The sequence below is a fragment of the Thauera chlorobenzoica genome (genome assembly GCF_001922305.1).
Lineage (GTDB): Bacteria > Pseudomonadota > Gammaproteobacteria > Burkholderiales > Rhodocyclaceae > Thauera > Thauera chlorobenzoica.
On sequence record NZ_CP018839.1, the window covers coordinates 113224 to 168016 of the forward strand.

The window sequence follows — 54793 nt, forward strand, 5'->3', positions numbered from 1 at the left end:
CAGGTCGATGGTCATCACATAGCGGCTCATTGCGCTTGCCTCCCGGAGATGCGGTGAATCGCGACGCGGACGATATCGGCACCCGAGCCGGTGGCGTCGGTGAGCTCCATCGACATCGGTGCGATCGTGTTCAGGCTGGGCATGCCGAAGTCCTTGGCGAAGGGGGTGGCCCAGTGGTCGAACTGGCCGACGATCACCAGCGTGTCGGGGCGGATGCCCTCGGCGAGCACCGCCTTGCCGTAGGTGGCGCCGATGTGCGAGCGGATCTCGACACGGTCGCCGTCGGCGATGCCGTAGCCACGTGCGGTGTCGGCGTTGATGATCACGCCGGTGTGGCCGCGCACGTTCTGCGCGACTTCGCGCATCAGCGCGATGCTGACGTTGCCGCCGGTGTGGTACTGCATGCTCTTGGTCGCCAGCAGCCACAGCGGGAAGTCCTCCGCCTTCGCCCCGCTGCGCACCAGGGCCTGCTCCCAGCGCCCGGGCACGTCGTGCCATTCGGGCAGCGCGGTGTATTCGGAGAGCTGTTCGTCCCACCAGTGCATCCGGTTCTCGTGCAGGCGGTTGCCGAGCTCGCGGCCGATGCGCAGCAGGCGCTCCTGATAGGGCAGCTCGTAGCGCAGTCCCTTTTCCGCCAGGGTTGGGGTCAGATACCAGGCTTTCTGCGACATCGGCACGGTGTAGAAGCCGTGCTCCTTGAACCAGGCCAGGTCGAGCGTTTCGCGTCCGCCGGAAAGCTCGGCCGAGGCGGCGCGGCAGACGGCGTCCCAGATCGTGTCGACATCGTGTTCGCGCGCAGGGTCGAGGCTGAAATCGTAACCCCCGCCTTTGAGCGCCGACACTCCGCCGGCGCCGCGGTTGAGCGCTTTGTTGTAGGCCTCGAGCAGCCCGGTGCGGCGCGCCAGTTCGGTGCTGATCCAGGTGAAGTCGCGCGTCTCGCCCTGCGGCTCGACCGCCGGCTGGCGCAGCACGACGCCGCGCGCGGTCCAGAACTGTTCGACGAACTTGGTGCCGCCGACCCGGATCATCTGCAGCGATTCGAGGTCGGTGGCCTCGGGCAGCAGCAGGTCGGCGAAGAAGTTGGTCTCGTCGATCGTGTACGCGAACGACACCGTGAACGGGAAGGTGGCGATGGTGTCCACCAGGGTCTGGGTGTCCCAGAACGAGATTGCCGGATTGGAGCGGTAGATGAACCACATCTCGGGCATCGTCGGCATCGGCAGATTCCAGTCCTGCGGCACTTCGCGCTGGAACATCCACGCCAGCTGGGTCGGCCCCAGCGCCTGGCTCCAGGCCGAGTTGCCGACGATCGGCACCAGGGTGCGGTGGGCGTTGCGCCCGGTGGGCTGGGCGACCCAGTGTTCCTTGTCGGTGGGGTTGAACTTCTGCGCCATGAAGCCGTCCTCGCCGGCGACGACGCTGAGGTGGCGGTCGTCGTGCGGGCGGTTCAGGCGCACGGTGGTGCCGAGCGTGCCGCCGGGGACTTCGAGCGCCCCCACCAGGGTGGCGAGCACGGTGCGTGCCCAGCAGCACTCGAATGCGCCCCAGCCATTGTTGACCGATTTGCCCAGGGTCACCGCCACCGGGCGCAGCGGCAGGGTCGCGCCGTCGATCTCGATGGTGCCGCCGATACCGGCGTTGTCGAGGAACTCGCCGGCGATGCGGCGGATCGTGTCCGCCGGGATGTCGCAGATCTGCGCCGCCCACTCCGGGCTGTATTTGCCCATGTGTTCGACGAGCTTGACGAAGGCCGGGACGCCGTCGACTTCGACGAGGGGGCGGCGCGCGTCGTCGGCGTCGACGCTGATCGCCGCGGCGACGCGGAAGCGGCCTTCCAGCGCCGGCACCGCGCCCGGCGTGTCGAAGGGCACGGCGCGCGCGCGCGTGCTGTCCCAGATCAGCGGCTTGGCACTGTCCGGGTCGCGCAGGTAGAGCCCGTCCGGTCCCACCAGGTAGGGCGAGGAGGTGCGATCGCGCAGGAAGGGCAGGTCGAGCCGGGCGAGGCCGTGTTCGCACACCATCACATGGATCAGGGCGAACATGAAGGCGGGGTCGGTCTTGGGGCGGATCGGCACCCATTCGGCCGAACAGGCGCCGGTGATCGAGAGGTGGGGTTCGACCTGTACGCGCTTGTAGCCGCGCACCCGCGCCTGGGCGTGGCGGGTGACCGCGCACGGACCGCCGGAAGCTTCGACGTTGCTGCCGATCGAGATCACGTAGCGGGTCAGCGGGGTGTCGGCGGCGACGGTGAATGCACGATGCCAGAACTCGCCGTACAGGTGCTCGGAATGCACGCACTTGACTCCCTGCCCGGAGCCGAAGCTGAAGTCGATCGGCCCCCAGGCGGCGAGGAAGGCGGGGAGGGTGCCCATGTACATCGCCGGCGTGCCGCCGTGGCCGAAGCTGGCCGCGACCCGCGGCAGGCCGGACTCGTCGATCAGGCCCTTGGCGCGGATCGCGTTGAGCTTGTCGGCCATGATGCCGAGCGCCTCGTCCCACGAGATCGGCACGAAGCCCGGATCCTCGTTGCGCCCCTTCTGCGGATTGGTGCGCTTCATCGGCTGCAGGATGCGGTGCGGGTTGTAGGTTTTCTGCACCAGGCCATGCGCTTTGACGCACACCCGTCCGCGCGCCGGATGGACGTCGGCGGCGGCGAAGTTGGGCTCGACCTCGGTGGCGACGCCGTCGACCACTTTCACGGTCATGAAGTCGGGGCCGGCCACGCAGTTGTAGCAGTAGGTGGGAACGTTCCGCACCGTCCGGGTTGTTTCGCTGGTCATCACAGGGGCCTCGTTTCAGTGGATCCGTTGCGGGTGGGAATAGACGCTGTGGCGGGCATCGCGGGCGAAACCGACGAGGGTCACCCCGGCGGCCTGGGCCACGCGCACCGCCATTCCGGTGGGCGCCGAGCGCGCGGCGATCACCGGAATGCCGACCGCGGCCGCCTTCTGCACGATCTCGTAGCTGGCGCGGCTGGTCATCAGCACGAAGCCGTCGCCGAAACCGCCACCCTGGGCGGCGATGGCGCCGATCAGCTTGTCGAGCGCGTTGTGGCGGCCGACGTCCTCGCGCACCAGCGCGACGCTGCCGTCGAGCCGGCACCAGGCCGCGCCATGGACCGCGCCGGTGAGGTGGAACAGGGGCTGCAGGGCGTGCAGCTCGGATTGCGCGCGCAGCAGCGCGCCGGAGGCCACGGCGGCGGCGGCGGTGCTCTGGTTCGGGCAAGGGCGCTGGAGCAACTGCTCGAGGCTTTCGATGCCGCACAGGCCGCAGCCGGTGCGTCCGGCCAGCGCGCGGCGTCGGCTGCGCAGGTGCGCAAAACGCTCGCCGGCCAGGTGCATGCGGATTTCACAGCCGCTGCCGTGCTCGATGACGTCGATGTCGTAGAGCTCGCCCGGGCGCCCGACGATGCCTTCGCTGAGGCTGAAGCCGAGGGCGAAATCGTCCAGGTCCTGTGGCGTGGCCAGCATCACCGCCTGCGAGAAGCCGTTGTAGACCAGGGCGACCGGGGTCTCCTCGGCGACGGTGTCTTCGGCGTGCACCGTGTCGCCGCCGCTCCAGCGCTCGACGCCGTAGCGGCCATGTGTTTCGGTCACCGGATAGGAACTCGTATGCATAGCAAACTCCGTTTTTGAAACGTCTTCTGCAACTCGATGTGCGCTTTCGATACGCGGTTTTTTCATGATACAAATTAAAAAATGAAAATCAATATTTATGTATCAAGTTAAAAAAATCTCTTTTAATTCAGTTAATTGAATTCACAGTTTTTACTGGCTTTGGGCTGCAACGGTCTTTTCCGGTATGAAGTGGGATGCATAGGAAAACGCCTCCGCAGAGGCGCCCGGGGGCGCCGCTTCAGCCCTGATCGATTTTCGTCGTGCACCAACGGATCGACCGGAATGGGGTACTCTCCGCCCAGTCCTGCGGAGGCTGCAGGGCGGTGATGAGCCGGAAACATGCACAGAGTCAGACTGAATTACGTTCTCGGCGGCAGCGCCGGCACCGCGCCGATCCGCAACCCCCTGCTCGATCTGCTGCAGGCGGTGCGCGAGCAGGGTTCGATCTCGGCCGCGGCGCGCACGCTGGGGCTGTCCTACCGCCACGTCTGGGGCGAGCTCAAGCGCTGGGAAGGCGAACTCGGCCAGCCGCTGATCTTGTGGGAGAAGGGCCAGGCGGCGCGCTTGAGCGAGTTCGGCGCCAAGCTGCTGTGGGCCGAGCGCCAGGCTCAGGCGCGGCTGCTGCCGCAGATCGAGGCCCTGCGCGCCGACCTCGAACGCGCCTTCGCGGTGGCCTTCGACGATTCCGCGCACGTGCTGACCTTCTACGCCAGCCATGACGAGGGGCTCGCCGCACTGCGCGAGCACGCGCGCGGCGAGCGTCTGCACCTGGACATCCGCTTCACCGGCAGCGTCGATGCGATCCGCGCGCTCAACGAAGGGCGGTGCACGATGGCGGGCTTCCACACCCGGCTGGCGCCTGCACCCGACTCGCTGTCGCGGCGCACCTACAAGCCGCTGCTGCGCCCCGGCCAGCACAAGCTGATCGGCTTCGCGCGGCGCACCCAGGGGCTGATCGTGGCGCCGGGCAACCCGCTCGGCCTGCATTCGCTCGCCGATCTGGCCGCGCGCGAGGTGCGCTTCATCAACCGGGTGCGGGGGAGCGGCACCCGGGTGCTGCTCGACGAGCTGCTTGCCGAAGCCGGGATCGATCCTGCGGCGCTGCCGGGCTACGACCGCGAGGAACCGTCGCATGCCGCGATCGCCCAAGCGGTGGCGAGCGGCGACGCCGATGCCGGCCTCGGCATCGAGGCCAGCGCGCGTGCGCGCGGCCTGGGCTTCATCCCCCTGGCTGAGGAGAACTACTATCTCGCCTGCCTCAAGAGCAGCCTCGAGCAGCCCGCCACCCGCGCCCTGCTCGCCCTGCTCGCGACTCCCGCCTGGCAGCGCCGCCTCGCCGCCCTGCCCGGCTATGCGCCGATGTCGAGTGGTGCGGTGCTGTCGATGAGCCGGGTGCTGCCGTGGTGGCGGTTCGCGCGGCGGGGGGCGGCATGAGGCTTGTTCGATGGCCATTTGACGGCGAGCCGGCGCCGAGGGCCTGTGATGAGCCGGGCCGGCGAGGGGGGCGGGCGGGAACGCCTCCCCCGTGCAGCCGGCCGACCGTAGCGAAGGGATGACGATGGACCTGGATTTCACTGCCGAAGAACGGGCGTTCCGCGCCGAAGTGCGCAGCTTCCTGCGCGATCACCTACCCGCCGCCGTGCGCCACAAAGTGCTCAACGGCATCTGCCTCGAGCGCGAAGACTATCTCGCCTGGCAGCGCGTGCTCCATGCGCGCGGCTGGGGCGGGCCGTCGTGGCCGGTCGCGTTCGGCGGCACCGGCTGGGGCCCGGTGCGGCAGTACCTGTTCGACGACGCCTGCGCCGAAGCCGGCGCGCCGCGGCTGGTGCCGTTCGGGCTGAAAATGGTGGCGCCGGTGTTGATGGCGTTCGGCAGCGCGGCGCAGCAGCAGCGCTTCCTGCCGCCGATCCTGGCCGGCGAGGCGTGGTGGTGCCAGGGCTATTCCGAACCGGGTGCCGGCTCCGACCTCGCCGCGCTGCGGACGCGGGCGGTGCGCGACGGCGAGCATTACGTGGTCAATGGGCAGAAGACCTGGACCACTTTTGCCCACTACGCCGACTGGATGTTCTGCCTGGTGCGCACCGACCCCGCGGCCAAGCCCCAGCGTGGGATCTCCTTCCTGCTCATCGACATGAGCTCGCCCGGCATCCGCGTGCGCCCGATCCGCACCCTCGACGGCGCCCACGAGGTCAACGAAGTGTGGCTGGAAGGCGTCCGCGTGCCGGTGGCCAACCTTGTCGGCGAGGAAAACCGCGGCTGGACCTACGCCAAGTTCCTCCTCGGCCACGAGCGCAGCAACATCGCCGGGATCGGCATCGCCCGCCGTGAACTGGCGCGGCTGAAGCGCATCGCCCGCAGCGAGACCGGCGACGGCCGTCCGCTGCTCGAGGCGCCGCTGTTCGCCGCTCGCGTCGCGCGCGTCGAAATCGAACTGATGGCGCTCGAGATCACCAACCTGCGCGTGCTCTCGGCCGAGGCCGAGCAGCGCGCGCCGGGAGTGGAAGCGTCGATCCTGAAGATCCGCGGCAGCGAGATCCAGCAGGAGATCTTCGCCCTGATGACCGAGGCCCTCGGCCTCCAGGCGCTGCCCTACGACCGCGAGGCGATGGCAGCCGGCTACGCGGGCGACTGCCCGCTGCCGGTCCATGCGCGCACCCCGACCTCGCAGTACCTGAACATGCGCAAACTGTCGATCTACGGCGGCTCGAACGAGATCCAGCGCAACATCATCGCCCGCAGCATGCTGGGCCTGTAAGGAGTGAGGCGATGGACTTTTCCTTCACCGACGAACAGTTGCTGCTGCGCGACACCGCGGCGCGCTTCATTGCCCGCGAGTACGGCTTCGACACCCGGCGCGCGATCCTGGGCGGCGCTGGCGGCGAGCGCGGCGCACGGGAGGCCGGCCTCTGGCGCACGCTGGCCGAGCTGGGGCTGCTGGCGTTGCGGGTGCCGGAGGAAGACGGCGGCGTGGGTGGCGACGCGGTCGACACCTTGCTGGTGATGTCCGCCTTCGGCAAGGGCCTGTTCGCCGAGCCCTATCTGGCGAGCGCGGTGCTGGCAACGGAGGCGATCGTCCGCCTCGGCTCCCCCGCCCAGCGCCGCCGCTGGCTGCGGCCGATGGCGGCGGGCACGCTGATCGCCGCCTTCGCCCACGATGAGCGCGGCACCCGCGGCGATGCCCTGGCGCTGGCGACGCGCGCGACCCGGGTCGGCGCCGGCTACCTGCTCGAGGGCCGCAAGACGGCGGTCGAGCACGGCGCGCGCGCCGATCTGCTGCTGGTGTCGGCGCGCACCGACGGCGGCGGGGTGGCGCTGTTCGCTCTCGGGCGCGATGTGCCCGGCCTGCGCCTGGCGGCGTACCCGACGGTCGATGGGGGTGGGGCGGCGGATCTGTTCCTCGAACAGGTCTACCTGCCCGCGTCGGCCCGTCTTGGTGCGGACGGCGAAGCGGGCGGTGGCGAGGGGAAGGACGAAGGGAGGGGCGAGGGCGATGCCGCCGAAGCCCTGCTCGCGGTGCTCGACAGCGGGCTGGCGGCGGTGTGCGGGGAGGCGGTCGGGGTGCTCGAGCGCAGCCTCGAGGCGACCGTCGAATACACCCGCGCGCGCACCCAGTTCGGCGCGCCGATTGCCACCTTCCAGGTCCTGCAGCACCGCATCGCGGATATGCTGATCCACCTCGAGCAGGCGCGTTCGATGGCCTACCTCGCCGCTGCGCGCGCGGGTGCCGGGACGGCGGCGGAGCGGGCGCGGGCGATGTCGGCGGCCAAGGTGGTGGTGGGCGAGGCCTGCCGCTTCGTCGGCGAGCAGGCGGTCCAGCTCCACGGCGGAATGGGGATGACCGAGGAGCTCGACATCGCCCACGGCTTCCGCCGCCTGTTCGCGATCGAGAAGCGCTTCGGCTCGACCCAGGACCACCTCGCGCGCTTTGCCCGCCTGCTCGCGGCCTGAGCAAGGCCGCCGGCGGGCGCGGGGAGGGAATCGGAAAAGGGGGTTCGGGAAAGGGGGATGCGGGCGAACGGGGGGACGCTCAGGCCGGCGCCAGGCGGCGCGTCACCTTCGCCTCGCGGATCGGCAGGTTGACCAGCGCGGCCATGCCCGCGAGCGCGATGTCGGCGTACCACATCCAGCTGAAATCGCCGAACTCGACGAGCGCGAGGCCGCCGAGCCAGGCGCCGAGGAAGCCGCCGATCTGGTGCGACAGCAGGGTGAGGCCGAACAGGGTGCCGAGGTAGCGCACGCCGAACAGCTTGCCGACGATCGCCGCGGTCGGCGGCACGGTCGCCAGCCAGGTGAAGCCGAGGCCGGCGGCGAACAGGTAGAAGGTCCATTCGGTGCGCGGCATCATCAGGTAGGCGGCGACCAGCAGCGCGCGTGAAGCGTACATCGCGGCGAGGATGTGCTTGCTGCGATAGCGCGACACGCAGGCCCCGGCGTAGAGGCTGCCGGCGATGTTGGCCAGGCCGATGATCGCCAGCGACCAGCTCGCCACCGTGGGCGGCAGGCCGCACAGCTCGACTTCGCCCGGCAGGTGGGTGACGAGGAAGGCGATGTGAAAGCCGCAGGTGAAAAAGCCCAGGTGCAGCAGGCGGTAGCTGCGGTCCTTGAGCGCGTCGCCGATTGCCCGCAGCACGCCGTGGTCGGCCTCGGCGTGCACCACCGGGGGAGCGCCGGCGCGCGTCAGGCGGCCGATCAGCGGCAGCGCGGCCAGCGTCATCAGCGCCATCGCCCACATCGCCCCCATCCAGCCCACGCTCTGGATCAGCTTCTGCAGGATCGGGGCGAACAGGAACTGGCCGAAGGAGCCGCCGGCGTTGATCACGCCCGAGGCGGTGCCGCGCGCTTCGAGCGGAATGCGCTGGGCGGCGGCGCCGATCAGCACCGAGAAGCTGGCCGCGCCGGAACCCATCGCCGTCAGCAGCCCGATCGTCAGCACGAGGCCGAAGGTGGAGTCCATGAACGGGGTGATCGCACTGCCGAGCGCGAGCAGCAGCAGCGCGCCGACCAGCACCGGGCGGGCGCCGTAGCGGTCGGCGACGGCGCCCGCCACCGGCTGGATCGCCCCCCAGACGAACTGGGCCACCGCCATCGCCAGGCTGATGGTGGCGATCCCGAGCCCGGTGGCGGTGTTGAGCGGGCCGACGAAGAGACCCATCGACTGGCGCGCGCCCATCGTCACCAGCAGGATGCCGGCCGCGGCGAGGGTGGTCAGGAGGACGTCACGGGAGTCGAGCGAACGGAACATGGGGAGGCATCCGGAGCCGCGGTCGGCATTGAAGTTTCGGCCCGCACTATAGTGGCCGGGCGCGTCGCCGGATAGCCCCGGCGGGTCCCGCTTGCAGGCCAGGGCAGCGAGCCGCGCCGCGCGTGCGGGCGTCGCCGGTACGCAAGCGCCGGGCGGAACCGCCGTGCCGCTCCCGCCCGCGGCCGGCACGGGCGCCGATATGGCCCCGGCGGCCGTCCATAGGACTCTTCACGGAGTCCTCGATAGAAAGATAAACCAATGTTTCAGCATGATTATTTCGTGAAACACGGGGCTCGCGGACTAGGCTTCGGGCGCGCTTCGGCGTAGAATCGCGCCCCTTCTCCACCAGGTTTCCGGCGCGGCGCGCATGATGCTCTACCCCACCCGTTTCGACGTCATCGTGGTCGGCGGCGGTCACGCCGGGACCGAGGCCGCGCTCGCCGCGGCGCGCATGGGGGCGGCCACGCTGCTGCTCACCCACAACCTCGAGACCCTCGGCGCGATGAGCTGCAACCCCTCGATCGGCGGCATCGGCAAGGGCCACCTGGTGAAGGAGGTCGATGCGCTGGGCGGCGCGATGGCCGCCGCCACCGACGAGGGCGGAATCCAGTTCCGCATCCTCAACGCCTCCAAGGGGCCGGCGGTGCGCGCCACCCGCGCCCAGGCCGACCGCGTGCTGTACAAGGCGGCGATCCGGACGCGGCTGGAGAACCAGCCCAAGCTGTGGCTGTTCCAGCAGGCGGTGGACGACCTCACCGTGGTCGGCGACCGCGTCACCGGGGTGGTGACCCAGATCGGCCTGCGTTTCGAGGCGCCGACGGTGGTGCTGACCGCGGGAACCTTCCTCAACGGCCTGATCCACGTCGGCCTCGAACACTACCCGGCGGGGCGCGCCGGCGATCCGCCGGCGAGTTCGCTCGGCGCGCGCCTGAAGGAACTCGCGCTGCCGCAGGGGCGGCTGAAGACCGGCACCCCGCCGCGCCTCGATGCGCGCACGATCGACTTTTCGGTGATGACGGTGCAGCCGGGCGACGACCCGGTGCCGGTGTTCAGCTTCCTCGGTCACCCCGGCCAGCACCCGCGCCAGCTGCCGTGCTGGATGACCCAGACCAACGCCCGCACCCACGACATCATCCGCGCCAACCTCGACCGCTCGCCGATGTACTCGGGCGTGATCGAGGGGGTGGGGCCGCGCTACTGCCCGTCGATCGAGGACAAGATCCACCGCTTCGCCGACCGCGATAGCCACAACATCTTCCTCGAGCCGGAAGGCCTGACGACCCACGAGATCTACCCCAACGGGATTTCCACCTCGCTCCCCTTCGACGTCCAGCTCGCGCTTGTGCGCTCGATGCGCGGGCTGGAGAACGCCCACATCCTGCGCCCCGGCTACGCCATCGAGTACGACTATTTCGACCCGCGCAACCTCAAGTCCAGCCTGGAGACGAAGTCGATCGCCGGGCTGTTCTTCGCCGGCCAGATCAACGGCACCACCGGCTACGAGGAAGCGGCCGCGCAGGGCCTGCTCGCCGGCGCCAACGCCGCGCTCCAGGCGCAGGAGCGCGCGCCGTGGTGCCCGCGCCGCGACGAGGCCTACCTCGGCGTGCTGGTGGACGACCTCGTCACCCGCGGCGTGGCCGAGCCCTACCGCATGTTCACCTCGCGCGCCGAGTACCGCCTGAGCCTGCGCGAGGACAACGCCGACCTGCGCCTGACCGAGAAGGGGCGCGAACTGGGCCTGGTGGACGATGTGCGCTGGGCGGCGTTCTGCGCCAAGCGCGAGGCGATCGAGCGCGGCACCGCCGCGCTGAAGGCCGCCTGGGCGCGGCCGGAGGCGATTCCTTCCGAGGACCAGCAGCGTGTGCTGGGCAAGGCGCTCGAGCGCGAGCAGCGCTACTTCGAGCTGCTGCGCCGGCCGCAGACCACCTACGCTGCGCTGATTAGCCTGCCCGGTGCGCCGGATGCGCCCGCGACCGACCCGCAGGTGATCGAGCAGATCGAGATCGCCGCCAAGTACCAGGGCTACATCGACCGCCAGCAGGACGAGGTCGCCAGGCAGGCCGGGGCCGAGGCCACCCGCCTGCCGGCCGACCTCGACTATGCCCAGGTGCGCGGGCTGTCGAAGGAAGTGCAGCAAAAGCTCGACCAGCACAAGCCGGAGACCATCGGCCAGGCGAGCCGAATCCAGGGGGTGACGCCGGCGGCGATCTCGCTGCTGCTGGTGTGGCTCAAGCGCCGCGAGCTGGCGGCGCGCGCCGGCGCGGCAGAAAAAGCGCCCCCGGCGCGGAGGCCGGCGGCATGAGCGGACGTCTCGCCCCCTGCGCCGCCCAGCTCGCCGAGGGCATCGCCGGACTCGGCCTCGTGCTCGCGCAGGAGACCGTCGACCGCCTGCTCGCTTTCGGCGAGCTGCTGCTGAAGTGGAACAGGGTCTACAACCTCACCGCGATCCGTAGTCCGCAGGAGCTCGTCACCCACCACCTGCTCGACGCGCTCGCGGTGCTGCCGCACCTGGCGGCGGTGAATCGGCTCGCCGACATCGGCTCCGGCGGCGGCCTGCCCGGCGTGGTGCTGGCGATCGTGCGCCCCGGCCTGATCGTGACCTCGATCGAGGCCGTGGGCAAGAAGGCGAGCTTCCAGCAGCAGGCGAAGATCGAGCTCGGTCTGGGCAACTTCGGCGTGCTGCACCGGCGCGTCGAGCAGGTGCGGGGCGATGCGCTGCCCGGCGGCGCGGCCGACGGGGTGATCTCGCGCGCGTTCTCCAGCCTGGGCGATTTCGTCGCCCTCTCCGGCCACCTCGTCGCCGAGGGCGGCGCGCTGTACGCGATGAAGGGGCTGCGCCCGGACGCCGAGATCGCCGCCCTGCCCGCGGGGTGGACGGTGAGCGCGATCCAGCCGCTGGAAGTGCCCGGCCTCGGTGCCGAGCGTCATCTGCTGGTCATCCGCCGCGCGCCATGATGGGGGGCGGAAGCGATCGCCCCACGGCGCCCCGCGCAGGCCGCGCCATCGACATCCGCTGCGGCCTTCGCGGCCGCCGTCCAACCCTTGCCAACGGAATAGCCTGAATCGATCATGGCCAAGATCTTCTGTGTCGCCAACCAGAAAGGCGGAGTGGGCAAAACCACCACCTGCGTCAACCTCGCCGCCGCGCTGCACCGTGCCGGCCAGCGCACCCTGCTGATCGACCTCGATCCGCAGGGCAACGCGACGATGGGCAGCGGGATCGACAAGCGCGGCCTGAAGGATTCGGTCTACCCGCTGCTGGTCGGCCTAGTCGATCTCGCCGGCGCGCGGGTGAGCTCGCCTTCGGGGGGCTACGACGTGCTCCCGGCCAACCGCGACCTTGCCGGCGCCGAAGTCGAGCTGGTCAACCTCGAGCAGCGTGAAAAACGCCTGCGCAACGCCCTCGCCGCCTTCCACGACGAGTACGACTTCGTCCTCATCGACTGCCCGCCGTCGCTGTCGATGCTGACCCTCAACGGCCTGTGCTGTGCCCATGGCGTCATCATTCCGATGCAGTGCGAGTATTACGCGCTGGAGGGGCTGTCCGATCTGGTCAACACGATCAAGAAGGTGCACGCCAACCTCAACCGCGAGCTCAAGATCATCGGCCTGCTGCGGGTGATGTTCGACCCCCGGGTGACCCTGCAGCAGCAGGTCTCGGCCCAGCTCGAAAGCCACTTCGGCGACAAGGTGTTCCGCGCCATCGTGCCGCGCAACGTGCGCCTGGCCGAAGCGCCCAGCCACGGCATGCCCGGGGTGGTGTTCGACAAGGCGTCGAAGGGGGCGCAGGCCTACATGGCTTTCGCCCACGAGATGATCGAGCGCGCGAAAACCTTCTGAAGCCGGACAAGATCATGAACAAACCCAGACTCAAGGGCCTCGGCCGCGGACTCGATGCGCTGCTCGCGGCCAACCACGAAGACGAGGCCGAAAAGGGCGCGCTGCAGTCCTTGCCGGCGATCGCCCTGCAGCCCGGGCGCTACCAGCCGCGCACCCGGATGGACCCGGGCTCGCTGGAGGAGCTGGCGGCCTCGATCAAGCTCCAGGGCGTGATGCAGCCGATCCTGGTGCGCCCGGTGGACGACGATGCCTACGAGATCATCGCCGGCGAACGGCGCTGGCGCGCGGCGCGGATCGCCGGCCTCGCCGAGGTGCCCTGCCTGGTGCGCGAGATCCCGGACGAGGCGGCGCTGGCGATGTCGCTGATCGAGAACATCCAGCGCGAGGACCTCAACCCGCTCGAGGAGGCCGGCGGCATCCAGCGCCTGATCGACGAGTTCGCGATGACCCACCAGCAGGCCGCCGACGCCGTCGGCCGCTCGCGCCCGGCGGCGTCCAACCTGCTGCGTCTGCTCAACCTCGCGCGCCCGGTGCAGGAGCTGCTGATGGCCGGCGACATCGACATGGGGCACGCGCGCGCGCTGCTGCCGCTCGACGGTGCCAGCCAGATCCAGCTCGCCAACCAGGTCGCCGCGCGCCAGCTGTCGGTGCGCGATACCGAGCGCCTGGTGCAGCAGGTCCTCAATCCGCGCCAGAAAAAGCCTGCCCCCCCGCCCGACCGCGACCTGCTGCGACTCGAGGAGGAGATCGCCGACGCGATCGGCGCCATGGTGAAGATCAAGGCCAACAAGAAGGGCGCGGGCGAAGTGACGATCCGCTTCGCCAGCCTCGACCAGCTCGACGGCCTGCTCGGCCGCCTGCGCTGAGGTGGGCGGCCGCGCTTTCGCCTCAGCGCCGGCCGCGCAGCCAGGCGGCGAAGCGCTGCACGAACTCCGGCACCTGGCTGAAGAGGTAGGCGGCGAGCGCGAGGTTGAGCAGCGCGGTGACGAGAAAGAGCTGGGGAACGCTGGCGCCGGCGGCGAGCAGCCCGGCGCCCATCGCCGCCGCGATCACCATGAAGAAGGCGTTGAGGATGTTGTTGCCGGCGATCACGCGCGAGCGGTGGGCGGGTTCGCTGCGGCGCTGGATCAGGGCATACAGCGGCACGATGTAGAAGCCGCCGAACATGCCGATTGCGACCAGGTCGGCGAGCGCCCGCCAGCTTTCGCCGCGGGCGAGCACTTCGCCGATCGTCAGCGCCGCCGCCGCTGCGCCCGGCGCCGGGCTGCTCCACCACAGGTCGAAGGCGAACAGTGACAGGCCGATCGAGCCGAACGGCACCAGTCCGAGCTCGATGCGCCCGCGCGACAGGCGCTCGCACAGCAGGGAGCCGATGCCGATGCCGATCGAGAACAGCGCGAGGAGCAGGACCACCGCATGCTCGTCGCCGCCGAGCGTGTCCTTGGCATAGGCGGGAAACTGCGACAGGAATACCGCGCCGTAGAACCAGAACCACGACACCCCGACGATCGACAGGAAAACGGTGCGATTGCCGCGGGTGAAGCGGAAGTTGCGCCAGGTCTCGGTGAGCGGATTCCAGTTGATCCGCAGCCCGGGCGCGGCCGGCGCGGCTGCAGGGATATGGCGGCTGGCGGCATAGCCGAGCACGGCGAGCGTGATGACGACGGCCGATACCCAGGCCATGCCTTGCGGCAGGGCGATCAGCACGCCCCCGGTCAGGGTGCCGGCGAGGATGGCGACGAAGGTGCCCGACTCGACCAGGGCGTTGCCGCCGACGAGTTCGTCCTCGCGCAGGTGCTGCGGCAGGATCGCGTACTTGACCGGGCCGAACAGGGCGGACTGGGCGCCCATCAAAAACAGGCAGAGCAGCATCGGCGTGAGCGATTCGAGGGCGAAGGCGGCGGTGGCGAGCGCCATCACCGCGATTTCGAGCAGCTTGGTGAGGCGGATCAGCCGGCTCTTCTCGAACTTGTCGGCGATCTGGCCGGCGGTGGCGGAGAACAGGAAGAAGGGCAGGATGAACAGGCCTGCGCACAGATTCACCAGCACCCCCGGCGCCAGCGTGGTGTAGCGGGCGGCATGGAAGGTGAGCAGCACCACGAGCGCGTTCTTGTAGACGTTGTCGTTGAACGCGCCGAGGAACTGGGTGAGGAAAAACGGCAGGAAGCGGCGCTGTCTCAGCAGCGCGAACTGGTGGCTCAATGCGGCCCTCCGGTGGACGTCGTGGTGCGGCGGAGCCCGGGGGAGGCACGCGGCGGGGCCCGGCCGTGTCTGCTGCGGTGACGGCGTGCATGGTGGTGGCCGGGCTCGGCGGCTGTCAATATCAACGGTGATCTGCGTCTTATATATGAGATAAGACTTTTATGCCCCTGCTCCCGCCCGGGTTTGACTTTGCTACGGTTAACCCCTAGTATTGACGGGATTTTTGGGCGGTCGCGGTGCTTTGCGCCCGCTGGCGAGGAAAGGATGCACAAGGCAGTTCTGCTGCAGCTCGGCGCAACCCTTCTGGCAACGGCCATTGCGGCCGTTTTTTTCGGGTTGCGCGGCGCGCTGTCTGCCGCATCCGGCGGGCTGGCCTGCGTGCTGCCGAGCTGGTTCTTCGCCTGGCGGCTGCGGGCAATCACGCGGCGCAAAGGTACCGCCTCCGTGGCGGCTTTTGTCGCCGGTGAGCTCATCAAGCTCGCCTCGATCGTGGGATTACTTGGGCTGGTATTGGTGCTGTATCCGGACGTCCACTGGGGCGCGCTCCTGATCGGGCTGATACTGGCGCTGAAAGCGAATTTATTTGCATTTTTGGTAAAGACCTGACCATGGCTGGAAACGCTCCCACTGCATCCGAGTACGTCGTTCACCACCTGACGCACCTCAACAACACCGGTCACGCGCAAGAAAACATCGTGGACTGGAGTGTGATCAACATCGATTCGATGTTCTATTCGGTCGCCCTCGGTCTGTTGACCGTCTTCCTCCTGTGGCTCGCCGCACGCCGCGCCACCTCGGGCGTGCCCGGGCGTTTCCAGGGCTTCATCGAGATGCTCGTGGAAATGGTCGCCGACCAGGCCAAGGGCATCGTCCATAGTGCCGAGTCGCGCAAGTTCGTCGCTCCGCTGGCGCTGACCGTCTTCGTCTGGATCTTCCTGATGAACGCGATGGACCTGCTGCCGGTCGATCTGCTGCCGCGCATCTGGGAAGGGGTCTATGCCGCCGGTGGCGGCGATCCGGCGCACGCCTACATGCGCGTCGTCGCCACCGCCGACCTGTCCGCCGCGCTGGGCTTGTCGATCGGCGTGCTGCTCCTCTGCCTCTATTACAACGTCAAGATCAAGGGCGTCAGCGGCTGGGTGCATGAGCTCTTCACCGCGCCGTTCGGCAGCCATCCGCTGCTCTACCCGGTCAACTTCGCGATGCAGATCATCGAGTTCGTCGCCAAGACCGTTTCCCACGGCATGCGACTGTTCGGCAACATGTATGCCGGTGAGCTTGTGTTCATCCTGATCGCCCTGCTCGGCGGCACCGCCACCGTGTTCGGCTTCGTCGGTCATGTTGTTGCGGGCACCGTGTGGGCGATCTTCCACATCCTGATCATCACCCTGCAGGCCTTCATCTTCATGATGCTGACCCTGGTGTACGTCGGTCAGGCGCACGAAAGCCACTAAGTTTCGGTTTCACCTTCAAAGCAGTACCTGGTTTTTAAACTCACCTTCCCCATTAAGGAGTTGTCATGGAAAACGTTCTGGGTTTTGTTGCTCTGGCTGCCGGTCTGATCATCGGTCTGGGTGCGATCGGTGCTTGTATCGGTATCGGCATCATGGGTTCCAAGTACCTCGAAGCTTCCGCCCGCCAGCCCGAACTGATGAACGCGCTGCAGACCAAGATGTTCCTGCTCGCCGGCCTGATCGACGCCGCGTTCCTGATCGGCGTCGGTATCGCCATGATGTTCGCCTTCGCCAACCCGTTCCAGCTCTGATCGGTTCGAGTTCATCCTTTATTGAACCAACCTGAGGGCCAAGAACCGTGAATTTGAACGCAACTCTGATAGCCCAGCTCGTTGTGTTCTTCATTCTGGCGTGGTTCACGATGAAATTCGTGTGGCCGCCCATCGTGAAGGCACTGGACGAGCGTGCGAAGAAAATCGCCGACGGGCTGGAAGCTGCGGACAAGGCCAAGGCCGACCTGGCGCTCGCCGAGAAGAAGGTCGTCGAGGAACTGCGCAAGGCCCGCGAATCCGCGGGTGATGTGCGTACCTCCGCTGAAAAGCAGGCGAGCCAGCTGATCGACGAGGCTCGCGCCGAAGCCAACCGCATCATCGCCGCCGCGCGTGAAGCCGCCGAAGCCGAAGCCGGCGTCGCCGCGCAGCGCGCCAAGGAAGCCTTGCGCGACCAGGTCGCCCATCTGGCTGTTGCCGGCGCGGAAAAAATCCTGCGCCGCGAGATCAACACCCAGGTGCACGCCGAGCTGCTTGCCAACCTGAAACAGGAATTGCAATAAGTCATGGCCGAGAACGTCACCATCGCGCGTCCCTATGCCGATGCCGCCTTCGCGCTGGCTCGTGGGGCGAATGCGCTGGGGCCTTGGTCGGAAGTGCTGGATCGGCTCGCCCTCGTGGCGGCCGACTCCGCCATGCAGGCGTGTTTCACCGATCCGAAGCTGTCCGCCGATCAGCTCAACAAGCTGATGGTGGACGTCGCTGGCGATCTGAACGCCGAACAGCAGAACTTCATCCGCGTCCTCGTGGAGAACGAACGTCTGCAGGTGCTTCCGGAGATCCGTGACCTGTTCGTTGCACTCAAGAACGAACACGAAGGCGTCCTGGAGGCGAAAATCGCCTCTGCCTTCCCGCTCGACGATGCCGCGCTGGCCGCGTTGAAGGCCGACCTCGAAGCCCGCTTCAAGGTCGTCATCAACGTCACGGTCAGCATCGACCCCGAACTGATCGGTGGGGTCCGCATCGCTGTCGGCGACGAAGTCATCGACGCCTCGGTCCGCGGCAAGCTCGCGAACATGGCCGCTGCGCTAAAGAACTAGGAGCATACATACATGCAACTCAACCCCTCTGAAATCAGTGATCTGATTAAGAGCCGGATCCAGAACCTGCAGCTCGCCGCCACGTCGCGCAACGAGGGCACGGTGGTCTCCGTCACCGACGGCATCACCCGTATCCACGGCCTCACCGATGTGATGCAGGGCGAAATGCTGGAATTCCCCGGCAACACCTACGGCATGGCGCTCAACCTCGAGCGCGATTCCGTGGGCGCGGTCGTGCTCGGCGAATACGAGCACATCACCGAAGGCGACACGGTCAAGGCCACCGGTCGCATCCTCGAAGTCCCGGTCGGCCCCGAGCTGATCGGCCGCGTGGTGAACGCGCTCGGCCAGCCGATCGACGGCAAGGGCCCGATCAACGCCAAGCTCACCGACAAGATCGAGAAGGTCGCACCCGGCGTCATCGCCCGCCAGTCCGTCTCGCAGCCGGTGCAGACCGGCCTCAAGTCGGTCGACTCGATGGTGCCGATCGGCCGCGGCCAGCGCGAGCTGATCATCGGCGACCGCCAGACCGGCAAGACCGCGGTTGCGGTGGACGCGATCATCAACCAGAAAGGCCAGAACATGTTCTGCGTCTACGTGGCGATCGGTCAGAAGGCTTCGACCGTGGCCAACGTGGTGCGCAAGCTGGAAGAGAACGGCGCCCTGGAATACACCATCGTCGTCGCCGCCACCGCCTCCGAGTCGGCCGCGATGCAGTACCTGGCCGCCTACGCCGGGTGCACGATGGGCGAGTACTTCCGCGACCGCGGCCAGGACGCCCTCATCGTTTATGACGATCTGACCAAGCAGGCCTGGGCCTACCGCCAGGTTTCGCTGCTGCTGCGCCGTCCGCCGGGCCGTGAAGCCTACCCGGGCGACGTGTTCTACCTGCACTCCCGTCTGCTCGAGCGCGCCGCCCGCGTCAATGCCGACTACGTCGAGAAGTTCACCAACGGCGAAGTCAAGGGCAAGACCGGCTCGCTGACCGCGCTGCCGATCATCGAGACCCAGGCCGGCGACGTTTCCGCGTTCGTGCCGACCAACGTCATCTCGATTACCGACGGCCAGATCTTCCTCGAGACCGACCTCTTCAACGCCGGCATCCGTCCCGCGATCAACGCCGGTATCTCGGTGTCGCGCGTCGGTGGTGCGGCCCAGACCAAGGTCATCAAGAAGCTGTCCGGCGGCATCCGTACCGACCTCGCGCAGTACCGCGAGCTCGCCGCCTTCGCCCAGTTCGCCTCCGACCTCGACGATGCCACCCGCAAGCAGCTCGAGCGCGGCCGCCGCGTCACCGAGCTGATGAAGCAGGCGCAGTACTCGCCGATGTCGATCGCCGAAATGGCCATCGTCCTGTACGCGGTGAACAACGGCTACTTCGACGACGTCGAGGTCGCCCGCGTGCTGCCCTTCGAAGCCGCCATGCTGCAGTTCGTCAAGACCAAGCAGGCTGCGCTCATCTCTTCGATCCTGGACAAGAAGGAGCTCGACGCCGATGGCGAGAAGGCTCTGGCGGCCGCGATCGCCGAGTTCAAGAAGAGCTGGGCCTAAGGCCGCGGACGGAGACGGAATATGGCTAGCGGTAAGGAAATCCGTACCAAGATCAAGAGCGTGCAGAACACGCGCAAGATCACCAAGGCCATGGAGATGGTGGCCGCATCCAAGATGCGCAAGGCGCAGGACCGGATGCGGTCTGCCCGCCCCTTCGCCGACAAAATCCGCCGCCTCGCCGCGAACCTGTCCCAGGCCAATGTGACCGACTACAAGCACCCCTTCCTGGTCCGCAAGGACCAGGTGAAACGGGTGGGGCTGATCCTGGTGACCACCGACAAGGGTCTGTGCGGGGGTCTCAACACCAACGTCCAGCGTATCGCGCTGACCGCCATGAAGGACTGGGAGTCCTCGGGCGTGACCGAGATCCGGGCCTGCTGCATCGGCAACAAGGGTCTGGGCTTCATGCAGCGCATGGGCGCCAAGGTGGTGTCGAACGTCACCCAGCTCGGTGACACGCCCCACCTGGAAAAGCTGATCGGTCCGGTCAAGGTGATGCTCGATGCGTTCCAGAACGACGAGCTCGACGCGGTTTATGTGGCTTACACCCGCTTCATCAACACGATGAAGCAGGAGCCGGTGCTCGAGCAGCTGTTGCCGCTGTCCGGCGAGAAGCTGGGCACGCCCGAGACGTCGTGGGACTACCTCTACGAACCCGACCCGCAGGTCGTCATCGACGAGTTGCTGGTGCGCTACGTCGAGGCCCTGGTGTATCAGGCGGTGGCCGAGAACATGGCATCCGAGCAGAGCGCGCGCATGGTGGCAATGAAGGCCGCTTCCGACAATGCCAAGAACGTGATTGGCGAACTGCAGCTGGTCTACAACAAGACCCGCCAGGCCGCGATCACCAAGGAGCTGTCGGAAATCGTCGGCGGCGCCGCCGCGGTGTAACGGATTATTGAATTAAGGAAACGACGATGAGTCAAGGTACGATCGTTCAGTGCATCGGCGCGGTGGTGGACATCCAGTTCCCGCGCGACTCGATGCCCAAGGTGTATGACGCCCTGAAGCTCGAGGACGTGGCCGACTCCTTCGCCGAAGCAAATCTGACCTTCGAGGTTCAGCAGCAGCTCGGCGACGGTGTGGTGCGTACGATTGCGATGGGTTCTTCCGACGGCCTGCGCCGCGGCATGAAGGTTGCCAATACTGGCAAGCAGATCTCGGTGCCGGTCGGCATGGGGACGCTGGGCCGGATCATGGACGTGCTCGGTCGCCCGATCGACGACGCCGGTCCGATCGAGACCGACGAACTGCGCGCGATCCACCAGAAGGCGCCGAAGTTCGACGAGCTCTCGCCTTCGGTCGAGCTGCTCGAGACCGGGATCAAGGTCATCGATCTGATCTGCCCGTTCGCCAAGGGCGGCAAGGTCGGCCTGTTCGGCGGCGCCGGCGTGGGCAAGACCGTGAACATGATGGAGCTGATCAACAACATCGCCAAGCAGCACTCGGGCTTGTCGGTGTTCGCCGGGGTGGGTGAGCGGACCCGTGAAGGGAACGACTTCTACCACGAGATGAAGGACTCCAACGTTCTCGACAAGGTCGCGATGGTGTTCGGCCAGATGAACGAGCCGCCGGGCAACCGCCTGCGCGTGGCGCTGACCGGCCTGACCATGGCCGAGCGCTTCCGTGACGAAGGCCGCGACATCCTGTTCTTCGTGGACAACATCTACCGCTACACCCTGGCCGGTACCGAAGTGTCCGCGCTGCTCGGCCGGATGCCGTCCGCGGTGGGCTACCAGCCGACCCTGGCGGAAGAAATGGGCCGCCTGCAGGAGCGCATCACCTCGACCAAGGTCGGTTCGATCACCTCCATCCAGGCCGTGTATGTGCCTGCGGATGACTTGACCGACCCGTCGCCGGCAACCACCTTCCTCCACCTCGACTCCACCGTCGTGCTGTCGCGCGACATCGCCGCGCTGGGTATCTACCCGGCGGTCGACCCGCTCGACTCCACCAGCCGCCAGCTCGATCCGCTGGTCGTCGGCGAAGAGCACTACGGGGTTGCGCGTCAGGTGCAGATGACCCTGCAGAAGTACAAGGAACTGCGCGACATCATCGCGATTCTGGGTATGGACGAACTGTCGCCCGACGACAAGCTCGCCGTCGCCCGCGCGCGCAAGATCCAGCGCTTCCTGTCGCAGCCGTTCCACGTCGCCGAAGTGTTCACCGGTTCGCCGGGCAAGTACGTCTCGCTCAAGGACACCATCAAGGGCTTCAAGATGATCGTCAGCGGCGAGCTGGACAATCTGCCGGAACAGGCTTTCTACATGGTCGGCAGCATCGACGAGGCCATCGAGAAGGCGAAGAAGCTCCAGTAATCCGCCCGCCCGCGCGGCGCCTCGGTGCCGCGCGGTTTTGAAAAGGAAACACTATGGCTATGACGGTTCATGTCGACATCGTCAGCGCGGAAGAGCAGATCTTCTCCGGGCTGGCCGAATTCGTAGCCCTGCCTGGCGAGGCGGGTGAACTCGGCATCCTGCCCGGCCACATGCCGCTGATGACCCGGATCAAGCCGGGCGTGGTGCGTGTGCGTGCCCAGAACGCGACCGAGGAAGAACTCGTCTTCGTTGCCGGTGGCCTGCTGGAAGTGCAACCGGGTCTGGTGACGGTACTCGCCGACACCGCGATCCGCGGCAAGGACCTGGACGAAGCGAAGGCGCTCGAAGCCAAACGCATGGCCGAAGAGGCCATGGCCAACCAGAGCGCACGCATCGACTATGCCAAGGCCCAGGCCGAGCTGATGGAAGCGGTGGCGCAACTGGCGGCGATCCAGCGTCTGCGCAAGCGCGGCCACTGAGCGGGGCACCTCGCAGCAGCGGGGTGGCAGCAACAAAAAAGCAGCTCGGTGAGCTGCTTTTTTGTTGTCTGTAGTTTGCCTTGTCCGCACCCACAACGCGTCGCTTCAGGCAGATTTTTCGAGCCGGGCGATGCGCTTGTCGAGGCGGGCGACGGCGTCGCGCACGGCGATGACTTCCTGCGCGAACGCGGGGAGGGCGTGGCGGGACAGCAGCAAGGACGCTTCTTCGGTGAGATATTCGGCCGCACTGCCCGACGCGCGCACCACCGCGCGCTGCGCCTCGCTGGCGATCCGCTGCCCGCCTTCGACCATGCGATGGGCGGCGATGTCGCCGAAAATGCGCGCCAGGTCTTCCTCGGCGTCCCAGCGCAGGTGGCGGAACACGAAGCCGAGGGCTTCGGCGAATTCCGCATTGCCTTCGATGCGCACGTGACGCATCGCCGTTTCCAGGCCATCGACCAGCAGCCGGGGCAATTCGGCGAGCGCCAGGTACAGGCTGACTTCGGGCGCCTCTTCGCTCGCGCGTTCGGCGAGGTAACCGTCCGCGCTGACCGAAAAGTGGATTTCCGCGAGGGGGGCGAGGACCAGGCGCGCGCTGCGCCCGGCATGCGGACGCAGGCGCGCCCGCGCCCAACCGGACTGGGCCAGGAGATGGTTGGTAGCGGACAGGAAGAGGCTGGACAGCATGGTTTCGGGCAGAAAAAAAGGAGGCGCGGGGGCCTCCTGGGGATGGTGGAACTCAGCCGGCCTGCTGGATGCCGGCGATCAGCCAGCCGCCGCTGCCGCTGGCGGCTTTGGTCAGGTGCCAGATTTCGTCGAAGGCCACTGGTGCGGCGTCGGCTTCTTCGCGCAGCAGGCCGCTGAAGCGCACGCTGACGACATAGCGCTGATCTTCTTCGGCGACGTCGATCACCTCGGCCGCGAGTTCGACGACATCGGTGCGCTGGGCGGCGGCGCCGCGCTCGTTGAGCTGCATGCACAGCTCGGCGAAGACTTCGGGGGTGGTGAACTCGCGCAGATCGTCGAGGTTGGCGCTGTCGTTGGCGGCCTGCAGGCGGATGAAGTTGAGCTTGGCCTGGCGGGCGAAACCGTCGACATCGAAGCCGGAGGCGATGGCCTTGGCGAGTCCGGAGTTTTCCGCTGCGGGTTGTGCGCTGCCGCCGAACGCCTGCTGGGCCTCGAACGGGCGCACGCTGCCCGCGGCATTACCCGGCGCGCCGGCGTACTGTAGCCCCTGCCCCTGCTGCTTGGCGGCGGTGCCGCGACGGAAGATCAGGCGGAAGACGAAGAAGGCAGCGGCGGCCAGCAGCAGGATCATGACGAAGTTGGCGAAGCCTTCACCCATTCCCAGATGCGAGAACAGCGCGGCGAGGCCGAGGCCGGCGGCGAGGCCGGCGATCGGACCCATCCACGAGCGCTTGGGCTGGGCCGCGGGGGCGGCTCCGGCGGGGCTTTGCTGCGGAGTTGCAGCCGGTTGGCGCGGTTGCGTGGTCGGGGTGGCCTGGCGCTTCATGCCGAAGCTGCTGCCGCCGCCGAGGCGCTTGGCTTCGGCCTCGGGGGGAGCGAAGCCGAACGAGAGGATGGCGACGATCAGGGTCAGGAATAGATGTTTCATCAGTGTGAGGTCTCCAGGTTCAGATCTTGTAGCCCCGGTGCAAGGCGACGACGCCGGCACTCAGGTTGAAGTAATCGACCCGGGCGAGCCCGGCTTGTTCCATCATTGCCTTCAATTCTTCTTGGCCGGGGTGCATGCGGATCGATTCGGCGAGGTAGCGGTAGCTTTCGGCATCGTTGGCGACCTGCTTGCCCATCCACGGCAGCAGCTTGAAGGAGTAGAGGTCGTAGAACGGCGCCAGCGGTTTCCACACGCGCGAAAATTCGAGCACCAGCAGGCGGCCTCCGGGGCGCAGCACGCGGCGCATCTCGGCGATGGCGACGTCCTTGTGGGTCATGTTGCGCAGGCCGAAGGCGACGGTGACGCAGTCGAACCAGTCGTCCGGGAAGGGCAGCTTCTCGGCGTTGCACTGCGCCGCCGGCATGGCGAAGCCGTGATCGATCATGCGGTCGCGGCCGCGCGCGAGCATGGCGTGGTTGATGTCGGTGAGCCAGACCTGGCCGCTGCGCCCGACCTTGCGCGCGAAAGCGAGCGACAGGTCGGCGGTGCCGCCGGCGACGTCGAGCACGCGGTCGCCTTCGCGCACTCCCGACACCTGGATGGTGAACGCCTTCCACAGCCGGTGCAGGCCGAAAGACATCAGGTCGTTCATGATGTCGTATTTGTGCGCGACCGAGGAAAAGACCTCGGCCACCTTTTTTTCCTTCTGTTCCTCGGCGACCGTCTGGAAGCCGAAATGGGTGGTCTTGTCGCTCATGGTGAACTCAGTGGTGATGCCCGCAGCCGCCGCGCGGAGCCGGGGGCGGGACCAGGGCCGGATCGCGGGTGCCGCCCGCGCGTTCGAGGCGCTCGAGGTAGTCGGCCCACAGTGCTTCCTGATCGCAGCCGAGCATGTACAGGTAGTCCCAGGAGTACAGTCCGCTGTCGTGGCCGTCGGAAAATTCCGGCTTCACCGCATAGTTGCCGACCGGCACCAGGTTCACGATGTCGACGTCGCGCTTGCCCTGCTGCAGGGTTTCCTGGCCGCGGCCGTGGCCGCGTACTTCGGCCGAGGGCGAATACACGCGCAGGAATTCGAACGGCAGGAAAAAGCGGCTGCCGTCGTCGAAGGCGATTTCGAGCCGCTTCGAGCTGCTGTGCAGCGTGATTTCGGTGGGGATCGGGGTGTTGCTGTCGAGTCCGGCCATGGCATCCGTCCCGTTTTTGGGGACACAATCATACCCGAATCGCCGCGCCGCGTTTCCATGCGCGTCGTGTGGCTTTACCCCGCGGAAGGCGGCGTGCCCATTGCAGGTCGATGACGTGTCATCAAACCGTCAAGCAAGGGCAATACACTACGGGCAGCCATGTGATCGCCCGGGCGGGTCCGGACGTCGTCCGCAGCGCCCGTTCGATCGATCGCGCAACCAGGGAGTCCAGCGCATGTCAGCGAACATTCTGCTCGTGGAAGACGAGCCGGCGATCCAGGAACTGATCGCCGCCAACCTCCATCGCGCCGGCCATCACGTCGTGCGTGCCGCCGATGCGGAAAGTGCGCAGCGCATCGTGCGCGACGCGCTGCCCGATCTCGTGCTGCTCGACTGGATGCTGCCCGGGCTGTCGGGCATCGAGTTCGCCCGCCGCCTGCGTGCCGACGAGCGCACCCGGGCCATTCCAATCATCATGCTGACCGCGCGCGGGGAAGAGCAGGACAAGGTCGCCGGGCTCGAAACCGGTGCCGACGACTACATCACCAAGCCCTTCAGCCCGCGCGAACTCGTCGCCCGGATCAAGGCCGTGCTGCGGCGGCGGGCGCCGCAGGCCACCGAGGATGCGGTGGAGCTGGGCGGGCTGCGTCTCGATCCGGCCACCCACCGGGTCAGTGCCGGGGGTGAGACGCTCGCCCTGGGACCGACCGAGTTCCGCTTGCTGCACTTCCTGATGACCCACCCGGAGCGGGTGCATTCGCGCGCGCAGCTGCTCGACCAGGTGTGGGGCGATCACGTCTTCGTCGAGGAGCGCACCGTCGATGTCCATATCCGCCGCCTGCGCTGCGCGCTCGAGCCGGGGGCGTACGACGGGCTGATCCAGACCGTCCGCGGCAGTGGCTACCGCTTTTCGGTGCATCCCGAAAGCGCGCCGACGGCCCGTTGAGCGGGCGCGTCCGGTTCATGGAAAACGTGTGATTTTTCGATCCGTGCGCTATGTCGGCTTCGGGATCGCGCTTCCGGTCCTGGCGATGCTGCTGCTCGCCGCGCTCGCCGGCCTGTACCGCGACAGCGACGCCGCGCTGGCGATCCTCGCCCTGTGCGTGCTCGGCTGGGCGGTCATGCTCGCCCGCCACCTGCGCCTGCTGGTCGAATGGGCGCGCCAGCCGGCCGGCACCCCGGTGCCGCGCGGCGAAGGGCTGTGGGGCAGCGTTTTTGCCGAGCTCGGCGACCGCTTCGAGCGTGAGGCCGGTGTCCGGGAAAAACTGTCGGCCGAGCTCGGCCGTTTCCAGCAGGCGGCCCAGGCGATGCCCGACGGCGTCCTGTACCTGGGCGAGGGCGACCGTATCGAATGGCTCAATCCGGTGGCCGAGCAGCATTTCGATCTCGACCGCCGCGATCACCTGCGGATTCCGATCGGAAACCTCGTGCGCCAGCCCGAATTCGTCCGCTATCTCGAGGCCGGCGACCACAGTGAACCGCTGCTGATGCACTCGCTGCGGCGCAAGGAGCGCGCGCTGCAGGTGCAGCTGATCCGTTTCGCCGGCCATCGCCGGCTGCTGCTGTCGCGCGACGTTTCGCAGCTGGAAAAGCTCGAGAACATGCGCCGCGACTTCGTCGCCAACGTGTCGCATGAACTGCGCACGCCGCTCACCGTGGTCGGCGGCTTTCTCGAAACCCTGATCGACGGCATGGACGACTTCTCCCGCGATGAGGTCCTCCATTACCTGACCCTGGCGAGCGAGCAGTCGAGCCGCATGCAGCGCCTGATCGAGGAGCTGTTGACCCTCTCCGCGCTCGAAACCGGCGCGCCGGCGCCGCTCGAGGAGGCGGTGGAGGCCGCGGTCCTGGTGCGCGGGGTCTACGACGAAACCCGGCTGTTGTCGGCGGGGCGCCATACGCTGCGCCTGGACCTGGAAGGCGACGGGATGCTGCTCGGCAGCCGCAAGGAGCTGCACAGCGCGTTCGCCAACCTGGCGAGCAACGCGGTGCGCTACACCCCCGCCGGCGGCCACATCGAGATCGGCTGGCGCAGCGGCCCGGAATGCGCCGAAGGGGGCGGCGAGTTCTGGGTCGGCGACGACGGCATCGGCATCGATGCCGCCGACATCCCGCGCCTGACCGAGCGCTTCTATCGCGTCGACCGCGGCCGCTCGCGCGAGACCGGCGGCACCGGCCTGGGGCTGGCCATCGTCAAGCACGTCGTCACCCGCCACCAGGCGGAACTCGTCGTCGATAGCACGCCGGGCGAAGGCAGCCGGTTTACGGTCCGTTTCCCGCCCGCCCGAATCGGGCGGGCGTAGCGCTGAAGCGGGCCGCCGCGGTCGCCACCGCCGCCCTCGGCGCTGCGGGCAGCCGCCTGCGCTGCGGCCGCGCCGTCAGTGTTCCGCGAGGGCGTCGTCGATGGCGCGGGCGAGGGCGACCGGATCGGCGGCGGCATGCGCCACGCCTTCGCGCTGCGCTGCGCCCCAGACCGCTTCGGGGAAGTGGCGGTCGTCGCGGTAGCGCGGAATCACGTGCCAGTGCAGATGCGGCACCATGTTGCCGAAGCTCGCCAGGTTGATCTTGTCGGGGTGCAGCTGCGCCCGCAGCGCGGCCTCGGTCGCCATCACCACGGCGAACAGGTGGCGCCGGTCGGCGGGCAGCAGGTCGGTCATTTCGGCCACGTGTTCGCGCCACACCACCCGGCACAGCCCCGGATGGAAGGCGTCGGCGACGCGGATCACGCGGCAGCGCGTGTCTTCCCACAGGACGTCTGCGGGGGGCAGGGCGCACAGCGGACAGTTCGGGGGCGGGTTCGGCGGCATGGGGGCGGGTCGGGTGGGAGGGAATGCTTTCTACCGCGTTCGCGCCCGGGCAGCGAGGAATTATTCCGCATCCGGCGCGCGGCCATTGTCCGGGAGGCGGCGCGGAAAGTCCTGTGCCACCGTGCGGGTCTCGCCCAGCCCGACCGGGAGGCCGTCATGGAAGGCGAACAGGTTGCCGGGCGGAATCTGGGTCCAGGCCTCGTTGTCGGTCAGCGGCGTGGTGGCGATCACGGCGACGCGGTCGTCGGGCGTGGTGAGCTGGTTGAAATCCACCGTCAGGTCCTCGTCGGCGAGGTGGGCGACGGCGAACGGCGCTTTGCGCAGGATGTAGCACAGGCGCGACGAGCAGTGGGCGAACAGCCAGTCGCCGTCGGAGAGCAGGAAGTTGAACTCGCCGCGGCGGCCGATTTCGAGCGCCAGCTCGCGCAGCGCGGCGTGCAGTGCGGCGGGGGCTGGAGCCCCCTGCGGGAAACGCGCGGCGAGGTGGTCGAGGAGGTAGCAGAACGCCCGTTCGGAGTCGGTCGTGCCCACCGGCAGGAAGCGTCCGCCGAGCGCCGGCGCGAACTCCTTCAGGTTGCCGTTGTGGGCGAAAACCCAGTACCGCCCCCACAGCTCGCGCTGGAAGGGATGGGTGTTCTCGAGCCGGATCCCGCCCTGGGTCGCCTTGCGGATGTGGGCGATCACGTTCAGCGAGCGGATCGGATAGTGCTTCACCAGCTCGGCGACCGGGGAGGCGGCGCTCGGCGCCGGGTCGAGGAAGACGCGCACTCCAGCGCCCTCGAAAAAGGCGATCCCCCAGCCGTCGCGGTGGTGGTCGGTGAGTCCGCCACGGGCGCGGAAGCCGGCGAAGGAGAAGCAGATGTCGGTCGGCACGTTGCAGTTCATGCCGAGCAATTGGCACATGGCGGGGCTCCGCGGCGGGCAAAAGGCTGCTGCCAGTATAGCGAAACGATCGCGCCGCCTCGCGCGGGCGCTTCCGCTGTGAGTAAAAAATGAAACTTGAGCTGAATGTTTCGCCGCCGCGTGTCGCCGAACGGGCCGCGCCAGCGCACCCCACGGCTGGGTGCCGACGCTGCACCGGCGGCCATGCGCAATGCCTCCCGCTTATCAAGCCGCGATATAGTCACGGGCCGACAGCCGCTTCGACGGGCAAGGCGGACTGCCAGGCTGCCTTCGGCCACGCACGGAACCAAGCCATCGACACCCACATGAACCACCAAGCCCTCTCCTCCTTCATCTGGTCGGTCGCGGACCTGCTGCGCGGCGACTACAAGCAGTCCGAGTACGGCAAAGTCATCCTGCCCTTCACCGTACTGCGGCGCCTGGACTGCGTGCTGGAGGCGACCAAGCCCGCCGTCCTCGCCGAGTTCGCGGCCAAGACCAAGGCAGGCATCAATCCCGCCCCGTTCCTGCTGCGCAAGGCGGGGCAGAGCTTCTACAACACCTCGCCGCTCGACCTGGTCAAGCTGCTGGGCGACCAGGACCACATCCGCCAGAACCTCTACGCCTACGTCCAGGCCTTTTCGCCGGCAGCGCGTGACATCTTCGAGCGCTTCGACTTCTACACCCAGGTCGAGCGCCTGGCGAAGGCGAACCTGCTGTACCTCGTCACCGAGAAGTTCGCCAACATCGACCTGCACCCCGAGGCGGTCGACAACGCCAGCATGGGGCTGGTATTCGAGGAGCTGATACGCAAGTTCGCCGAAATCTCGAACGAGACCGCGGGGGAGCACTTCACCCCGCGCGAAGTCATCCGCCTGATGGTGAACCTGCTGTTCATCGAGGACGACGACGTGCTCACCCCGGGCAATGCGGTGGTGCGCACCCTCTACGATCCCACCGCCGGCACCGGCGGCATGCTCTCGGTGGCCGGTGAGTACCTGCTGGAGCACAACCCGCAGGCCCGGCTGACGATGTACGGCCAGGAGCTCAACGACGAGTCCTACGCCATCTGCAAGGCGGACATGCTCATCAAGGGCCAGCCGGTGGCGAATATCGTCGCCGGCAACACGCTCAGCGGGGACGGCCACGCCGGTCGCAAGTTCGACTACATGCTCTCCAACCCGCCCTTCGGCGTGGAGTGGAAAAAGGTCGAGAAGCTCGTCCGCCAGGAGCACGAGCAGAAGGGCTTCGACGGCCGCTTTGGCCCCGGCCTGCCGCGGGTCAGCGACGGCTCGATGCTGTTCCTGATGCATCTGTTGTCGAAGATGCGCCCGGCCCAGGACGGCGGCAGCCGCTTCGGCATCGTGCTCAACGGCTCACCGCTGTTTACCGGCGGCGCAGGCTCGGGCGAGAGCGAAATCCGCCGCTACGTGCTGGAGAACGACCTGGTGGAGGCCATCGTCGGCCTGCCCACCGACATGTTCTACAACACGGGAATCAGCACCTACGTCTGGATTCTGTCCAACCGCAAGCCGGAGGACCGCAAGGGCTGGGTGCAGCTCATCGACGCCAGCAGCTTCTGGCAGAAGATGAGGAAGAGCCTGGGCAGCAAGCGCAAGGAGATGAGCGAGGCCCACATCGCCACCGTCACCCGCCTGTTTGGCGGCTTCACCGAGGCCGAGCTGGTCACCGTGTTCGACGCCGCCGGCCGGCAACTGGGCGAGCCGCAACTCGTCACCAACACCGACACCCCACCCGCCGCCCCCGACGGCGGACGGCTCAAGCGCGTGCCCATCGCACGCATCTTCGGCAACGCGGAATTCGGCTACACCACCCTCACCGTCGAGCGCCCGCTGCGCGACGAGCACGGCAAGGTGGTGCTGGGGCTCAAGGGCAAGCAGAAGGGCAAACCCCAGCCCGACAGTGCATTGCGCGACACCGAGAACGTGCCGCTGACCGCGGACATCGGCGCCTACTTCCAGCGCGAGGTACTGCCGCACGCGCCGGACGCCTGGATTGACGGGGAGAAGAGCAAAGTCGGCTACGAGATTCCGTTCAATCGCCACTTCTACGTCTTCGAGCCGCCGCGCAGCCTGCACGCCATCGACGAGGAACTGAAGGCGGTCTCGGCCCGCATCATGAAGATGCTGGAGGACCTCGCGGAATGAGGGCTGCCGCGCGATTCATGCAAATCGTATTCTGTGCGGTGGACATGCGCGCGCTTATCACATACCGTATTGCCAACAACACCCGCCACGCCTCTCCACGATGCGCACCAGGCGGGTTTCTCGTTTACGGGGGCGATAAATGAAGCGCTCTTTCGGCAAGCCGGCCACCGCCGAATGGGGCGATGGCTCCATGGGCTGGAGCCATGCGACGGGGGCACCCCGTCGTGGAGAGACGTCATGAGTGAACTCGTCATTTACGAGAACGACGCCGGCGCGGTGGACGTGCGCCTCGAAGGCGACACGGTGTGGCTGCGTCAGGAGCAAATGACTGCGCTGTTCGGGCGCGACCGCACGGTCATCGGCCGCCATATCCGTAATGTCTTTGCCGAGGGCGAGTTGGAAGCGAAATCAGTATGTGCAAATTTTGCACATACTGCTGCCGACGGAAAAACGTATCAGGTCGAGTTCTACAACCTCGACGTGATTATCTCCGTCGGCTATCGAGTGAAGTCACCGGAAGGCGTGCGTTTCCGCCAGTGGGCCACCCGCCTGCTGCGCGAGCACCTCACCCGTGGCTACACCCTCAACCGCCACCGCCTCGAATCCAACGCCCGCGAACTGGAAGCGGCGCTGGCGCTGGTGCGCAAGACCGCTCGCGCGCCGGAACTGAGCGCCGACCAGGGCCGCGGGCTGGCGGACATCGTCAGCCGCTATGCCCAGACCTTCCTGTTGCTGCAACGCTACGATGAGGGCCTGCTCACCGAGCCCGAAACCCGGCCCGGCGGCCAACTGCCCACTCCGGATCAAGCCCGGCACGCACTCGCCCGGCTCAAGGCAGAGCTGACCGCCCGAGGCGAAGCGGGCGACCTGTTCGCCCGCGAACGCGACGACGGCCTCGCCGCCCTGCTCGGCAACCTCGACCAGACCGCCTTCGGCGAGCCCGCGTATCCCAGCATCGAGGCCAAGGCCGCCCACCTGCTGTACTTCGTCATCAAGAACCATCCCTTCGCCGACGGCAACAAGCGCAGCGCCGCCTACCTGTTCGTCGATTTTCTCCACCGCAACGGCCGCCTGCTCGGCGCCGACGACACGCCGGTCATCAACGACATCGGGCTGGCCGCCCTCGCCCTGCTCGTGGCCGAATCCGCCCCGCGGCAGAAGGACACGCTGATCCGGCTGATCATGAACATGCTGGCTGGCCCGGGGTAAGCGGTAACTGCCCGGCGTCCTTGCCTACTTCGAGATTTCGAAGAGATCGGATCGCAGCGGATTGGCCGCGAAGTGTTGCTTCCACAGCCTTGGGGTGAGCTGCGCCACGTTGGCGGCCGGATGCTGGCCGATGCGCTGGAGCACATCGACCAGGTACGTATAGGGGTCGATGTCGTGCAGGCGGCAGGTGGCGATCAGACTCTGCGCGATGCCCACGTACTTTGCCCCGACCTCGGTCCAGCAGAAGAGCCAGTTGCGACGGCCCATCGGCACCACGCGTAGCGCCCGCTCCAGATGGTTGGTGTCGATCGGCACCTCGGGATCGGAGAGGTACACCTCGAGGGCGGCCCGGCGCTCGCGCACGTACGCCATGGCGGTGGTGAGCGGTGAGCTGGGCAACAGGCCCTGGGATTCGAACTGGGCGTCGACCCAGGCGAAGAACTGCTGGAGCACGGGCTTGGCCTGCGCGAGCCGATGCGCGCGGCGTGCCTCACCGACGAGCCTGGCCTCGCGGATGTGCTTCTCCACCGCGTACAGTTTTCCGATCATCTCCAGCGCCTGGCCCGCACGCTCGGGCTCGAGCGCCTGCGCATCGAAGAACTTCCTCCTCGAGTGCGCCCAGCATTGCGCGTGCGTGAGCCCGCATTTTTCCGCGTAGCGTTCGTAGGCCGCATAGCCATCGGTAAGCAGCACCGCCCCCTCGGGCGGCGGGTCGGTGCCCAGGGTCTGCGCAATGTGCTTGCCACTGCGCCCCTCGTGATAGGCGAAGCAGATTTCGTCACGCTCGCCATAGACCGGCCAGAAGTAGCCGCCCTTCATCTTGCCCGGGCCGGCCCGGCCGGCCTTGATCGGGGTCTCGTCCATCGCCTTGATGCGGCTCGCGCGGATCGAGTCGAGTTGGGCCGTAAAGATGGGTTCGAGCAGCGACAGCGCCCCGTGAGTGAGCTGCGTGAGCCACGGGCGCGAAACCTTGATGCCGTTGTCCCCGAGCCGCTGGTGCTGGCGGTACAGCGGCTGGTGGTAGCAGAACTTGTCGGTGATGAGCCCGGCGACGAAGCTCACATCGGCGCGGCTGCCGCGAATCACCCCCTCGGGTGCCGCCGGGCAGGAAATCGCCTGGGTGTCGAGGCGCTTGATCACCGGACGCACATACTTGAGGATCACGTAGCTGCCCGGGCGCTGTGCCAGGCGGTGACTGACCTTCTCGCCGATCACCTCGAACTGGTCGGCGGTGAGCCCGTCGATTTCCGGGTTCGCCACGGCGATGGTCTCGACCGGCACGCGGGCTTCGTCGAAGAACAGCGCCGATGCGTCGCCCGCCGCGTAATCGGTGGTGCGGGCCCGGCGGGTGTGGGCGGCGATGTCCTTGGCAGGGGGCGGCGGCGAGGATTCGGGCACCGGCAACTCGCCCAGGTTCATCTGATGCGGGCTCGCATCGACGATGCGCTTCTCGCTCTTCGCCCCGAAGAGCTGGCGCCGGAACCACTCGATCTGATGCTTCATCGCCTGGAACTCGAGCTGCAGGGCATCGAGTTGGCGGGCGGCGGCCGCGTTCGCCTGGGCCAGTGCGACGATTTGCTCGGGCGCCCAGCGGGCGGCCTCGGCGGGCGTCGGAACGGTCAGCGAAACGGGCGTCGTCATGGCCGGAATTTTACCGTAAAACCCAGCATTCATGCGGGCTTGGCGGCCACTTCCGGGAGCTTGAAACGGCGCTTGAAGCGCGCCGGCTCGATGCCTTCGAGCAACAGCTTCAGCCCGGTCCAGTCCATCTGGCGAGTGAGCACCCGCGACCAGTCGGACACGAACCGTCCCTGCTCGAGGCGCTTGGCCCACACGCAAAAGCCGCTGCGATCCCAGTACAGCACCTTCATCTGCGTGCCGCGCCGGTTGATGAACACGAACAGCTCGCCCGACAGCGGATCGCACCCAAGTGCGTGGCGGGTGAGCGCGTACAGCCCATCGAAGGACTTGCGCATGTCAACCGGGCGGCCATAGACATGCACCCGCACCGCCCCTTCGGGGAAGAACATCAGCCGCGCACCAGATGCAGCACGACACCGCCACCCAGATCGAGCTTGAGCTCGAGCCGGCCTGCACCGCCGCCAACGTCGACCAGGCCCGCATCGACAAAGCCCGCACGAGCGCACGCATCGCCGCGATCGGCGACGCTCGACGCCTCACCGGCCAGCAGGCCGCGCCAGCGCTCGAAACTCGACTTGCTCAAGCCCTCGCTGTCGCAGAACTGCCGGATGCTCAGACCGCTTGCCGCAAAGCGATCGAACACCGCCCGCCATTCCTCGTGGCCGCGTCGCCGCCATTTGCTCCTCACCGTCGATGCCATCACTGCCAATCCCGTCGTCGTTGAACATGGCGAGAATTATTCAACGATCGCTACGCCGCGAGAAGGACGCCGCTCAGTTACCGGTTACGGCCCGGGGACTGCAGTGGAGGACGAGGCATGAGTCTGCCGAAATATCCGGAGTACAAGGACAGCGGGGCGGCGTGGCTGGGGGAGGTGCCGGCGCACTGGGCAATTGCTCCACTCAAACATCTGGTTTCATTCACGAGTGGAGGCACACCAAGCAAGGAAATCCCCGAGTATTGGGACGGCAGGGTTCCGTGGGCTTCGGCGAAGGACCTGAAATCACAGAGACTGTCGGACACGACGGACCACATCACCGAGTACGCGGTTTCGTCGGGTGCCGCATCATTGGTGCCGGTTGGCACCGCGCTCGTCGTGGTACGGGGAATGATTCTCGCAGTTGCGTAGCGTCTGCTCGACCAGCCCCAGTTCCTCGGCGGCACGGGCGATGCTGCCGACCTCGTCGGCGCGCTTGACGGCCTGCTCCTTGAACTCGGCCGTGTACTCCTGCTTCGGGATGCGTTTCACGTCGTTCTTCCTGTCATTGCGTCGATCGTACGACGACTACGTTGGAAGACGAAATTCGTGGGGCAGCTCAATGTACGAGGCGCTACGCGCGCGCAGCACTCCCCAGCCCCTTTCTCGATAGCAAATGGTTCGACCGCGGGCCGCTAAGGTCGTGACGCTGGAAGGGCCCGCCTTCTTGCCGCCCGCCACGGGCGGGCTCAGCCTCCGAGTTTCTTCTTCAGCAGCTCGTTGACCTGGGCCGGGCCGGCCTTGCCCTTGCTAGCCTTCATGACCTGTCCCACCAGGGCGTTGAAGGCCTTCTCCTTGCCGGCGCGGAATTCGTCCACCGACTTCGGGTTGGCCGCGAGCACCGCGTCGATCATGGCCTCGATCGCAGCGCTGTCGGTGACCTGCTTGAGGCCCTGGCGGTCGATGATTTCGTCGGCTGCGTCGGCCTTTCCTCCGCCTTCGCCGTTCCACAGCGCCTCGAACACCTTCTTGCCGATCGCGTTCGAGATCGTGTTGTCGGCGATGCGCGCGACCAGCCCGGCGAGCTGGGCGGGGGCGACCGGCGATTCGGTGATGTCGAGTTCGGCCTTGTTGAGGCGCGCGGCGAGCTCGCCCATGACCCAGTTGGCGCACGGTTTGGCGAGTGCGGTGCCCGCTGCGGCGACCGTGGCCTGGTAGAAGTCGGCGACTTCCTTGGACGCGGTGAGGGTGGTGGCATCGTAGGCCGACAGGCCCCATTCGTCTATGAAACGCGCTTTCATCGCCCCCGGCAGCTCGGGCATTTCCGCCTGCACGCGCGCCTTCCAGTCGGGCGCGATCATCAGCGGCAGCAGGTCGGGGTCGGGGAAGTAGCGGTAGTCGTGGGCGTCTTCCTTGCTGCGCATCATCCGCGTCTCGCCCGTGTCGGGGTCGAACAGCACGGTGGCCTGGTGCACCCGGCCGCCGTCCTCGATGGTGTCGATCTGCCACTGCACCTCAAAGTCGATCGCCTGCTGCAGGAAGCGGAAGGAGTTGAGGTTCTTGATCTCGCGCCGGGTGCCGTACTCGGTCGCGCCTTTCTTCCTCACCGAGACGTTGGCGTCGCAGCGGAACGAGCCCTCCTGCATGTTGCCGTCGCAGATGTCGATCCAGCGCACCAGCGCGTGCAGCGTGCGGGCGTAGGCCACGGCCTCGGCAGAGGAACGCATGTCGGGTTCGGAGACGATCTCCAGCAGCGGCGTGCCGGCGCGGTTGAGGTCGATCCCGGTCATGCCGTGGAAGTCCTCGTGCAGGCTCTTGCCGGCGTCTTCCTCGAGGTGGGCGCGGGTCAGGCGCACGGTCTTCTCGTAGCCGGCCTCGCCCTCGCCGACGCGGATCGTGATCGCGCCGCCCTGCACCACCGGCAGGTCCATCTGGCTGATCTGGTAGCCCTTGGGGAGGTCGGGGTAGAAGTAGTTCTTGCGCGCGAACACGCTCTTATCGGCGACGTGGGCGCCGATCGCCAGGCCGAAGCGGATCGCGCGCTCGACCGCGCCGCGGTTGAGCACCGGCAGCACGCCGGGCAGGGCGATGTCCACCGCGCTCGCCTGGCGGTTGGGCTCGGCGCCGAAGGCGGTGCTGGCGCCGGAAAAGATCTTGCTCGCGGTGTTGAGCTGGGCGTGGACTTCCAGCCCGATGACGACTTCCCAATCGGATCGGCTCATGTTCGTGTCTCTCGTTGCATGCGGCGCGGGTCAGGCCGCGCAGGCCGGACGGCGCAGGTGCCAGTCGGTGGCGTGCTGGTACTGGTGCGCGGCGTTGAGCAGGCGGGCCTCGGCGAAGTAGTCGCCGACCAGCTGCAGGCCGATCGGCAGGCCCTCGGCGCCGAAACCGGCAGGGTGCGACAGGCCGGGCAGGCCGGCGAGGTTGACCGCGATCGTGTAGATGTCGGACAGGTACATCTGCACCGGGTCGTCGGCCATCTGGCCGAGCGCCCAGGCGGGGGTCGGGGTGGTCGGCCCGGCGATCAGGTCGCACTGCTGCAATGCGGCCTGGAAATCCTGCGCGATCAGCCGGCGCAGGCGCTGCGCCTGCAGGTAGTAGGCGTCGTAGTAACCGTGCGACAGCACGTAGGTGCCGACCAGGATGCGGCGCTTGACTTCGGCACCGAAGCCCTCCGCACGGCTCTTGCTGTACATGTCGGCGAGGTCGCCGTAGCCGGCGGCGCGGTGGCCGTAGCGCACGCCGTCGAAGCGGCTGAGGTTGCTCGAAGCTTCGGCCGGCGCGATCACGTAGTAGGCGGGAATCGCCAGCTTCGCGTTGGGCAGCGAGACCTCGACCGTGGTCGCGCCCAAGGCGCGGTACGCGTCGAGCGCGGCATCGACCGCGGCGCGCACGTCGTCGGCCATGCCTTCGGCGAAGAACTCGCGCGGCAGGCCGATGGTGAGGCCGGCGAGCGGTTTCGCCCCCGGGGCGGAGGCGGCGAGGGCGGCGGCGTAGTCTTCGGCGGGGCGCTCGAGGCTGGTCGAGTCGCGCGCGTCGAAGCCGGTCATCGCCGACAGCAGCAGCGCGCAGTCTTCGGCCGAGGCGCCGAAAGCGCCACCCTGGTCGAGGGATGAAGCATAGGCGATCATGCCGTAGCGGCTCACCGTGCCGTAGGTCGGCTTGATCCCGGTGATGCCGCAGAACGCCGCCGGCTGACGCACCGAGCCGCCGGTGTCGGTGCCGGTGGCGATCGGCGCCAGGCGCGCGGCGACCGCCGCGGCCGAGCCGCCGGAGGAGCCGCCGGGCACGCGTTCGGGGTGCCACGGGTTCTTCACCGGGCCGTACCAGGAGCTTTCGTTCGACGAGCCCATCGCGAACTCGTCCATGTTGGTCTTGCCCAGGCTCACCGCGCCGGCGGCCTTGAGCAGGCTCACGACGTGGGCGTCGTAAGGGCTGACGAAGTTCGCCAGCATCTTCGAGGCGCAGGTGGTGAGCACGCCTTCGGTGCAGAACACGTCCTTGTGCGCAAGCGGGATGCCGGCGAGCGCCCCGCCCCGGCCGGCGGCGAGGCGCGCGTCGGCGGCACGCGCGGCGGCGAGGGCGCCGTCGCGGTCGACGGTGATGAAGGCGTTGAGCTGCGGGTTGAGGGCGTCGATGCGGTCGAGGAACAGGGTCGCGAGCTCGACGCTGGAAATCTGCCCGTGGTCGAGCGCGCGGCGCAGTTCGGTGAGGGAGGCGTTGATCATGGCTGGACGGAAAACGGACAGGGTGTGCGGGCGAAAGTGCGGGCGCAGGAGCGGACCGGGCGACGCGCGGGAAGGCGCGGAAACGGAGCGAAACGGCGGCGGGAGCGAAATGGCGTCCGGCAGGGTGTCCGGCTTACTCGATCACTTTGGGCACCAGGTACAGCCCGGCTTCGGTCTGCGGGGCGATCTTCTGGAAGGCGTCGCGGCGGTCGGTTTCGGTGACGGCATCGGCGCGCAGCCGGGTGGCGAGTTCCTGCGGGTGGCTCATCGGTTCGATGCCGGCGGTGTCGACCGCCTGCATCTGCTCGATGAGGCCGAAGATCCCGTCGAGCTTGGCGCGGGTGGCGTCGATTTCGGCGTCGGCAAGGGCGATCCGCGCGAGGCGGGCGATGTGCCCGACTTGTTCATTGGACAGCGACATGAGGTAACAAAACCTGCTGAATCCACAAAGGTTTGTAGGTTATCATAAGTCTCTTTGCCCCGTCCGGGGCTGCAGCGCTTGGCGGTAGCGGACGGGCGCTCGCGATGCGGCACGCGGCAAACGGCACGCGATAAACACATCCACCGGCTTCGGAAGGTTTCATGTTCGGTTTCCTGCGCTCTTATTTCTCCAACGATCTCGCGATCGACCTCGGCACCGCCAACACCCTGATCTACGTGCGTGGCAAGGGCATCGTGCTGGACGAACCTTCGGTGGTGGCGATCCGCACCGAAGGCGGGCCCAACTCCAAGCGCTCGATCCAGGCGGTCGGCCACTCGGCCAAGCAGATGCTGGGCAAGACGCCGGGCAACATCACCGCGATCCGGCCGATGAAGGACGGCGTGATCGCCGACTTCGTCGTCACCGAGCAGATGATCAAGCAGTTCATCAAGAAGGTGCACGACTCGCGCCTGCTGTCGCCTTCCCCGCGGATCATCATCTGCGTGCCCTGCGGCTCGACCCAGGTCGAGCGCCGCGCGATCCGCGACGCCGCGCTCGCCGCCGGCGCCAGCCAGGTGTTCCTGATCGAGGAGCCGATGGCGGCGGCGATCGGCGCCGGGTTGCCGGTGTCGGACGCGACCGGCTCGATGGTCGTCGACATCGGCGGCGGCACCACCGAAGTGGGGGTGATCTCGCTCGGCGGCATCGTGTACTCGGGCAGCATCCGCGTCGGCGGCGACAAGTTCGACGAAGCCATCGTCAACTACATCCGCCGCAACTACGGCATGCTGATCGGCGAGACCACCGCCGAGAAGATCAAGAAGGAGATCGGCTCGGCGTTTCCCGGCTCCGAAGTGCGGGAGATGGAGGTCAAGGGCCGCAACCTCGCCGAAGGCATCCCACGCAGCTTCACCATTTCGTCCAACGAGATCCTCGAGGCGCTCACCGAGCCGCTCAACCAGATCGTCTCTGCGGTCAAGATCGGCCTCGAGCAGACCCCGCCCGAGCTCGGCGCCGACATTGCCGATCGCGGCATGATGCTCACCGGCGGCGGCGCGCTGGTGCGCGACCTCGACCGTCTGCTGATGGAAGAGACCGGCCTGCCGGTGGTCGTCGCCGAGGAGCCGCTGACCTGCGTCGCGCGCGGCTGCGGGATGGCGCTCGACAAGATGGACAAGCTCGCTTCCATCTTCACCTCCGAGTGATGCGCCGCCCCGGCCTGCCCGCCGGGGCCTTGCCAACCCGCACAACCTGACGGCTCCCGGCTTCGCGGATGTCTTTCTCCGGCCATCAGCCTCCTCCCATCTTCCGGCGCGGACCCGCACCGCTGGTGCGCCTGTTCCTGTTCGTCGCCGTCTGCCTCGTGCTGCTGGTGGCGGACCTGCGTTTCCGCTACCTGGACGTGATGCGCAACGCCCTGTCGGTGATCACCTATCCGCTGCAGATGGCCGCGGCGACGCCGGCCGACGTGGTGCGCAACGCCGCGCGCTATTTCGGCACCCTGATCGATGTCCAGCTCGAGAACGCCGAGCTGCGCCGCCATCAGCTCGGTGCCGGCGAGCGCCTGTTGCGCTTCGAGCAGCTCGAACAGGAAAACACCCGCTTGCGCGAACTGCTGCAGATGTCGCAGCGCGTCGGGGTGAAGAGCATCGCCGCCGAGATCCTGTACAACGCGCCCGACCCCTTCGCGCGCAAGGTGATCCTCGATCGCGGTGCGCAGCAGGGGGTCGAGGCCGGGCTGGCGGTGGTCGATGCGCAGGGCGTGATCGGACAGGTCAGCCGCGTTCATCCGATCCAGTCCGAAGTCACCCTGCTCACCGACCGCGAGCAGGCGATTCCGGTCAGCGTGGTGCGCAACGGCGTACGCGGCGTGCTCTACGGCAATGGCCGCGGCACCCTGGAGATGCGCCACGCGCTCGCCGATGTCGATCTCCAGCCCGGTGACCAACTCGTCACTTCGGGCCTCGACGGCGTCTTCGTTCCCGGCCTGCCGGTGGCGACCGTGCTCAGCGTGGACCGCGATGCCGACGCCTTCGCCCGCATCGAATGTGCGCCGCTGGCGGCGATCGAGCGCAGCGTGCACGTGCTGGTGATCGGCCGCGCAGCCTATCCGCCGCCGCCGCCCGAAACCGGGGAGGGGCGCTGAACATGCAGCCCACCCATCGTTCGAGTCGGATCCTGCTGCCGGTCAAGCTCTGGTTCGTGGTCCTGAGCCTGTTCGTCGCCCTCGGCCTCGAATACATCCCCACCGGGCGCCTGCCCGGGCTGCCGGGCTGGGTGGCGCTGGTGCTGGCCTTCTGGTGCGTGCGCGAACCGCTGCGCATCGGCATGGGCACCGGCTTCATCCTCGGCCTGCTGGTCGACGTCGGGCTGGGCGCGGCGATGGGCCAGCATGCGCTCGCCTACGTGGTGCTGGCCTATTTCGCCAACCGCCTGGCGCGGCGGGTGCTCTGGTTTCCGCCGTGGCAGCAGGCGGTGCATGTGCTGCCGCTGCTGCTGCTGAGCCAGGCGCTGATGGTGGGGGTGCGCCTGCTCGCCGGAGCCGAGTTTCCAGGCTGGTCGTATTTCCTGTCGAGCTTCAGCGGCGCCGCGCTGTGGACGCCGCTGTCCCTGCTGCTGCTGTTGCCGCAGTACCAGCCGGTGGAGCGCGATGACAACCGCCCGATCTGAGGGCCGCTGCCGGTGACCGCGTTCCGCGCGCCTGCCGCCGAACTCGCCCGCTTCCGCCTCCGGGTTCTGGCGGCGGCGGTCTTCGTGCTCTTGTGTTTCGGCCTGCTCGCGCTGCGCTTCTACGTTCTTCAGGTGCAGCGCCACGACTACTTCCTCACCCGCGCCGAGGACAACCGCATCGCCCTGCTGCCGGTGGTGCCGCATCGCGGCGCCATCATCGATCGCAACGGCGTCGTGCTGGCGCGCAATTACGCCACCTACACGCTGGAGATCACCCCCTCGCAGGTGCGCGATCTCGATGCCACCCTCGATGAGCTGGCCGCGCTGGTGCCGATCGAGGCGCGCGACCGCCGCCGCTTTCGCAAGCTCCTCGAAGAGAGCCGCAACTTCGAGAGCGTGCCGCTGCGCAGCCGCCTGAACGACGAGGAGGTCGCCCGCGTGGTCTCGCAGCGCTACCGCCTGCCCGGCGTGGACGTGAAGGCGCGCCTGCTGCGCGACTATCCCCAGGGTAGCACCGCGGCGCATGTGCTGGGCTACATCGGCCGGATCAACCCGCGCGACATCGAACGCATCGAGGAGCGCGGCGAGACCGCCAACTACCGCGGCACCCAGCACATCGGCAAGGCCGGGCTGGAGCAGTCCTACGAGGCCGAGCTGCACGGTACCACCGGCGTCGAGCAGGTCGAAGTCAACGCCGGCGGCCGCGCCGTGCGCGCCCTGTCGCGCACGCCCGCGATGCCCGGCAACGACCTCGAGCTGACGCTGGACGTCGAACTCCAGCGCGTCGCCGAGAACGCCTTCGGCGAGCGTCGCGGCGCGCTGGTGGCGATCGAGCCGGCCACCGGCGGCATCCTCGCCCTGGCGTCGATGCCCAGCTTCGACCCCAACCTGTTCGTCGATGGCATCTCCACCCAGGACTGGAAGGCGCTCAATGACTCGCCCGACCATCCGCTGCTCCACCGCGCGATCTATTCCGCCTATCCGCCGGGCTCCACCTTCAAGCCCTTCATGGCCCTGGCCGGCCTCGAGAGCGGCAAGCGCACGGCAAAGCAGGCGATCCACGATGTCGGCTATTTCAACTTCGGCAGCCACCGCTTCATGGACGACAAGCTCGGCGGCCACGGCATGGTCGACCTGCACAAGTCGATCGTCGAGTCGTGCAACACCTACTACTACCAGCTCGCCAACGATCTGGGCATCGACGGCATCGCCGCCTTCCTGGCGCCGTTCGGCTTCGGCGCGCGCACCGGCATCGACCTGCCGGGCGAGGCGGCCGGCGTGCTGCCCTCGCCGCAATGGAAGCGCGAGCGCTTCCGCAAGGCGGAGCAGCAGCGCTGGTACGCCGGCGAGACGATCTCGGTGGGCATCGGCCAGGGCTACAACGCGTATACCCCGCTGCAGCTTGCCAACGCGCTGGCGGCGCTGGTCAACGACGGCAGGCTGTTCCGCCCGCACGTGGTCCGGCACGTGGTCGACCCGCGCAGCGGCGCGCGGCGGGTGATCGAACCCGCGCCGCTGCGCCAGATCCCGTTGCGCCAGGCGCACCTCAAGTCGGTGCTCGACGCGATGGTTGACGTGAACCGCAGCGGCACCGGGCGCCGCGCCTTCCACGGCGCGCCCTACACCGTCGGCGGCAAGACCGGCACCGCCCAGGTGTTTTCGCTGCGCGGCCAGCGCTACGTCGAGGGCCGGGTGCGTGAGCGCCTGCGCGACCATTCCTGGTTCGTCGCCTACGCTCCGGCGGAAAACCCGCGCATCGCCCTCGCCGTGCTGGTGGAGAACGGCGGTTTCGGCGCCCAGTCGGCAGCGCCGATCGCACGCCAGGTGCTCGACTACTACCTGCTCGAGCGCCGCGCCGCGGCTCCGGCGAAGGAGGACACGGAAAGCGGCGAGGCGGTGGAGGACGAAGCCGCCACCGTGCCTGCGCCGCCGGCTGCCGCGCCGCCCGACGTTTCCCGGAGCGTGCCGTGAACGAACCCCGCTTCAACCCCTTCGCCCTGGTCCGCGCCCTGGTGCGCCCGCTCGACCCGGTGCTGGTGCTGGTGCTGGCGACCCTGCTCGGCTACGCCCACCTGCTGATGCGCAGCGCCTCGCCCGAGCGCGTCGACACCCAGCTCGTCCATTTTGCCGTGGCGCTGGCCGGGATGTGGCTGCTCGCCTGGCTGCGGCCGAAGCGCCTGCTCGCGCTCGCCGTCCCGCTCTATGCCCTCGGCGTGATCCTGCTGGTCGCGGTGGAGCTGTTCGGCGAAGTGTCGAAAGGCGCGCAGCGCTGGCTCGACCTGGGGGTGACGCGGATCCAGCCTTCCGAGCTGATGAAGATCGCGATGCCGCTGGTGCTGGCCTGGTTCTTCCAGCAGCGCGAAGGTGAGACCCGTGCGATCGACTTCGTCCTCGCCGGCGTGCTGCTGGCGCTGCCGGTCGGCCTGATCGTGGTCCAGCCCGACCTCGGCACCAGCCTGCTGGTGGCCGCCTCCGGGCTGTACGTGATCTTCTTCGCCGGCCTGTCGTGGAAGCTGATCATTCCGCTGCTCGTGGCGGGGGTGATCGGGCTGGGCTCGATCGTCGCTTTCGGCGACACCTTGTGCCAGCCCGAAGTCGACTGGCAGGTGCTGCACGAATACCAGAAGCAGCGCGTGTGCACCCTGCTCGACCCCACCCGCGATCCGCTCGGCAAGGGTTTCCACATCATCCAGTCGACGATCGCGATCGGTTCGGGCGGGATCACCGGCAAGGGCTGGATGGACGGCACCCAGACCCACCTCGCCTTCCTTCCCGAGCGCCACACCGACTTCATCTTTGCGGTGCTGGCCGAGGAGTTCGGCCTGCTCGGCACGCTCGTGCTGCTCGCCACCTATGCCGTGCTGCTGCTGCGCGGCTTCGCGATCGCGGCGGCGGCCCCCACTCACGCCTCGCGCCTGCTCGCCGGCGCGATCACGCTGATCTTCTTCACCTATGCTTTCGTGAACATGGGCATGGTCAGCGGCATCCTGCCGGTGGTGGGGGTGCCGCTGCCTTTCATCAGCTACGGTGGAACTGCGCTCGTCACCTTGTGTCTGGGGATCGGTATCCTGATGAGCATCCAGCGCAGCCGCTTTGCCGACAAGGGCTGAGTGCCGAACCGAGAGAGAATAACGATGAGTTGCGAACCTGCCGCCCTGCCGCCGCCCGCCGCCCATGGACCGCAGCTGCCTCGCGGGCCATTCCGGTCTTTTGCCTGGACCCGGCTCGCCCCCGCGCTCGGGGTGGCTGCCGCCGCCGCCCTGCTGTCGGCCTGCGGCTCCGCGCCGCTGCGCGCTCCCGGTGACGCCGCGGCCGCCCCCGCCCCGCGTGCCGACGCTCCGGCGGCGGCCACGCCCCGGCGCGGTGGCGGCTACTACAAGGACGACGGCCCGGACGAGGCGCCGCCCGACAACCTCGACGCGGTGCCCGACGCCGCGCCGCGCGCCGAGCCCCTGCACCGCTTTGCCAACCGCCCCTACCACGTCATGGGGCAGAGCTTCGTCCCCGCCACCGAGCTGCGCCCGTTCCGCCAGCGCGGCCATGCGAGCTGGTACGGGCGCCGCTTCCACGGCAACCCGACCTCCAGCGGCGAGCCCTACGACATGTACGCGATGACCGCGGCGCACCCGACGCTGCCGATCCCGAGCTACGCGCGGGTCACCAACCTGGACAACGGCCGCACGGTGGTGGTGCGGGTCAACGACCGCGGCCCCTTCCTGCGCGGACGGGTCATCGACCTGTCCTACACCGCGGCCTACAAGCTGGGCTACGTCAACGCCGGCAGCGCCCAGGTCGAAGTCGAGCAGATCCTCCCCGACGAGGCCCCGCTGGTGGCCGGCGCCCGGCCGGTGCCGCCGCTGCCGGCGCGCGCCAACGAGGGCGTGGTGGCGGCGGATGCGCCCGCCGCGGCGCCCCGCGCGCTGGCGCCGCTGGCGCTGCCCGACCCCGCCGTCGCCCAGGCTGCGGCGGCGGTGGACGGAATCGCGCCCGGCGGCACCTCGGTCGGGCTTGCACCGCCGATCGCTTCGGCCAGCGGCGGCATCTTCCTGCAGCTGGGCGCCTTCGCCTCCTATGCCAACGCCGAAGGCTTCCGCGATGCGGTGCAGACCCAGGCCGCCTCCCTCGCCGAGCGCTTCGAAGTGTTCACCGACGGCGAGCGTTTCCGCCTCCATGCCGGCCCCTACGACAGCGTCGCCGCGGCGCGCAGTGCCGCCGAGCGCATGGCTGCGCTGCTCAAGCTCAAGCCGCTGGTGATCGTGCGCTGAGTGCGTGCGGGGATCGCGAATGGGGTTGCAACAAAGACTTTCGGTTTTTGGCCTGCTTCCGGGTGGCGCCTATAATCGGCCGCCATCGCCTCTTTTCTTTCACCTTGCCCGGGTTTTGCCATGCGCTTTCTGATCGCGGTTTTCGTTTCACTGTTTTCCCTGGGCGCGCTCGCGCAGTCGGTGCCGCCGCCGGCGCTGGCCGCCAACGCCTGGGTCCTGATCGATCACGCCACCGGCCAGACCCTGGCGGCGAAGGACCCCGATGCGCGCATCGAGCCGGCTTCGCTGACCAAGCTGATGACCGCCTACCTGACCTTCGCCGCGATGAAGGCGGGCACGATCACGCCCGAGCAGGTGGTGCCGGTGTCCGAGCGCGCCTGGCGTATGGAAGGCTCGCGGATGTTCATCGAGCCGCGCAAGCCGGTGACCGTCGATGAGCTGATCAAGGGGGTGATCGTGCAGTCGGGCAACGACGCCTGCGTCGCCCTGGCCGAGTTGATCGCCGGCAGCGAAGAGGGCTTTGCCGCGCTGATGAACCGCGAAGCCCAGCGCCTGGGGATGGTCAATACCCACTTCACCAACTCCACCGGCCTGCCCGACCCGCAGCTGTACACCACTGCCAGCGACCTCGCCCGCCTGGCCAGTGCGATCGTGCGCGACTTCCCCGAGTACTACAGCCTGTATTCGATGAAGGAGTTCACCTACAACGACATCCGCCAGCCCAACCGCAACCGCCTGCTGTACATGGACCCGACCGTCGATGGCATGAAAACCGGCCACACCAGCACCGCCGGCTACTGCCTCGTGTCCACCGCCGAGCGCGGCCCGCGCCGGCTGATTTCGGTGGTGCTGGGCGCGGCCTCCGACACCGTGCGCGCGCAGGAGTCGCTGAAGCTGCTCAACTACGGCTTCCAGTTCTTCGAAACGGTCAAGCTGTACAAGGCCGACGAGGCGCTGTCGCAGTTCCGGGTGTGGAAAGGCCAGCTCAACGAGCTGCCGGTCGGCTTCGCCCAGGACTTCGTGATCTCGCTGCCGAAGGAGGCGGCGGACAAGATCCAGGTCACCCTGGAGAGCCGTCAGCCACTGGTGGCGCCGCTCGACAAGGGCCAGGAGGTCGGCACCCTGACCCTGACCGTGGATGGCAAGCCGGCCGGACAGTACCCGGTGGTGGCGCTGCAGGAGGTGCCGGTGGCGGGCTTCTTCGGCCGCCTGTGGGATGCGATCGTGATGCTGTTCAAGCAGCTGTGAGCGCGATCAGCATCGCCTTCGTCAATGGCGCCTACCTGCCGCTGGCCGAGGCGCGGGTGTCGCCGATGGACCGCGGCTTCCTGTTCGGCGACGGCGCCTACGAAGTGATTCCGGTGTATTCGCGGCGGCCCTTCCGCATCGACGAGCACATCGCCCGCCTGGCGGCGACGCTGGCGGCGATGCGGATCGACAACCCCCACCCGGCGGCCGAATGGAAGGCGATCGTCGCCGAACTGGTCGCGCGCAACCCGTGGGAAGACCAGTCGGTCTACCTGCAGGTGACGCGCGGCGCCGACGCGAAGCGCAACCACGCCTTCCCCGGGCCGGAGGTGAAGCCCACCGTGTTCCTGATGAGCGAGCCGCTGCCGGCGCCGGACGCCGATCAGCTCGCGCGCGGCGTGGCCGCGGTGAGTGCCGCCGACATCCGCTGGCTGCGCTGCGACCTGAAGACGGTGTCGATGCTCGCCAACTGCCTGCTGCGCCAGCACGCGATCGACCACGGCTGCGCCGAGACCGTGCTGTTCCGCGACGGCTTCCTGACCGAAGGCGCGGCTTCGAGCATCTTTGTGGTCAGGGACGGCGTGCTGCGGGTGCCGCCGAAGAGTCACCTGATGCTGCCCGGCATCACCTACGACGTGGTCCTCGAGCTGGCCCGCGCTCACGGCCTGCGCCACGCGGTGGGCGAGGTGCTCGAAGCCGAAGTGCGCGCCGCCGACGAGTTGTGGATGGCCTCGTCGACCAAGGAGGTGCTGCCGATCACCACCCTCGACGGGCGCCCGGTGGGCAGCGGCAGCCCCGGCCCGATGGCACGGCAGATGCATGGCTGGTACCAGGACTTCAAACGGACGGTAATGCGAAATGGCGGATGAACAAGGCGCGCGGACGCGCCAGAGCCTGCTCGAATTTCCCTGCGACTTCCCGATCAAGGTGATGGGGGCGCGGGTGGACGGCTTTGCCCAGGCGGTGATCGAGGTCGTGCTGCGCCACGCTCCCGACTTCGACCCTGCCGGCGCCGAGATGCGCCCGTCGAGCAAGGGCAACTACCTCGCGGTGACCTGCACGTTCCGTGCGGTGTCGCAGTTCCAGGTCGATTCGATGTACCGCGAGCTGACCGCGCACCCGATGGTCAAGGTGGTGCTGTGAGCGCAGGCGGCGCGGGCGTTGCGTCGTGCGTGATCAAGCGCCTCGGGATGGTCGATTACGCCCCCACGCTCGAGGCGATGCGCGCGTTCACCGCCGGGCGCGACGCCGGCACGGCGGACGAAGTCTGGCTGCTCCAGCATCCACCGGTGTTTACCCTGGGTCAGGCGGGCAAGCCCGAGCATCTGCTGCAGAACCCGGCCGACATCCCGCTGGTGCACATCGACCGCGGCGGCCAGATCACCTACCACGGCCCCGGCCAGCTCGTCGCCTACCTGCTGATCGACCTGCCGCGGCGCGCGCTCAAAGTGCGCGAGCTGGTGCTGCTGATGGAGCAGGCGATCATCGACACGCTGGCCGATTACGGGATTGCGGCCGCGCGCAAGGACGGCGCTCCCGGGGTGTACGTCGCCGGCGACAAGATCGCCGCGCTCGGCCTGCGGGTCCGGAAGGGGTGCAGCTACCACGGCCTGGCGCTCAACGTGAATGCCGATCTCACCCCCTTCGGCTGGATCAACCCCTGCGGCTATCCCGGCCTCAAGACGGTCCGCATGCACGATTTCGGCGTCGCCGACGATGTGGCGGCGGTGGGCGAACGCCTGCTCGGCCATTTACTGGCGCTGCTGCCGCCGCCCCAGGCTGTCGAAGCGGCGCCGCCCGGTTCATAATCCGCGCTCGGGCCACCCCCGACCGAACACTGTCGTTCGACCACCCTCGTCCGGCAACACCGCTTTCCCACCGGAACCCACAGAGAACAGCGACCATGGAAACCCCCGTTCGCAAACAGCGCGGCGCCGACAAGACCGCCCGCATCCCGATCAAGATCGTTCCCGCCGAGCGCCTGAAAAAGCCCGACTGGATCCGCATCCGGCTCGGTGCCGGCACGGAAGCCGAGCGTTTCAACGAGATCAAGTCCACGCTGCGCGAGCACAAGCTCCACACCGTGTGCGAAGAAGCCTCCTGCCCGAACATCCACGAGTGCTTCGGCAAGGGCACCGCGACCTTCATGATCATGGGCGACATCTGTACCCGGCGCTGCCCCTTCTGCGACGTCGGCCACGGCCGTCCCGCGCCGCTCGACGCCGCCGAGCCGGCTGAGCTGGCGCGGACCATCGCCGCGATGCGGCTCAATTACGTGGTGATCACTTCGGTCGACCGCGACGACCTGCGCGACGGTGGTGCCCAGCACTTCGTCGACTGCATCCGCGAGACCCGCGCCGCCTCGCCGAAGACGGCCATCGAAGTGCTGGTGCCCGATTTCCGCGGCCGCATGGAGATCGCCCTGGAAATCTTCGACGCCGCCCCGCCCGACGTCATGAACCACAACCTCGAGACCGTGCCGCGCCTGTACAAGCAGGCCCGTCCCGGTGCCGACTACGCCTGGTCGCTGAAGCTGCTGCAGGCGTTCAAGGCGCGCCACCCCGAAATCCCGACCAAGTCGGGGCTGATGGTCGGCCTCGGCGAGACCGACGACGAGATCCTCGAGGTGATGCGCGACCTGCGCGCGCACGACGTTGAGATGCTCACCATCGGCCAGTACCTGCAGCCCTCCACCGGCCATCTGCCGGTGCTGCGCTACGTACATCCGGACACCTTCAAGATGTTCGAGACCGAAGCGCTGAAGATGGGCTTCAAGAATGCCGCCTGCGGCCCGATGGTGCGTTCGAGCTACTGGGCCGACCAGCAGGCCCACGGCGCCGGCGTGGTCTGAGCAAGACGACAAGCCCCGCGCTCGCTGCGTCCGCGCAGGCTCGGCCGTGTCCAGTCGGCCCGTCCGGCAGAGGGAGGCTCAGGGGCAGCCCTTGCAGCCGTCCGTCTGTGCGTTGAGGAAGATCGCCTGCTCGATGTCGGCCCCGGTGAGGTCGGCGTTGGTGAGCTGGGCGCGGGTGAAGTTGGCGCCTTGCAGCTTGGCGCCGATGAAGGACGCCCCCGCCAGCTTGGCGGCGCGCAGGTTGGCGCGTTGCAGGTCGGCGGCGTCGAAGTGGGCGCCTTGCGCGCGCGCATTGGTCAGATCCGCACCCCCGAGCTGGGCGCCGCCGAGGTCGGCATCGTGCAGGTCGGCGTTCTGCAGAATCGCGTTGCGCAGGTTGGCGCCCTTCAGGCTGGCGCCGGCGAGGCGGGCGCCGCGCAGGTTGGTGCGCAGCATCGAAGCTTGATCCAGCAGCGCCCCCGCCATCTCGGCCTGGGAGAAGTTGGCCTCGTCGAGCGTCGCGCGGCGCAGATCGGCACCCGATAGATCGGAGCGGGAAAATTGCGAATTCGCCAGATTCGCACCCGCCAGATCGGCTCCGTTCAGATTCATGTTGGTGCACAAGGTGCCGCGACGGATGTCGCAGCCGCCGACATTGCCCGCGCGTTGGGCCGCGGCGGGCAGCGGCAGCGTGAGCAGGGCCATGGCGGACAGGGTGGCGAGCAGCGCGGCGCGGGTCTTGGGCATGGGCGATGGAGTGCGGGTTCGGTCGATGGTCCGACAGGTGGGAAGCGGGCGGGTTCGGCGACAGGCTCCAGTTTCAGCGCGGATCACGGCAGGGAGGCTGCGGGCGCGACCACCTCTGGATGCGCGCCGATTGTGCGCGAGACCCCGCGCCTTGTCACCTGTGGCGCCTGCCGCGGTCGATGCGACGACCCCGCCGGAGCGGTGGCGCCGATCTGTAACGCCGGCGGACCCGGTGCGGACGATCGGCTAGAATTACGCTCCGCCACCCGTCCGGGTGGCTTCGTTTTTCCGTGCCGCCGACGATGTCCGCCCTCCTCAACGCCCCGCAGCGCGAAGCGATCCGCTACCTCGACGGCCCCTGCCTGGTGCTCGCCGGCGCCGGCAGCGGCAAGACGCGGGTGATCACGCACAAGATCGCGCACCTGATCAACGAGTGCGGCATCGGCCCGACCAACATCGCCGCGATCACCTTCACCAACAAGGCGGCGAAGGAGATGCAGGAGCGCGTCGCCCACCTGATGGGCGGGCGGGTGCCGAAGGGGCTCACCGTGTGCACCTTCCACGCCCTGGGCGTGCGCATCATCCGCCAGGAGGCCACGCACTGCGGGTTGAAGCCGCAGTTCTCCATCCTCGATGCCTCCGACACCGTTCAGATTGTCGCCGATGTCGCCGGCGACAACGACAAGGGCATCGCCAAGCAGATGCAGTGGCAGATCTCGTCGTGGAAGAACGCGATGATCACGCCCGAGGAGGCGGCGCAGCTCGCCGACAACGAGATCGCCTCGGTCGCTGCCAAGTTGTACAAGGAATACGAGCGCACCCTGCGCGCCTACCAGGCGGTGGATTTCGACGACCTCATCGCGCTCCCGGTGCGCCTGTTCGACGCCCACCCCGAGGTGCGCGAGCGCTGGCAGAACAAGCTGCGCTACCTGCTGGTGGACGAGTACCAGGACACCAACCGCGCCCAGTACCGGCTGCTGCGCCTGCTGTCGGGTGTGCGCGGCGCGTTCACCGCAGTGGGCGACGACGACCAGGCGATCTACGCCTGGCGCGGTGCCGACGTCGAGAACCTGAAGCTGCTGCAGACCGATTACCCGAAGCTGAAGGTGATCAAGCTCGAGCAGAACTACCGCTCCTCGCGCCGCATCCTGGAAGCCGCGAACACCGTCATCGCCCACAACGAGAAGCTGTTCGACAAGCGCCTGTGGTCCGAGCACGGCACCGGCGAGCAGATCGTCGTCACCAACTGCCGCGACGCCGAGCACGAGGCGGAGTGGGCGGCGACCAAGATCGCCGCGCACAAGTTCGAGCACCGCACCCGCTTCAAGGACTACGCCGTGCTCTACCGCGGCAACCACCAGGCGCGCATCATCGAGCAGCAGTTGCGCAACCAGCGCATCCCCTACGTGCTGTCGGGCGGGCAGAGCTTCTTCGACAAGGCCGAGATCCGTGACCTGATCGCTTGGCTGCGCCTGCTCGCCAACGAGGACGACGACCTCGCCTTCATCCGCGCCATCACCACGCCGCGCCGCGGCATCGGCGCGGCCACGCTGGAAGCGCTCGGCGCCTACGCCGGGCGCCGCCACATCAGCCTGTTCGCTGCGGTGTTCGAGGAAGGTGCGGCGCAGCACCTGAACGCCAAGCAGCTCGCCGGCGTGCACGAATTCGCCGCCTACATCAACCGCCTGCAGTACCGCGCGCCGCGCGAGCCGGCGGCGCAGCTGCTCGAGGACCTGCTCGCCGCGATCGGCTACGAGGCCTGGCTGTTCGAGCACTGCGACACGCGCGAGGCTGAGTCGAAGTGGAACAACGTGCGCGACTTCGTCGGCTGGCTGGGCAAGAAGGGCGAGGAGGACGGCAAGAACCTGATCGAGCTCACCCAGACGATCGCGCTGATGTCGATGCTCGACAAGGACGACCCCGACTTCGACGGCGTCCAGCTCGCCACCCTGCACGCCTCGAAGGGGCTGGAATTCCCCCATGTGTTCCTCGTCGGCGTCGAGGAAGGCCTGCTGCCGCACCAGAGCAGCATCGACGAGGACAAGGTCGAGGAGGAGCGCCGCCTGATGTACGTCGGCATTACCCGCGCCCAGCGTAGCCTCAACCTCACCTGGTGCGAGCGGCGCAAGTCGGGCAAGGAGTTCCGCCCCTGCGAGCCGAGCCGCTTCATCGCCGAGATGGGCGGCGACATCAAGCTCAACGACCGCAAGACCGCCGCGCCGGTGTCGAAGGAAGAGGGCAAGGCGCGGCTGGCCAACCTGATGGCGATGCTCGAGGGACGCGGTACTCAGGGCGGCTGAGCCGCGTCCTTCGGGCCGCCTTCGGACGATTGCAGTGCCGCCGTGGGGTGAGGGTGACGTGGGCAGGAGCCGAGGAAGGCGGGCAGCAAAAAGGGCAGCGCATGGCTGCCCTTTTTGCTGCGGAGGCGGCCGGCGCCGCCCTGCCTTACTGTTCGACCGGCGGCTCGGTGTAGCCGGCGCCGGCGGTGTTGGCGAGGTAGGCCACCGCGCGCTTGACTTCGGTGTCGGTCAGGTCGCTGCCGCCACCGCGCGGGGGCATCGCCCCCTTGCCGGCGATCGCCGAGGCGGTCAGGCCGTCCAGGCCGAGCGCCAGGCGCGGCTTCCACTCGTCGGCATTGCCGGCCCTCGGTGCGGCCGCCGCACCGGTGTCGTGACAGGCGGTGCACAGCGAGGTGTAGATCTGCTCGCCGGTCCGGTTGCCGGGGGCGACGGTGACCGCCTGGACTTCGAGGCGGGCGACGGGCTGGATCAGCGAGGCGCTGAGTTCGGGGTCGATCGCGTCCGGCTTGCCGCACGCGGTCAGCACTGCGGCAGCGGCCACCGCGGCAAGGGGCAGGGCAAGGCGGGCGGGCCGCCGGTTGGGGCGCGGAGCGTGGGGCTTGGGCATGCTCGGTTCCTTTGATTTGTTGTACGGCGCAAGGCGAAAGCCGGGATTATAACGGGCGCTACCCCGTTGTGGCAGCGCGCCATGGACTTTGCCGGCGAAGCGTTATATGCTTGCCGGCCTCGCGCGCAGCAAGCCGCGCGACCCGCGCGCCCGTAGCTCAGCTGGATAGAGTACTGCCCTCCGAAGGCAGGGGTCGGACGTTCGAATCGTCTCGGGCGCGCCATAAAATTCAATGGGTTAGGTCTTTACGGGCCTAGCCCATTTTCTTTTGTGCCCATCCTGTGCCCATTTCGCGCCTATGCCGTGCCCACTCCTTCAGGTACCCGGCGTAGGGTGCTGCCTTTTAGACCCTTGCCTGCCGCGCCTTATACGGCGCTCGTTGAGTCGGGTATGTACTCGAACAACTCAGCAACGGTGCATCTAAACAGAGCGCACAAGCGATCGATGGTTTCAAGGTCAACCCGATTTGCGGTTTCGTTGTAGAGCAACGTGATCGTGTTGCGGTGCAGACCCGTTTCACGAGCGACATCAGCGATCTTCATCTTGTGCTCGCCCATCAGGCGTGAGAGGTGGCAGCGAACCATTGTCGTCTCGCAGAGTTAAATATCATTCAGAATGACAAAAAGCCCTTGACAAGGGTGTTTTACGCCCTAGAATGTCATTCAGAGTGACAAAAAGATCTTTTAGAAGGCTTTCTGTCGTTCTGTGAGATTTTAACTACTGGAGAATGTCATGTCACTGACTTATCTGACCACCGACGAGTTGTCCGGCAAGATCAAGTATGACCCGCGAACGATTCGTGAGCGCCTGAAAGACAGCGTGCTCCTTGAGGGGACGCACTACATCCGCCCGTTTGGAGGACGCAAGATCCTCTACATCTGGGAGCACATCGAGCGTGATATGGGCTCCACCTCCGAAAGCGCCTTCGCGATTCCGATGGCAAATGGAGGTGTCTGCCATGGCTAGCATTCGCGCCAGAAAGGACAACGGGATGCTGTTCCTGGATTTTCGTTACCAGGACGTGCGCTGCCGCGAGCAGACCACCTTGACCGACACCGCTGCCAACCGCAAGCGCTTGCAGAAGGTGCTTGACCGCATCGAGGCCGACATCGCCGCCGGCACCTTCGACTACCGCCGCTTCTTCCCCGGCAGCAAGAACGCCGCGAAGTTCGATCCAGCCCCTGGAGGGATGGTCGGGTCGGCAACCGCTGCTGTGGTTGCGTTGCCGTCGGCGGCAGCCAGCGTCCCGAGCACGCCGCTCTTCAAGGACTTCGCCGAGACCTGGTACGCCGAGAAAGAGGTGGAGTGGCGTCGCTCGTACCGTACGACGATCCGCCGGGAGCTGGACCGCGCGCTGATCCCTAAGTTTGGGGAGAAGGAGGTCGGCCAGATCTCCAAGGCGGACGTTCTTGCCTATCGCGCCGAGCTCGGCAAAGCGACCGCGAAAGGCAAGCAAAGCAAACTGTCTGCGGCAAGGATCAACAAGATGTTGAACCCGCTCAGGCAAATCCTCAATGAAGCGGCCGACCGCTTTGATTTTCGCACGCCGTTCGACAGCGTGAAACAGCTCAAGACGAAGCGGACCGATGTCGACCCCTTCACGCTCGCCGAGGTGAAGCAGGTCCTCGACACCGTGCGGCCCGATTTCAAGCACTACTTCACCGTGCGCTTTTTCACCGGCATGCGCACGGGCGAGATC

54 protein-coding genes, 1 tRNA gene and 1 pseudogene (2 of these 56 running past the window's edge) are annotated in these 54793 nt (G+C 67.7%); 35 read left to right on the forward strand and 21 right to left on the reverse strand.

Annotated features, from left to right (window positions below; genetic code table 11):
• The 3 genes in view from Tchl_RS00500 to fdhD are tightly spaced (at most 15 nt apart) and all read right to left on the reverse strand, a layout consistent with a single transcriptional unit that may run on beyond the window.
• A protein-coding gene (locus Tchl_RS00500) for a 4Fe-4S dicluster domain-containing protein (RefSeq protein WP_075146675.1) crosses the window boundary here: on the reverse strand, positions 1–30 show its 5' portion. The gene continues 618 nt to the left of window position 1, outside the view; 30 of the gene's 648 nt are visible here — the first part of the coding sequence; its start codon is at positions 28–30; the stop codon falls past the left edge of the window.
• Positions 27–2780: a molybdopterin-dependent oxidoreductase gene (locus Tchl_RS00505; RefSeq protein ID WP_075146676.1), complete on the reverse strand. Its 2754-nt coding sequence runs from the start codon at positions 2778–2780 to the stop codon at positions 27–29. Before Tchl_RS00505 ends, Tchl_RS00500 begins: the two co-directional genes overlap by 4 nt.
• A 15-nt stretch (positions 2781–2795) precedes the next feature.
• Positions 2796–3617 (reverse strand): formate dehydrogenase accessory sulfurtransferase FdhD, encoded by an 822-nt coding sequence (fdhD, locus tag Tchl_RS00510; protein ID WP_075146677.1) that lies wholly within the window; start codon positions 3615–3617, stop codon positions 2796–2798.
• Between the two features lie 339 nt (positions 3618–3956).
• On the opposite strand from fdhD, the gene Tchl_RS00515 reads away from it, so the two are divergent.
• The 3 genes from Tchl_RS00515 (at position 3957) to Tchl_RS00525 (ending at position 7565) form a co-directional block, all read left to right on the forward strand.
• Positions 3957–5051: a substrate-binding domain-containing protein gene (locus Tchl_RS00515; RefSeq protein ID WP_075146678.1), complete on the forward strand. Its 1095-nt coding sequence runs from the start codon at positions 3957–3959 to the stop codon at positions 5049–5051.
• A gap of 91 nt (positions 5052–5142) precedes the next feature.
• The gene (locus Tchl_RS00520; protein WP_232311627.1) at positions 5143–6372 is read left to right on the forward strand and encodes an acyl-CoA dehydrogenase family protein; all 1230 of its coding nucleotides are present in this window, start codon (positions 5143–5145) and stop codon (positions 6370–6372) included.
• An 11-nt stretch (positions 6373–6383) separates the two neighbouring features.
• The gene (locus tag Tchl_RS00525) at positions 6384–7565 is read left to right on the forward strand and encodes an acyl-CoA dehydrogenase family protein (protein ID WP_075146679.1); all 1182 of its coding nucleotides are present in this window, start codon (positions 6384–6386) and stop codon (positions 7563–7565) included.
• A gap of 79 nt (positions 7566–7644) precedes the next feature.
• Here the strand turns inward: Tchl_RS00525 and Tchl_RS00530 are convergent, their stop codons facing one another.
• Positions 7645–8859 carry an MFS transporter gene (locus Tchl_RS00530; protein ID WP_075146680.1) on the reverse strand — a complete coding sequence of 405 codons (1215 nt, stop codon included), beginning with the start codon at positions 8857–8859 and terminating at the stop codon, positions 7645–7647.
• 370 nt (positions 8860–9229) lie between these two features.
• Here Tchl_RS00530 and mnmG point away from each other — a divergent pair, with 370 nt between their 5' ends.
• The 4 genes from mnmG (at position 9230) to Tchl_RS00550 (ending at position 13565) form a co-directional block, all read left to right on the forward strand.
• On the forward strand, positions 9230–11161 hold the full coding sequence (gene mnmG / locus Tchl_RS00535; protein WP_075149514.1) for a tRNA uridine-5-carboxymethylaminomethyl(34) synthesis enzyme MnmG: 1932 nt from the start codon (positions 9230–9232) through the stop codon (positions 11159–11161).
• On the forward strand, positions 11158–11814 hold the full coding sequence (rsmG, locus tag Tchl_RS00540; protein WP_075146681.1) for a 16S rRNA (guanine(527)-N(7))-methyltransferase RsmG: 657 nt from the start codon (positions 11158–11160) through the stop codon (positions 11812–11814). The genes mnmG and rsmG overlap by 4 nt, the downstream gene beginning before the upstream one ends.
• Before the next feature lie 114 nt (positions 11815–11928).
• Positions 11929–12699, forward strand: a complete 771-nt coding sequence (locus Tchl_RS00545) for a ParA family protein (RefSeq protein ID WP_075146682.1) — start codon at positions 11929–11931, stop codon at positions 12697–12699.
• Between the two features lie 14 nt (positions 12700–12713).
• On the forward strand, positions 12714–13565 hold the full coding sequence (locus Tchl_RS00550) for a ParB/RepB/Spo0J family partition protein (protein ID WP_075146683.1): 852 nt from the start codon (positions 12714–12716) through the stop codon (positions 13563–13565).
• A gap of 22 nt (positions 13566–13587) precedes the next feature.
• Here the strand turns inward: Tchl_RS00550 and Tchl_RS00555 are convergent, their stop codons facing one another.
• Positions 13588–14901, reverse strand: a complete 1314-nt coding sequence (locus Tchl_RS00555; RefSeq protein WP_075146684.1) for an MFS transporter — start codon at positions 14899–14901, stop codon at positions 13588–13590.
• A gap of 264 nt (positions 14902–15165) precedes the next feature.
• Between Tchl_RS00555 and Tchl_RS00560 the strand changes: the two genes are divergently transcribed.
• The 9 genes from Tchl_RS00560 (at position 15166) to Tchl_RS00600 (ending at position 22072) form a co-directional block, all read left to right on the forward strand.
• Positions 15166–15507 (forward strand): ATP synthase subunit I, encoded by a 342-nt coding sequence (locus Tchl_RS00560; RefSeq protein ID WP_075146685.1) that lies wholly within the window; start codon positions 15166–15168, stop codon positions 15505–15507.
• A gap of 2 nt (positions 15508–15509) precedes the next feature.
• Positions 15510–16355, forward strand: a complete 846-nt coding sequence (gene atpB / locus Tchl_RS00565; RefSeq protein WP_075146686.1) for a F0F1 ATP synthase subunit A — start codon at positions 15510–15512, stop codon at positions 16353–16355.
• A gap of 65 nt (positions 16356–16420) precedes the next feature.
• Positions 16421–16666 carry a F0F1 ATP synthase subunit C gene (gene atpE / locus Tchl_RS00570; RefSeq protein ID WP_002925444.1) on the forward strand — a complete coding sequence of 82 codons (246 nt, stop codon included), beginning with the start codon at positions 16421–16423 and terminating at the stop codon, positions 16664–16666.
• A gap of 47 nt (positions 16667–16713) precedes the next feature.
• Entirely contained in the window at positions 16714–17187 is a 474-nt protein-coding gene (locus Tchl_RS00575; RefSeq protein ID WP_075146687.1) for a F0F1 ATP synthase subunit B, read from the forward strand.
• Positions 17188–17190: 3 nt separating this feature from the next.
• Positions 17191–17724, forward strand: a complete 534-nt coding sequence (locus Tchl_RS00580; protein WP_075146688.1) for a F0F1 ATP synthase subunit delta — start codon at positions 17191–17193, stop codon at positions 17722–17724.
• A 12-nt stretch (positions 17725–17736) separates the two neighbouring features.
• Positions 17737–19275, forward strand: coding sequence for a F0F1 ATP synthase subunit alpha (gene atpA, locus Tchl_RS00585; RefSeq protein ID WP_075146689.1), 1539 nt, complete (start codon positions 17737–17739; stop codon positions 19273–19275).
• Between the two features lie 21 nt (positions 19276–19296).
• Positions 19297–20166, forward strand: coding sequence for a F0F1 ATP synthase subunit gamma (atpG, locus tag Tchl_RS00590; protein ID WP_075146690.1), 870 nt, complete (start codon positions 19297–19299; stop codon positions 20164–20166).
• A 26-nt stretch (positions 20167–20192) separates the two neighbouring features.
• The gene (atpD, locus tag Tchl_RS00595) at positions 20193–21593 is read left to right on the forward strand and encodes a F0F1 ATP synthase subunit beta (RefSeq protein WP_075146691.1); all 1401 of its coding nucleotides are present in this window, start codon (positions 20193–20195) and stop codon (positions 21591–21593) included.
• 53 nt (positions 21594–21646) lie between these two features.
• Complete coding sequence (locus tag Tchl_RS00600; RefSeq protein ID WP_075146692.1) at positions 21647–22072, forward strand: F0F1 ATP synthase subunit epsilon; 426 nt, start codon at positions 21647–21649, stop codon at positions 22070–22072.
• 105 nt (positions 22073–22177) lie between these two features.
• On the opposite strand, the gene Tchl_RS00605 is transcribed toward Tchl_RS00600, so the two are convergent.
• The 4 genes from Tchl_RS00605 to Tchl_RS00620 are packed head-to-tail and all read right to left on the reverse strand — an operon-like array spanning position 22178 to position 24874.
• The gene (locus Tchl_RS00605) at positions 22178–22759 is read right to left on the reverse strand and encodes a ubiquinone biosynthesis accessory factor UbiJ (RefSeq protein ID WP_075146693.1); all 582 of its coding nucleotides are present in this window, start codon (positions 22757–22759) and stop codon (positions 22178–22180) included.
• A gap of 52 nt (positions 22760–22811) precedes the next feature.
• Entirely contained in the window at positions 22812–23687 is an 876-nt protein-coding gene (locus tag Tchl_RS00610; protein WP_075146694.1) for a Tim44 domain-containing protein, read from the reverse strand.
• Positions 23688–23706: 19 nt separating this feature from the next.
• The gene (ubiE, locus tag Tchl_RS00615; RefSeq protein ID WP_075146695.1) at positions 23707–24444 is read right to left on the reverse strand and encodes a bifunctional demethylmenaquinone methyltransferase/2-methoxy-6-polyprenyl-1,4-benzoquinol methylase UbiE; all 738 of its coding nucleotides are present in this window, start codon (positions 24442–24444) and stop codon (positions 23707–23709) included.
• A 7-nt stretch (positions 24445–24451) separates the two neighbouring features.
• On the reverse strand, positions 24452–24874 hold the full coding sequence (locus tag Tchl_RS00620; RefSeq protein ID WP_075146696.1) for a gamma-butyrobetaine hydroxylase-like domain-containing protein: 423 nt from the start codon (positions 24872–24874) through the stop codon (positions 24452–24454).
• A 235-nt stretch (positions 24875–25109) separates the two neighbouring features.
• On the opposite strand from Tchl_RS00620, the gene phoB reads away from it, so the two are divergent.
• Positions 25110–25820: a phosphate regulon transcriptional regulator PhoB gene (gene phoB / locus Tchl_RS00625; RefSeq protein WP_075146697.1), complete on the forward strand. Its 711-nt coding sequence runs from the start codon at positions 25110–25112 to the stop codon at positions 25818–25820.
• A 28-nt stretch (positions 25821–25848) separates the two neighbouring features.
• Positions 25849–27177, forward strand: coding sequence for a phosphate regulon sensor histidine kinase PhoR (gene phoR / locus Tchl_RS00630; protein ID WP_232311628.1), 1329 nt, complete (start codon positions 25849–25851; stop codon positions 27175–27177).
• 75 nt (positions 27178–27252) lie between these two features.
• Here phoR and Tchl_RS00635 read toward each other — a convergent pair whose 3' ends face one another.
• Both Tchl_RS00635 and Tchl_RS00640 read right to left on the reverse strand, forming a co-directional pair.
• On the reverse strand, positions 27253–27681 hold the full coding sequence (locus Tchl_RS00635) for an HIT family protein (protein WP_075146698.1): 429 nt from the start codon (positions 27679–27681) through the stop codon (positions 27253–27255).
• A gap of 60 nt (positions 27682–27741) precedes the next feature.
• Entirely contained in the window at positions 27742–28584 is an 843-nt protein-coding gene (locus tag Tchl_RS00640) for a class II glutamine amidotransferase (protein ID WP_075146699.1), read from the reverse strand.
• A gap of 305 nt (positions 28585–28889) precedes the next feature.
• Between Tchl_RS00640 and Tchl_RS00645 the strand changes: the two genes are divergently transcribed.
• Both Tchl_RS00645 and rhuM read left to right on the forward strand, forming a co-directional pair.
• Positions 28890–30731, forward strand: coding sequence for a type I restriction-modification system subunit M (locus tag Tchl_RS00645; protein ID WP_075146700.1), 1842 nt, complete (start codon positions 28890–28892; stop codon positions 30729–30731).
• 237 nt (positions 30732–30968) lie between these two features.
• Positions 30969–31940, forward strand: coding sequence for a virulence protein RhuM/Fic/DOC family protein (rhuM, locus tag Tchl_RS00650; protein ID WP_075146701.1), 972 nt, complete (start codon positions 30969–30971; stop codon positions 31938–31940).
• Positions 31941–31964: 24 nt separating this feature from the next.
• Here the strand turns inward: rhuM and tnpC are convergent, their stop codons facing one another.
• The 7 genes and pseudogenes from tnpC to gatC form a co-directional block, all read right to left on the reverse strand.
• Positions 31965–33581 carry an IS66 family transposase gene (gene tnpC / locus Tchl_RS00655; protein WP_075146702.1) on the reverse strand — a complete coding sequence of 539 codons (1617 nt, stop codon included), beginning with the start codon at positions 33579–33581 and terminating at the stop codon, positions 31965–31967.
• A gap of 29 nt (positions 33582–33610) precedes the next feature.
• Positions 33611–33970 carry an IS66 family insertion sequence element accessory protein TnpB gene (tnpB, locus tag Tchl_RS00660; RefSeq protein ID WP_083945075.1) on the reverse strand — a complete coding sequence of 120 codons (360 nt, stop codon included), beginning with the start codon at positions 33968–33970 and terminating at the stop codon, positions 33611–33613.
• On the reverse strand, positions 33970–34281 hold the full coding sequence (gene tnpA, locus Tchl_RS00665; protein ID WP_075146703.1) for an IS66 family insertion sequence element accessory protein TnpA: 312 nt from the start codon (positions 34279–34281) through the stop codon (positions 33970–33972). Before tnpA ends, tnpB begins: the two co-directional genes overlap by 1 nt.
• 420 nt (positions 34282–34701) lie before the next feature.
• Positions 34702–34830, reverse strand: a pseudogene (locus Tchl_RS00670) (transposase); the annotation flags it as partial.
• Positions 34831–35027: 197 nt separating this feature from the next.
• Positions 35028–36500 (reverse strand): Asp-tRNA(Asn)/Glu-tRNA(Gln) amidotransferase subunit GatB, encoded by a 1473-nt coding sequence (gene gatB, locus Tchl_RS00675; RefSeq protein WP_075146705.1) that lies wholly within the window; start codon positions 36498–36500, stop codon positions 35028–35030.
• A gap of 30 nt (positions 36501–36530) precedes the next feature.
• Positions 36531–38006 (reverse strand): Asp-tRNA(Asn)/Glu-tRNA(Gln) amidotransferase subunit GatA, encoded by a 1476-nt coding sequence (gene gatA, locus Tchl_RS00680; protein ID WP_075146706.1) that lies wholly within the window; start codon positions 38004–38006, stop codon positions 36531–36533.
• A 133-nt stretch (positions 38007–38139) separates the two neighbouring features.
• Complete coding sequence (gatC, locus tag Tchl_RS00685) at positions 38140–38427, reverse strand: Asp-tRNA(Asn)/Glu-tRNA(Gln) amidotransferase subunit GatC (RefSeq protein ID WP_075146707.1); 288 nt, start codon at positions 38425–38427, stop codon at positions 38140–38142.
• A gap of 161 nt (positions 38428–38588) precedes the next feature.
• Here gatC and Tchl_RS00690 point away from each other — a divergent pair, with 161 nt between their 5' ends.
• The 11 genes from Tchl_RS00690 to lipA all read left to right on the forward strand — a co-directional run bounded on the left by Tchl_RS00690 (position 38589) and on the right by lipA (position 49461).
• Entirely contained in the window at positions 38589–39632 is a 1044-nt protein-coding gene (locus Tchl_RS00690; protein WP_075146708.1) for a rod shape-determining protein, read from the forward strand.
• A 68-nt stretch (positions 39633–39700) separates the two neighbouring features.
• On the forward strand, positions 39701–40573 hold the full coding sequence (mreC, locus tag Tchl_RS00695) for a rod shape-determining protein MreC (RefSeq protein ID WP_075146709.1): 873 nt from the start codon (positions 39701–39703) through the stop codon (positions 40571–40573).
• A gap of 2 nt (positions 40574–40575) precedes the next feature.
• The gene (gene mreD, locus Tchl_RS00700) at positions 40576–41097 is read left to right on the forward strand and encodes a rod shape-determining protein MreD (RefSeq protein ID WP_075146710.1); all 522 of its coding nucleotides are present in this window, start codon (positions 40576–40578) and stop codon (positions 41095–41097) included.
• A gap of 12 nt (positions 41098–41109) precedes the next feature.
• Positions 41110–43068 (forward strand): penicillin-binding protein 2, encoded by a 1959-nt coding sequence (gene mrdA, locus Tchl_RS00705; protein ID WP_075146711.1) that lies wholly within the window; start codon positions 41110–41112, stop codon positions 43066–43068.
• The gene (rodA, locus tag Tchl_RS00710; protein ID WP_075146712.1) at positions 43065–44207 is read left to right on the forward strand and encodes a rod shape-determining protein RodA; all 1143 of its coding nucleotides are present in this window, start codon (positions 43065–43067) and stop codon (positions 44205–44207) included. The genes mrdA and rodA overlap by 4 nt, the downstream gene beginning before the upstream one ends.
• 24 nt (positions 44208–44231) lie before the next feature.
• Positions 44232–45362, forward strand: a complete 1131-nt coding sequence (locus tag Tchl_RS00715) for a septal ring lytic transglycosylase RlpA family protein (protein ID WP_075146713.1) — start codon at positions 44232–44234, stop codon at positions 45360–45362.
• 120 nt (positions 45363–45482) lie between these two features.
• On the forward strand, positions 45483–46610 hold the full coding sequence (locus tag Tchl_RS00720; RefSeq protein ID WP_075146714.1) for a D-alanyl-D-alanine carboxypeptidase family protein: 1128 nt from the start codon (positions 45483–45485) through the stop codon (positions 46608–46610).
• Between the two features lie 5 nt (positions 46611–46615).
• Entirely contained in the window at positions 46616–47479 is an 864-nt protein-coding gene (locus Tchl_RS00725; RefSeq protein ID WP_103893889.1) for a D-amino acid aminotransferase, read from the forward strand.
• Entirely contained in the window at positions 47469–47753 is a 285-nt protein-coding gene (locus tag Tchl_RS00730; RefSeq protein ID WP_075146715.1) for a YbeD family protein, read from the forward strand. Before Tchl_RS00725 ends, Tchl_RS00730 begins: the two co-directional genes overlap by 11 nt.
• Positions 47750–48418 carry a lipoyl(octanoyl) transferase LipB gene (gene lipB / locus Tchl_RS00735; protein ID WP_075146716.1) on the forward strand — a complete coding sequence of 223 codons (669 nt, stop codon included), beginning with the start codon at positions 47750–47752 and terminating at the stop codon, positions 48416–48418. Before Tchl_RS00730 ends, lipB begins: the two co-directional genes overlap by 4 nt.
• Positions 48419–48513: 95 nt before the next feature.
• Positions 48514–49461, forward strand: a complete 948-nt coding sequence (gene lipA, locus Tchl_RS00740; protein ID WP_075146717.1) for a lipoyl synthase — start codon at positions 48514–48516, stop codon at positions 49459–49461.
• A 78-nt stretch (positions 49462–49539) separates the two neighbouring features.
• On the opposite strand, the gene Tchl_RS00745 is transcribed toward lipA, so the two are convergent.
• A complete protein-coding gene (locus Tchl_RS00745; RefSeq protein WP_075146718.1) occupies positions 49540–50187 on the reverse strand; it encodes a pentapeptide repeat-containing protein in 648 nt (215 codons plus the stop codon).
• Between the two features lie 302 nt (positions 50188–50489).
• On the opposite strand from Tchl_RS00745, the gene Tchl_RS00750 reads away from it, so the two are divergent.
• Positions 50490–52487: a UvrD-helicase domain-containing protein gene (locus Tchl_RS00750; protein WP_075146719.1), complete on the forward strand. Its 1998-nt coding sequence runs from the start codon at positions 50490–50492 to the stop codon at positions 52485–52487.
• 145 nt (positions 52488–52632) lie between these two features.
• On the opposite strand, the gene Tchl_RS00755 is transcribed toward Tchl_RS00750, so the two are convergent.
• Positions 52633–53094 (reverse strand): c-type cytochrome, encoded by a 462-nt coding sequence (locus Tchl_RS00755; protein ID WP_075146720.1) that lies wholly within the window; start codon positions 53092–53094, stop codon positions 52633–52635.
• 146 nt (positions 53095–53240) lie between these two features.
• Here Tchl_RS00755 and Tchl_RS00760 point away from each other — a divergent pair.
• Positions 53241–53317, forward strand: a tRNA-Arg gene (locus tag Tchl_RS00760).
• A gap of 142 nt (positions 53318–53459) precedes the next feature.
• On the opposite strand, the gene Tchl_RS00765 is transcribed toward Tchl_RS00760, so the two are convergent.
• Positions 53460–53678 (reverse strand): helix-turn-helix domain-containing protein, encoded by a 219-nt coding sequence (locus Tchl_RS00765; protein WP_075146721.1) that lies wholly within the window; start codon positions 53676–53678, stop codon positions 53460–53462.
• 148 nt (positions 53679–53826) lie between these two features.
• Between Tchl_RS00765 and Tchl_RS00770 the strand changes: the two genes are divergently transcribed.
• Complete coding sequence (locus Tchl_RS00770) at positions 53827–54060, forward strand: hypothetical protein (RefSeq protein WP_075146722.1); 234 nt, start codon at positions 53827–53829, stop codon at positions 54058–54060.
• Positions 54053–54793 carry the 5' portion of an Arm DNA-binding domain-containing protein gene (locus Tchl_RS00775; protein ID WP_075146723.1) on the forward strand. It continues 564 nt past the right edge of the window, so only the first 741 of its 1305 coding nucleotides appear in the window; its start codon is at positions 54053–54055; the stop codon falls past the right edge of the window. Before Tchl_RS00770 ends, Tchl_RS00775 begins: the two co-directional genes overlap by 8 nt.

Excerpts from the sequence above, each read along its gene's own strand:
- Tchl_RS00765 (WP_075146721.1), bottom strand. The coding sequence starts at position 53,678 with ATGGTTCGCTGCCACCTCTCACGCCTGATGGGCGAGCACAAGATGAAG.
- gatC (WP_075146707.1), bottom strand. The coding sequence starts at position 38,427 with ATGTCGCTGTCCAATGAACAAGTCGGGCACATCGCCCGCCTCGCGCGG.
- tnpB (WP_083945075.1), bottom strand. The coding sequence starts at position 33,970 with ATGTTCTTCCCCGAAGGGGCGGTGCGGGTGCATGTCTATGGCCGCCCG.
- Tchl_RS00515 (WP_075146678.1), top strand. The coding sequence starts at position 3,957 with ATGCACAGAGTCAGACTGAATTACGTTCTCGGCGGCAGCGCCGGCACC.
- rhuM (WP_075146701.1), top strand. The coding sequence starts at position 30,969 with ATGAGTGAACTCGTCATTTACGAGAACGACGCCGGCGCGGTGGACGTG.
- atpB (WP_075146686.1), top strand. The coding sequence starts at position 15,510 with ATGGCTGGAAACGCTCCCACTGCATCCGAGTACGTCGTTCACCACCTG.
- Tchl_RS00525 (WP_075146679.1), top strand. The coding sequence starts at position 6,384 with ATGGACTTTTCCTTCACCGACGAACAGTTGCTGCTGCGCGACACCGCG.
- atpG (WP_075146690.1), top strand. The coding sequence starts at position 19,297 with ATGGCTAGCGGTAAGGAAATCCGTACCAAGATCAAGAGCGTGCAGAAC.
- Tchl_RS00505 (WP_075146676.1), bottom strand. The coding sequence starts at position 2,780 with ATGACCAGCGAAACAACCCGGACGGTGCGGAACGTTCCCACCTACTGC.
- Tchl_RS00715 (WP_075146713.1), top strand. The coding sequence starts at position 44,232 with ATGAGTTGCGAACCTGCCGCCCTGCCGCCGCCCGCCGCCCATGGACCG.
- Tchl_RS00640 (WP_075146699.1), bottom strand. The coding sequence starts at position 28,584 with ATGTGCCAATTGCTCGGCATGAACTGCAACGTGCCGACCGACATCTGC.
- Tchl_RS00645 (WP_075146700.1), top strand. The coding sequence starts at position 28,890 with ATGAACCACCAAGCCCTCTCCTCCTTCATCTGGTCGGTCGCGGACCTG.
- lipA (WP_075146717.1), top strand. The coding sequence starts at position 48,514 with ATGGAAACCCCCGTTCGCAAACAGCGCGGCGCCGACAAGACCGCCCGC.
- Tchl_RS00755 (WP_075146720.1), bottom strand. The coding sequence starts at position 53,094 with ATGCCCAAGCCCCACGCTCCGCGCCCCAACCGGCGGCCCGCCCGCCTT.
- atpD (WP_075146691.1), top strand. The coding sequence starts at position 20,193 with ATGAGTCAAGGTACGATCGTTCAGTGCATCGGCGCGGTGGTGGACATC.
- fdhD (WP_075146677.1), bottom strand. The coding sequence starts at position 3,617 with ATGCATACGAGTTCCTATCCGGTGACCGAAACACATGGCCGCTACGGC.
- gatB (WP_075146705.1), bottom strand. The coding sequence starts at position 36,500 with ATGAGCCGATCCGATTGGGAAGTCGTCATCGGGCTGGAAGTCCACGCC.
- mreC (WP_075146709.1), top strand. The coding sequence starts at position 39,701 with ATGTCTTTCTCCGGCCATCAGCCTCCTCCCATCTTCCGGCGCGGACCC.
- Tchl_RS00720 (WP_075146714.1), top strand. The coding sequence starts at position 45,483 with ATGCGCTTTCTGATCGCGGTTTTCGTTTCACTGTTTTCCCTGGGCGCG.
- tnpC (WP_075146702.1), bottom strand. The coding sequence starts at position 33,581 with ATGACGACGCCCGTTTCGCTGACCGTTCCGACGCCCGCCGAGGCCGCC.
- Tchl_RS00750 (WP_075146719.1), top strand. The coding sequence starts at position 50,490 with ATGTCCGCCCTCCTCAACGCCCCGCAGCGCGAAGCGATCCGCTACCTC.
- Tchl_RS00580 (WP_075146688.1), top strand. The coding sequence starts at position 17,191 with ATGGCCGAGAACGTCACCATCGCGCGTCCCTATGCCGATGCCGCCTTC.
- atpE (WP_002925444.1), top strand. The coding sequence starts at position 16,421 with ATGGAAAACGTTCTGGGTTTTGTTGCTCTGGCTGCCGGTCTGATCATC.
- Tchl_RS00560 (WP_075146685.1), top strand. The coding sequence starts at position 15,166 with ATGCACAAGGCAGTTCTGCTGCAGCTCGGCGCAACCCTTCTGGCAACG.
- mreD (WP_075146710.1), top strand. The coding sequence starts at position 40,576 with ATGCAGCCCACCCATCGTTCGAGTCGGATCCTGCTGCCGGTCAAGCTC.
- mnmG (WP_075149514.1), top strand. The coding sequence starts at position 9,230 with ATGCTCTACCCCACCCGTTTCGACGTCATCGTGGTCGGCGGCGGTCAC.
- Tchl_RS00690 (WP_075146708.1), top strand. The coding sequence starts at position 38,589 with ATGTTCGGTTTCCTGCGCTCTTATTTCTCCAACGATCTCGCGATCGAC.
- Tchl_RS00770 (WP_075146722.1), top strand. The coding sequence starts at position 53,827 with ATGTCACTGACTTATCTGACCACCGACGAGTTGTCCGGCAAGATCAAG.
- ubiE (WP_075146695.1), bottom strand. The coding sequence starts at position 24,444 with ATGAGCGACAAGACCACCCATTTCGGCTTCCAGACGGTCGCCGAGGAA.
- Tchl_RS00600 (WP_075146692.1), top strand. The coding sequence starts at position 21,647 with ATGGCTATGACGGTTCATGTCGACATCGTCAGCGCGGAAGAGCAGATC.
- gatA (WP_075146706.1), bottom strand. The coding sequence starts at position 38,006 with ATGATCAACGCCTCCCTCACCGAACTGCGCCGCGCGCTCGACCACGGG.
- Tchl_RS00550 (WP_075146683.1), top strand. The coding sequence starts at position 12,714 with ATGAACAAACCCAGACTCAAGGGCCTCGGCCGCGGACTCGATGCGCTG.
- Tchl_RS00605 (WP_075146693.1), bottom strand. The coding sequence starts at position 22,759 with ATGCTGTCCAGCCTCTTCCTGTCCGCTACCAACCATCTCCTGGCCCAG.
- Tchl_RS00745 (WP_075146718.1), bottom strand. The coding sequence starts at position 50,187 with ATGCCCAAGACCCGCGCCGCGCTGCTCGCCACCCTGTCCGCCATGGCC.
- tnpA (WP_075146703.1), bottom strand. The coding sequence starts at position 34,281 with ATGGCATCGACGGTGAGGAGCAAATGGCGGCGACGCGGCCACGAGGAA.
- Tchl_RS00610 (WP_075146694.1), bottom strand. The coding sequence starts at position 23,687 with ATGAAACATCTATTCCTGACCCTGATCGTCGCCATCCTCTCGTTCGGC.
- rsmG (WP_075146681.1), top strand. The coding sequence starts at position 11,158 with ATGAGCGGACGTCTCGCCCCCTGCGCCGCCCAGCTCGCCGAGGGCATC.
- atpA (WP_075146689.1), top strand. The coding sequence starts at position 17,737 with ATGCAACTCAACCCCTCTGAAATCAGTGATCTGATTAAGAGCCGGATC.
- Tchl_RS00620 (WP_075146696.1), bottom strand. The coding sequence starts at position 24,874 with ATGGCCGGACTCGACAGCAACACCCCGATCCCCACCGAAATCACGCTG.
- Tchl_RS00530 (WP_075146680.1), bottom strand. The coding sequence starts at position 8,859 with ATGTTCCGTTCGCTCGACTCCCGTGACGTCCTCCTGACCACCCTCGCC.
- Tchl_RS00635 (WP_075146698.1), bottom strand. The coding sequence starts at position 27,681 with ATGCCGCCGAACCCGCCCCCGAACTGTCCGCTGTGCGCCCTGCCCCCC.
- phoB (WP_075146697.1), top strand. The coding sequence starts at position 25,110 with ATGTCAGCGAACATTCTGCTCGTGGAAGACGAGCCGGCGATCCAGGAA.
- Tchl_RS00545 (WP_075146682.1), top strand. The coding sequence starts at position 11,929 with ATGGCCAAGATCTTCTGTGTCGCCAACCAGAAAGGCGGAGTGGGCAAA.
- Tchl_RS00730 (WP_075146715.1), top strand. The coding sequence starts at position 47,469 with ATGGCGGATGAACAAGGCGCGCGGACGCGCCAGAGCCTGCTCGAATTT.